Annotated in this window: 73 protein-coding genes and 1 other annotated feature (1 of these 74 only partly in view); of the genes, 3 read left to right on the plus strand and 70 right to left on the minus strand. The window is 48.6% G+C overall.

Annotation, left to right across the window (positions count from 1 at the left end):
- Positions 1 to 324: 324 nt before the first annotated feature.
- Positions 325 to 555: a hypothetical protein gene (locus AC3G2T_RS33310; RefSeq protein ID WP_474686373.1), complete on the minus strand. Its 231-nt coding sequence runs from the start codon at positions 553 to 555 to the stop codon at positions 325 to 327.
- A gap of 158 nt (positions 556 to 713) precedes the next feature.
- Positions 714 to 1325, minus strand: a complete 612-nt coding sequence (locus AC3G2T_RS33315; protein WP_474686371.1) for a stage II sporulation protein M — start codon at positions 1323 to 1325, stop codon at positions 714 to 716.
- Between the two features lie 115 nt (positions 1326 to 1440).
- On the opposite strand from AC3G2T_RS33315, the gene pdaB reads away from it, so the two are divergent.
- Positions 1441 to 2223 carry a polysaccharide deacetylase family sporulation protein PdaB gene (gene pdaB, locus AC3G2T_RS33320; RefSeq protein ID WP_474686369.1) on the plus strand — a complete coding sequence of 261 codons (783 nt, stop codon included), beginning with the start codon at positions 1441 to 1443 and terminating at the stop codon, positions 2221 to 2223.
- Positions 2224 to 2249: 26 nt separating this feature from the next.
- Here pdaB and AC3G2T_RS33325 read toward each other — a convergent pair whose 3' ends face one another.
- Complete coding sequence (locus tag AC3G2T_RS33325) at positions 2250 to 2846, minus strand: KinB-signaling pathway activation protein (RefSeq protein WP_474686367.1); 597 nt, start codon at positions 2844 to 2846, stop codon at positions 2250 to 2252.
- A 138-nt stretch (positions 2847 to 2984) separates the two neighbouring features.
- Here AC3G2T_RS33325 and gerD point away from each other — a divergent pair, with 138 nt between their 5' ends.
- Positions 2985 to 3785: a spore germination lipoprotein GerD gene (gene gerD / locus AC3G2T_RS33330; protein WP_474686365.1), complete on the plus strand. Its 801-nt coding sequence runs from the start codon at positions 2985 to 2987 to the stop codon at positions 3783 to 3785.
- 44 nt (positions 3786 to 3829) lie between these two features.
- Here the strand turns inward: gerD and AC3G2T_RS33335 are convergent, their stop codons facing one another.
- The 63 genes from AC3G2T_RS33335 to AC3G2T_RS33645 form a co-directional block, all read right to left on the minus strand.
- The gene (locus AC3G2T_RS33335) at positions 3830 to 4912 is read right to left on the minus strand and encodes an Mrp/NBP35 family ATP-binding protein (RefSeq protein ID WP_488438181.1); all 1083 of its coding nucleotides are present in this window, start codon (positions 4910 to 4912) and stop codon (positions 3830 to 3832) included.
- Between the two features lie 61 nt (positions 4913 to 4973).
- Positions 4974 to 5729 carry an N-acetylmuramoyl-L-alanine amidase CwlD gene (gene cwlD, locus AC3G2T_RS33340; protein WP_474686361.1) on the minus strand — a complete coding sequence of 252 codons (756 nt, stop codon included), beginning with the start codon at positions 5727 to 5729 and terminating at the stop codon, positions 4974 to 4976.
- A 71-nt stretch (positions 5730 to 5800) separates the two neighbouring features.
- A complete protein-coding gene (gene sat, locus AC3G2T_RS33345; protein WP_474686359.1) occupies positions 5801 to 6973 on the minus strand; it encodes a sulfate adenylyltransferase in 1173 nt (390 codons plus the stop codon).
- 43 nt (positions 6974 to 7016) lie between these two features.
- Positions 7017 to 7709, minus strand: a complete 693-nt coding sequence (locus tag AC3G2T_RS33350; protein ID WP_474686357.1) for a phosphoadenylyl-sulfate reductase — start codon at positions 7707 to 7709, stop codon at positions 7017 to 7019.
- Between the two features lie 225 nt (positions 7710 to 7934).
- Positions 7935 to 8327, minus strand: coding sequence for a 30S ribosomal protein S9 (gene rpsI / locus AC3G2T_RS33355; RefSeq protein WP_474686355.1), 393 nt, complete (start codon positions 8325 to 8327; stop codon positions 7935 to 7937).
- Between the two features lie 20 nt (positions 8328 to 8347).
- Positions 8348 to 8785, minus strand: a complete 438-nt coding sequence (gene rplM / locus AC3G2T_RS33360) for a 50S ribosomal protein L13 (protein WP_474686353.1) — start codon at positions 8783 to 8785, stop codon at positions 8348 to 8350.
- A 150-nt stretch (positions 8786 to 8935) separates the two neighbouring features.
- A complete protein-coding gene (gene truA / locus AC3G2T_RS33365; protein WP_488438182.1) occupies positions 8936 to 9718 on the minus strand; it encodes a tRNA pseudouridine(38-40) synthase TruA in 783 nt (260 codons plus the stop codon).
- Between the two features lie 102 nt (positions 9719 to 9820).
- Positions 9821 to 10186 (minus strand): 50S ribosomal protein L17, encoded by a 366-nt coding sequence (gene rplQ, locus AC3G2T_RS33370; protein WP_163953683.1) that lies wholly within the window; start codon positions 10184 to 10186, stop codon positions 9821 to 9823.
- A 24-nt stretch (positions 10187 to 10210) separates the two neighbouring features.
- Positions 10211 to 11155 carry a DNA-directed RNA polymerase subunit alpha gene (locus AC3G2T_RS33375; RefSeq protein ID WP_474686349.1) on the minus strand — a complete coding sequence of 315 codons (945 nt, stop codon included), beginning with the start codon at positions 11153 to 11155 and terminating at the stop codon, positions 10211 to 10213.
- Between the two features lie 126 nt (positions 11156 to 11281).
- Positions 11282 to 11677, minus strand: coding sequence for a 30S ribosomal protein S11 (rpsK, locus tag AC3G2T_RS33380; protein WP_188178365.1), 396 nt, complete (start codon positions 11675 to 11677; stop codon positions 11282 to 11284).
- An 18-nt stretch (positions 11678 to 11695) separates the two neighbouring features.
- Entirely contained in the window at positions 11696 to 12064 is a 369-nt protein-coding gene (gene rpsM, locus AC3G2T_RS33385; protein ID WP_474686347.1) for a 30S ribosomal protein S13, read from the minus strand.
- 19 nt (positions 12065 to 12083) lie between these two features.
- Positions 12084 to 12197, minus strand: a complete 114-nt coding sequence (gene rpmJ / locus AC3G2T_RS33390; protein ID WP_003333770.1) for a 50S ribosomal protein L36 — start codon at positions 12195 to 12197, stop codon at positions 12084 to 12086.
- 126 nt (positions 12198 to 12323) lie between these two features.
- A complete protein-coding gene (infA, locus tag AC3G2T_RS33395; RefSeq protein ID WP_009676800.1) occupies positions 12324 to 12542 on the minus strand; it encodes a translation initiation factor IF-1 in 219 nt (72 codons plus the stop codon).
- A gap of 2 nt (positions 12543 to 12544) precedes the next feature.
- A complete protein-coding gene (locus AC3G2T_RS33400) occupies positions 12545 to 12850 on the minus strand; it encodes a hypothetical protein (protein WP_474686345.1) in 306 nt (101 codons plus the stop codon).
- Between the two features lie 10 nt (positions 12851 to 12860).
- Positions 12861 to 13613: a type I methionyl aminopeptidase gene (gene map / locus AC3G2T_RS33405; protein ID WP_474686343.1), complete on the minus strand. Its 753-nt coding sequence runs from the start codon at positions 13611 to 13613 to the stop codon at positions 12861 to 12863.
- Positions 13613 to 14263: an adenylate kinase gene (locus AC3G2T_RS33410; protein WP_474686341.1), complete on the minus strand. Its 651-nt coding sequence runs from the start codon at positions 14261 to 14263 to the stop codon at positions 13613 to 13615. The genes map and AC3G2T_RS33410 overlap by 1 nt, the downstream gene beginning before the upstream one ends.
- Positions 14264 to 14351: 88 nt before the next feature.
- Complete coding sequence (gene secY, locus AC3G2T_RS33415) at positions 14352 to 15659, minus strand: preprotein translocase subunit SecY (RefSeq protein WP_474686339.1); 1308 nt, start codon at positions 15657 to 15659, stop codon at positions 14352 to 14354.
- Positions 15659 to 16099 carry a 50S ribosomal protein L15 gene (rplO, locus tag AC3G2T_RS33420; RefSeq protein ID WP_474686337.1) on the minus strand — a complete coding sequence of 147 codons (441 nt, stop codon included), beginning with the start codon at positions 16097 to 16099 and terminating at the stop codon, positions 15659 to 15661. Before rplO ends, secY begins: the two co-directional genes overlap by 1 nt.
- 36 nt (positions 16100 to 16135) lie before the next feature.
- The gene (rpmD, locus tag AC3G2T_RS33425) at positions 16136 to 16324 is read right to left on the minus strand and encodes a 50S ribosomal protein L30 (RefSeq protein WP_163953700.1); all 189 of its coding nucleotides are present in this window, start codon (positions 16322 to 16324) and stop codon (positions 16136 to 16138) included.
- Between the two features lie 12 nt (positions 16325 to 16336).
- Positions 16337 to 16834, minus strand: coding sequence for a 30S ribosomal protein S5 (gene rpsE, locus AC3G2T_RS33430; RefSeq protein WP_474686335.1), 498 nt, complete (start codon positions 16832 to 16834; stop codon positions 16337 to 16339).
- 28 nt (positions 16835 to 16862) lie between these two features.
- Positions 16863 to 17231, minus strand: coding sequence for a 50S ribosomal protein L18 (rplR, locus tag AC3G2T_RS33435; RefSeq protein ID WP_474686333.1), 369 nt, complete (start codon positions 17229 to 17231; stop codon positions 16863 to 16865).
- Positions 17232 to 17332: 101 nt separating this feature from the next.
- The gene (rplF, locus tag AC3G2T_RS33440; RefSeq protein WP_474686331.1) at positions 17333 to 17875 is read right to left on the minus strand and encodes a 50S ribosomal protein L6; all 543 of its coding nucleotides are present in this window, start codon (positions 17873 to 17875) and stop codon (positions 17333 to 17335) included.
- Between the two features lie 29 nt (positions 17876 to 17904).
- Positions 17905 to 18303 carry a 30S ribosomal protein S8 gene (gene rpsH / locus AC3G2T_RS33445; protein WP_474686329.1) on the minus strand — a complete coding sequence of 133 codons (399 nt, stop codon included), beginning with the start codon at positions 18301 to 18303 and terminating at the stop codon, positions 17905 to 17907.
- Positions 18304 to 18335: 32 nt separating this feature from the next.
- Positions 18336 to 18521 carry a type Z 30S ribosomal protein S14 gene (locus AC3G2T_RS33450; protein ID WP_113022649.1) on the minus strand — a complete coding sequence of 62 codons (186 nt, stop codon included), beginning with the start codon at positions 18519 to 18521 and terminating at the stop codon, positions 18336 to 18338.
- 36 nt (positions 18522 to 18557) lie between these two features.
- A complete protein-coding gene (gene rplE / locus AC3G2T_RS33455; RefSeq protein ID WP_474686327.1) occupies positions 18558 to 19100 on the minus strand; it encodes a 50S ribosomal protein L5 in 543 nt (180 codons plus the stop codon).
- A gap of 32 nt (positions 19101 to 19132) precedes the next feature.
- Positions 19133 to 19486 carry a 50S ribosomal protein L24 gene (gene rplX, locus AC3G2T_RS33460; RefSeq protein ID WP_474686325.1) on the minus strand — a complete coding sequence of 118 codons (354 nt, stop codon included), beginning with the start codon at positions 19484 to 19486 and terminating at the stop codon, positions 19133 to 19135.
- A 41-nt stretch (positions 19487 to 19527) separates the two neighbouring features.
- A complete protein-coding gene (gene rplN / locus AC3G2T_RS33465) occupies positions 19528 to 19896 on the minus strand; it encodes a 50S ribosomal protein L14 (RefSeq protein WP_474686323.1) in 369 nt (122 codons plus the stop codon).
- Positions 19897 to 19932: 36 nt separating this feature from the next.
- Positions 19933 to 20196, minus strand: coding sequence for a 30S ribosomal protein S17 (gene rpsQ, locus AC3G2T_RS33470; protein ID WP_474686321.1), 264 nt, complete (start codon positions 20194 to 20196; stop codon positions 19933 to 19935).
- Positions 20197 to 20223: 27 nt separating this feature from the next.
- Positions 20224 to 20421: a 50S ribosomal protein L29 gene (gene rpmC, locus AC3G2T_RS33475; protein WP_134756089.1), complete on the minus strand. Its 198-nt coding sequence runs from the start codon at positions 20419 to 20421 to the stop codon at positions 20224 to 20226.
- Positions 20411 to 20845: a 50S ribosomal protein L16 gene (gene rplP, locus AC3G2T_RS33480; RefSeq protein ID WP_474686319.1), complete on the minus strand. Its 435-nt coding sequence runs from the start codon at positions 20843 to 20845 to the stop codon at positions 20411 to 20413. Before rplP ends, rpmC begins: the two co-directional genes overlap by 11 nt.
- A 3-nt stretch (positions 20846 to 20848) precedes the next feature.
- Positions 20849 to 21511 carry a 30S ribosomal protein S3 gene (gene rpsC / locus AC3G2T_RS33485; protein ID WP_474686317.1) on the minus strand — a complete coding sequence of 221 codons (663 nt, stop codon included), beginning with the start codon at positions 21509 to 21511 and terminating at the stop codon, positions 20849 to 20851.
- A gap of 13 nt (positions 21512 to 21524) precedes the next feature.
- Positions 21525 to 21857, minus strand: coding sequence for a 50S ribosomal protein L22 (gene rplV / locus AC3G2T_RS33490; protein ID WP_474686315.1), 333 nt, complete (start codon positions 21855 to 21857; stop codon positions 21525 to 21527).
- A 30-nt stretch (positions 21858 to 21887) separates the two neighbouring features.
- A complete protein-coding gene (rpsS, locus tag AC3G2T_RS33495) occupies positions 21888 to 22166 on the minus strand; it encodes a 30S ribosomal protein S19 (protein ID WP_474686313.1) in 279 nt (92 codons plus the stop codon).
- Between the two features lie 48 nt (positions 22167 to 22214).
- On the minus strand, positions 22215 to 23045 hold the full coding sequence (rplB, locus tag AC3G2T_RS33500) for a 50S ribosomal protein L2 (RefSeq protein WP_474686311.1): 831 nt from the start codon (positions 23043 to 23045) through the stop codon (positions 22215 to 22217).
- A 30-nt stretch (positions 23046 to 23075) separates the two neighbouring features.
- Complete coding sequence (rplW, locus tag AC3G2T_RS33505; protein WP_474686309.1) at positions 23076 to 23366, minus strand: 50S ribosomal protein L23; 291 nt, start codon at positions 23364 to 23366, stop codon at positions 23076 to 23078.
- On the minus strand, positions 23363 to 23989 hold the full coding sequence (rplD, locus tag AC3G2T_RS33510) for a 50S ribosomal protein L4 (protein ID WP_474686308.1): 627 nt from the start codon (positions 23987 to 23989) through the stop codon (positions 23363 to 23365). Before rplD ends, rplW begins: the two co-directional genes overlap by 4 nt.
- 16 nt (positions 23990 to 24005) lie before the next feature.
- Positions 24006 to 24629 (minus strand): 50S ribosomal protein L3, encoded by a 624-nt coding sequence (rplC, locus tag AC3G2T_RS33515; RefSeq protein WP_474686306.1) that lies wholly within the window; start codon positions 24627 to 24629, stop codon positions 24006 to 24008.
- 45 nt (positions 24630 to 24674) lie between these two features.
- Entirely contained in the window at positions 24675 to 24983 is a 309-nt protein-coding gene (gene rpsJ / locus AC3G2T_RS33520) for a 30S ribosomal protein S10 (RefSeq protein ID WP_028557496.1), read from the minus strand.
- 825 nt (positions 24984 to 25808) lie between these two features.
- Positions 25809 to 26999, minus strand: coding sequence for an elongation factor Tu (tuf, locus tag AC3G2T_RS33525; RefSeq protein ID WP_474686304.1), 1191 nt, complete (start codon positions 26997 to 26999; stop codon positions 25809 to 25811).
- 38 nt (positions 27000 to 27037) lie between these two features.
- Entirely contained in the window at positions 27038 to 29113 is a 2076-nt protein-coding gene (fusA, locus tag AC3G2T_RS33530; protein WP_474686302.1) for an elongation factor G, read from the minus strand.
- 38 nt (positions 29114 to 29151) lie between these two features.
- Positions 29152 to 29622, minus strand: coding sequence for a 30S ribosomal protein S7 (rpsG, locus tag AC3G2T_RS33535; RefSeq protein WP_134756067.1), 471 nt, complete (start codon positions 29620 to 29622; stop codon positions 29152 to 29154).
- Positions 29623 to 29666: 44 nt separating this feature from the next.
- On the minus strand, positions 29667 to 30086 hold the full coding sequence (gene rpsL / locus AC3G2T_RS33540; RefSeq protein WP_474686300.1) for a 30S ribosomal protein S12: 420 nt from the start codon (positions 30084 to 30086) through the stop codon (positions 29667 to 29669).
- Between the two features lie 163 nt (positions 30087 to 30249).
- Complete coding sequence (locus AC3G2T_RS33545) at positions 30250 to 30501, minus strand: ribosomal L7Ae/L30e/S12e/Gadd45 family protein (RefSeq protein ID WP_474686298.1); 252 nt, start codon at positions 30499 to 30501, stop codon at positions 30250 to 30252.
- Between the two features lie 178 nt (positions 30502 to 30679).
- Positions 30680 to 34300: a DNA-directed RNA polymerase subunit beta' gene (gene rpoC, locus AC3G2T_RS33550; RefSeq protein ID WP_474686296.1), complete on the minus strand. Its 3621-nt coding sequence runs from the start codon at positions 34298 to 34300 to the stop codon at positions 30680 to 30682.
- 70 nt (positions 34301 to 34370) lie between these two features.
- The gene (rpoB, locus tag AC3G2T_RS33555; RefSeq protein WP_488438183.1) at positions 34371 to 37907 is read right to left on the minus strand and encodes a DNA-directed RNA polymerase subunit beta; all 3537 of its coding nucleotides are present in this window, start codon (positions 37905 to 37907) and stop codon (positions 34371 to 34373) included.
- 366 nt (positions 37908 to 38273) lie between these two features.
- Positions 38274 to 38873, minus strand: a complete 600-nt coding sequence (locus AC3G2T_RS33560) for a class I SAM-dependent methyltransferase (protein WP_474686292.1) — start codon at positions 38871 to 38873, stop codon at positions 38274 to 38276.
- A gap of 135 nt (positions 38874 to 39008) precedes the next feature.
- Positions 39009 to 39371 carry a 50S ribosomal protein L7/L12 gene (gene rplL, locus AC3G2T_RS33565; protein WP_235120077.1) on the minus strand — a complete coding sequence of 121 codons (363 nt, stop codon included), beginning with the start codon at positions 39369 to 39371 and terminating at the stop codon, positions 39009 to 39011.
- 48 nt (positions 39372 to 39419) lie between these two features.
- Positions 39420 to 39929, minus strand: a complete 510-nt coding sequence (gene rplJ, locus AC3G2T_RS33570; protein WP_474686290.1) for a 50S ribosomal protein L10 — start codon at positions 39927 to 39929, stop codon at positions 39420 to 39422.
- Between the two features lie 64 nt (positions 39930 to 39993).
- Positions 39994 to 40147: a sequence feature (ribosomal protein L10 leader region), on the minus strand.
- A gap of 55 nt (positions 40148 to 40202) precedes the next feature.
- Positions 40203 to 40895, minus strand: coding sequence for a 50S ribosomal protein L1 (rplA, locus tag AC3G2T_RS33575; protein WP_474686288.1), 693 nt, complete (start codon positions 40893 to 40895; stop codon positions 40203 to 40205).
- A 91-nt stretch (positions 40896 to 40986) separates the two neighbouring features.
- The gene (rplK, locus tag AC3G2T_RS33580; protein ID WP_474686286.1) at positions 40987 to 41412 is read right to left on the minus strand and encodes a 50S ribosomal protein L11; all 426 of its coding nucleotides are present in this window, start codon (positions 41410 to 41412) and stop codon (positions 40987 to 40989) included.
- Between the two features lie 156 nt (positions 41413 to 41568).
- Complete coding sequence (gene nusG / locus AC3G2T_RS33585; RefSeq protein ID WP_235120070.1) at positions 41569 to 42102, minus strand: transcription termination/antitermination protein NusG; 534 nt, start codon at positions 42100 to 42102, stop codon at positions 41569 to 41571.
- A gap of 24 nt (positions 42103 to 42126) precedes the next feature.
- Positions 42127 to 42339 carry a preprotein translocase subunit SecE gene (gene secE / locus AC3G2T_RS33590; protein ID WP_474686284.1) on the minus strand — a complete coding sequence of 71 codons (213 nt, stop codon included), beginning with the start codon at positions 42337 to 42339 and terminating at the stop codon, positions 42127 to 42129.
- Positions 42340 to 42358: 19 nt separating this feature from the next.
- Entirely contained in the window at positions 42359 to 42508 is a 150-nt protein-coding gene (gene rpmG, locus AC3G2T_RS33595; protein WP_134756045.1) for a 50S ribosomal protein L33, read from the minus strand.
- A 254-nt stretch (positions 42509 to 42762) separates the two neighbouring features.
- On the minus strand, positions 42763 to 43407 hold the full coding sequence (sigH, locus tag AC3G2T_RS33600; protein WP_028557511.1) for an RNA polymerase sporulation sigma factor SigH: 645 nt from the start codon (positions 43405 to 43407) through the stop codon (positions 42763 to 42765).
- Between the two features lie 116 nt (positions 43408 to 43523).
- Positions 43524 to 44036 carry an NYN domain-containing protein gene (locus tag AC3G2T_RS33605; RefSeq protein WP_474686281.1) on the minus strand — a complete coding sequence of 171 codons (513 nt, stop codon included), beginning with the start codon at positions 44034 to 44036 and terminating at the stop codon, positions 43524 to 43526.
- Positions 44037 to 44040: 4 nt separating this feature from the next.
- A complete protein-coding gene (gene rlmB / locus AC3G2T_RS33610) occupies positions 44041 to 44778 on the minus strand; it encodes a 23S rRNA (guanosine(2251)-2'-O)-methyltransferase RlmB (RefSeq protein ID WP_474686279.1) in 738 nt (245 codons plus the stop codon).
- 66 nt (positions 44779 to 44844) lie between these two features.
- On the minus strand, positions 44845 to 45276 hold the full coding sequence (locus AC3G2T_RS33615; RefSeq protein WP_474686278.1) for a Mini-ribonuclease 3: 432 nt from the start codon (positions 45274 to 45276) through the stop codon (positions 44845 to 44847).
- Positions 45273 to 46673 (minus strand): cysteine--tRNA ligase, encoded by a 1401-nt coding sequence (gene cysS, locus AC3G2T_RS33620; RefSeq protein ID WP_488438184.1) that lies wholly within the window; start codon positions 46671 to 46673, stop codon positions 45273 to 45275. The genes AC3G2T_RS33615 and cysS overlap by 4 nt, the downstream gene beginning before the upstream one ends.
- Positions 46654 to 47325 carry a serine O-acetyltransferase gene (cysE, locus tag AC3G2T_RS33625; protein WP_488438185.1) on the minus strand — a complete coding sequence of 224 codons (672 nt, stop codon included), beginning with the start codon at positions 47323 to 47325 and terminating at the stop codon, positions 46654 to 46656. The genes cysS and cysE overlap by 20 nt, the downstream gene beginning before the upstream one ends.
- A 334-nt stretch (positions 47326 to 47659) precedes the next feature.
- Complete coding sequence (gene gltX, locus AC3G2T_RS33630; RefSeq protein ID WP_488438186.1) at positions 47660 to 49108, minus strand: glutamate--tRNA ligase; 1449 nt, start codon at positions 49106 to 49108, stop codon at positions 47660 to 47662.
- A gap of 31 nt (positions 49109 to 49139) precedes the next feature.
- Positions 49140 to 49625: a 2-C-methyl-D-erythritol 2,4-cyclodiphosphate synthase gene (gene ispF, locus AC3G2T_RS33635; protein WP_488438187.1), complete on the minus strand. Its 486-nt coding sequence runs from the start codon at positions 49623 to 49625 to the stop codon at positions 49140 to 49142.
- On the minus strand, positions 49622 to 50326 hold the full coding sequence (gene ispD / locus AC3G2T_RS33640) for a 2-C-methyl-D-erythritol 4-phosphate cytidylyltransferase (RefSeq protein WP_488438188.1): 705 nt from the start codon (positions 50324 to 50326) through the stop codon (positions 49622 to 49624). The genes ispF and ispD overlap by 4 nt, the downstream gene beginning before the upstream one ends.
- 51 nt (positions 50327 to 50377) lie before the next feature.
- Positions 50378 to 51445, minus strand: coding sequence for a PIN/TRAM domain-containing protein (locus AC3G2T_RS33645; RefSeq protein ID WP_488438189.1), 1068 nt, complete (start codon positions 51443 to 51445; stop codon positions 50378 to 50380).
- Between the two features lie 142 nt (positions 51446 to 51587).
- Between AC3G2T_RS33645 and AC3G2T_RS33650 the strand changes: the two genes are divergently transcribed.
- The gene (locus AC3G2T_RS33650) at positions 51588 to 51983 is read left to right on the plus strand and encodes a nucleoside triphosphate pyrophosphohydrolase family protein (protein WP_474686264.1); all 396 of its coding nucleotides are present in this window, start codon (positions 51588 to 51590) and stop codon (positions 51981 to 51983) included.
- Between the two features lie 83 nt (positions 51984 to 52066).
- Here the strand turns inward: AC3G2T_RS33650 and pssA are convergent, their stop codons facing one another.
- From pssA to clpC, 4 genes are all read right to left on the minus strand, one after another.
- Positions 52067 to 52813, minus strand: coding sequence for a CDP-diacylglycerol--serine O-phosphatidyltransferase (gene pssA, locus AC3G2T_RS33655; RefSeq protein ID WP_474686262.1), 747 nt, complete (start codon positions 52811 to 52813; stop codon positions 52067 to 52069).
- 86 nt (positions 52814 to 52899) lie between these two features.
- Positions 52900 to 53979 (minus strand): DNA integrity scanning diadenylate cyclase DisA, encoded by a 1080-nt coding sequence (gene disA, locus AC3G2T_RS33660; RefSeq protein ID WP_474686260.1) that lies wholly within the window; start codon positions 53977 to 53979, stop codon positions 52900 to 52902.
- A 40-nt stretch (positions 53980 to 54019) separates the two neighbouring features.
- Complete coding sequence (gene radA, locus AC3G2T_RS33665; protein WP_474686257.1) at positions 54020 to 55387, minus strand: DNA repair protein RadA; 1368 nt, start codon at positions 55385 to 55387, stop codon at positions 54020 to 54022.
- Positions 55388 to 55551: 164 nt separating this feature from the next.
- Positions 55552 to 55563 carry the final stretch of an ATP-dependent protease ATP-binding subunit ClpC gene (gene clpC, locus AC3G2T_RS33670; protein WP_474686255.1) on the minus strand. Its footprint extends 2430 nt past the window's final position, so the window shows 12 of its 2442 coding nt (coding positions 2431-2442); its start codon lies off the right edge, out of view — the gene reads right to left on this strand; it ends in the stop codon at positions 55552 to 55554.

Consider the following 55563-nt stretch of genomic DNA (forward strand, 5'->3'; position numbering starts at 1 on the left):
CTCCAAAAAGGTGTTACCTTTATTGAAAGCTGAATAGCTCAATTTCAAAGCTGACGAGATTTTGCAATCTCTTGTTTTGGTTGATTGCTCAACCTTGCTTCTTCACTCGTTGTTCAGTTTTCAAAGAACAATTTCCATCCTTCTTGCTTCGCCACCGTTTTAGCGGCGACTTTTATAATATAACATGTTCGCCTACTCAATTGCAAGTGTTTTTTTACTTTTATTCAAAAAAAGTTTTTCATACACTTCATCACTGAGCTCTTCTTTCGAAGCGGCGAGATATAAAATAACATACTTTTAGAGGGTAAGTCAAGCCTATACCCTCTATTTTTTTTCCACTTGATAATTCCGGTTTCGTGCGTACTTGGAAATTTCCTTGGGGGAAGCCAATCGTGCATACATCCTGAAAATGACTTTGTATCTGGATTCAATGGCTCCTTTTATTTCTTGGTCGATCCTTTTGTCGTTTAAATCGAACAACATCTCGTCCAATTCTTTGCGAAGCACGTAATCCAGTTCCCTGCATTCGCGTTCATTAAACAAAAATCCGAGCATAAATCCATTCAAACCCCTCTCGACTGTAGATACAGACTTCAAAAACAAGGATTTATGGCAGTATCCCGGCAGGTGACATGAAATGGCACGTCTCCCTTTCCGCTTTACTGTTATGCTCAGATTTTCCTTTTTTTATGAGGATTATTTTCAAATATTTTTTACCGATGAAGCAACCAATAAGTTAAAGTACTTTCGATGACAGCCGCCACAAATAAAGCGCCGACAAGCAGGATAGTTAAAGGTTTCGTTAACTTCAATACTTGGGCAAGCTCCGATCGGGCGGTTCTGGCGTGATCGGGAATGAACATCTGGAACCCGTTTTTCCAAACGAGCATCCCTAATTTCAATCCGTACGCGCAGGCCAGCAGAATGGCCGGAATTTCGATGATGCCGTGAGGCAGAATGCCCTTCAGAATAAGCGCCACGGTGCTTTCTTGGCTTTTCAAAGAAAGAACGAAGCCCAGTACCATTCCGTTGGCTACCAGCATAAAAAGCGGCAAAATGCCAAACAAAAGACCTAAAAACATAATGACGACAGCCTTGATCGCATTATTCAAAAAAATAACGATGAAAAACATCAATTGCGGATTGTCTTTACTGTTCAATGCTTCGCTTAGCGATTTAATGCCCTTGAGTTGTCCTTCAAGAAAGTTCGAAAATGAGCCCGAATAGGCCCAGCCCATGTAGAGACCAAATGCAAAAACAAGAACAGATGCAATAAAATAGTGTTTCATTTCCTTAAAATGATGGAACAACGGTTGAAATTTCACGTTTGATTTCCTCCCGACATTTGGAAGCATAAGTGGAGTGTGTACGAGCATACATTGATTGTAAAACTAATAAACAAGCCTTACCCGCTGTAGGGCGTCAAGGAGGCTCTTGTCAGTGAATTATTTTCTGGTGATGAACGGCAAAAAAATAAAGCAATATCTATTCATTGCGGTTGCTATTATATTCGCCGCGGCGATCGTGTATTCGGAGCAAAGCAACATTTCCGTCTTCTCGAGCAGCGAGCCGGCGGCGATCTACAGCGTGCAGACTGACAAAAAAATCATTGCTTTAACTTTCGATATCAGTTGGGGCGAGCAACGAACAGAGCCGATTCTAAAAGTACTTGAAGACAAGGGCGTCAAGAATGCGACTTTTTTCCTTTCCTCCCCCTGGAGCAAAAGCCATCCCGAAATTGTAGCGAAAATTAAAAAGGACGGCTTCGAAATTGCGAGCCACGGACATAAGCATGCCAATTACAGCACTTTGAGCGATGAAGAAATCCGCAAACAAATTTCTACAGCACATGAGATTTTGACTGAATTAGTCGGAAAAGAGCCGAATTTGATTCGCATGCCGAATGGCGATTTCGACAAAAGAGTGCTGCGGATCGCGAATGACCTGGGATATTCCGTCATACAATGGGACACCGACTCCCAAGACTGGTTGAATAAAGGCGTCGATAATATCGTGGGCCGCGTCGTTTCCAAAGCTCATCCCGGTGACATCGTATTGCTTCACGCCAGCGATTCCAGCAAGCAAACGCATGAGGCGCTGCCGGCCATTATCGACCAACTCCGAGCCAAAGGATACGAGTTTGTTACGGTCAGTGAATTGATCAAGCAGACTCAAGTCGATAATAAACCGGTCGAAGATCAGGCGATGAAACACGTTTATTAGAACTCGCAAGAAAGAGCTAGCCCGGACTAGCTCTTTTTGTTGTCCAAAATTTTATGCAGAATCAGAATTTGCCAAGCGTTGCATGCAATCAGCGGAGACAGCATAAACCAGCTGGAAGCCGAATTATCGAGCTTTAGCGCAGGAACTGCCTCACAAACGGTAACGGCAAGCATAAAGAACAGAGTGGGAATAAAAGCGCTGCGATTTGTCAGCTTGACTTTCCAATACGCGACGCCCAAGGCAATAATCAGCAAGACGACAGGCATTATTGAATAGGTTATAATCGTCCCTGAGTTGGCGAAGCTTGAATAACGCAAATATACAAGATCAAATAATACTACAATGACAATTGCCAATTGGAGAAAATCCCAGACCGTTTTGGAGCGAATAATTCCGGCAACAATGAATCTCACGATTAAATAAGCGAAAAAACCCATCTGACTCAGCACGCTTATGGTTGCTCCGCCCAATATCATATAGGACAGATTGATGCCTACAGCCGACAAGCCCATGACCGAAAATTCGCGATCCGAATATTGCATAATAAGACCGATAATGGTAGATACAATCATTCCGATAACCAAAGTCGTCCAAAACAAATGAAACCATTTGCGCAAAGTCAAGTTTATTAACCCCCAAACATGAAATCTAATAGTTAATTGTACCAACGTTTTCGGCAAAAAGCCAATGAATGGCGGTCATATTCTTTCCCGAACGACACATACTATCGATATCAAGCCAGGGAAAGGAGCAGGAGTTTCATGTTGAAGAATAGGCTAAAAAAGCTGCAAATTATACCTATTTTCCTGATGACTGTTCTTCTTGCATCGTGCGGGTCGGACAGTTCCTCTTCACAAGGCGCTTCTCAAGGAAGCAATTATAAAGATACGAAATCCATGGTGCTCGATATTTTGAAATCAGATGACGGCAAAAAGGCGATCACAGCCGCGACACAGGGCGGTTCGGGAGGCAGTTCAGGCGGTGGGGCAAGTTCCAGCAGCGCAGGCGGACAATCTCAAATCAAGCTGCTTTCCTCCAATGAGTCCCTCCATCTCCAAATGGCCGTCAAGGATGTTTTGACAGCTCAGGAAAACAATAAATTTCTTCAAGATATGATGAAAGACCCGAAATTTGCAGGCGATTTTGCCAAAGCGATTAAAACCGATACCAAACAAATGTTCAAAGAACTGCTCAAAGATCCTGAATACCAAAAATCGCTGGTTGATGTAATGAAAAATCCGGACTACGAGAAAATGATGATGGATTCGATGAAAACTGCGCCTTATCGTCAACAAATGATGACAGTTATGCAGGACGCGGTGAAAAGCCCTCTGTTCCGGGCGCAAATGATCGATTTGCTCAAAGCGGCCATCGAGCAGCAGAGCCAGCCTCAGCAGTTGTCCCAACAAGGCAAGAAAGGCGATCAAAGCGGCGGCGGCAAAGGCGGCGGGCAAGGAGATTCGGAAGGGGAAAGCAAGAAAAAGGATGACAGCGAGAAGAAGAAAAAGGATTCCGACTCCGGCTCTGACTCCGATTCTGATTCTTCCGATTCCAGCGGTTGATAAAAGGAAAAGGACTAACGGTCAAATCGCCGCTAGTCCTTTGTTTAATTTTCCAACTTATGGATAACTGTTTCCGCAACATCCAGATATATTTGCCCCGCGGTCGTCTCCGCTTTATAAACCGATGGAGAGTAATCCTTTTCGGAAATATGGTTGTCGGGAGCGCCGAGCGGGATTTGGGCCAACAGCTCGCTGTGCAGCTCTTCGGCCAGCTTCGCGCCTCCGCCCCGGCCAAAGATATAGTCTTTGGCTCCGCACGATTTGCATTCGTAATACGACATATTTTCTATGATTCCGATAATGTCGTGATTCGTCTGCACAGCCATCGCCCCCGCCCGCGCGGCTACGAAAGCTGCTGTCGCATGCGGTGTCGTCACGATGATTTCTTTGCTCTGCGGAATCATTTGATGGACGTCCAGCGCTACGTCGCCTGTGCCGGGAGGCAGATCAAGCAAAATGTAGTCCACGTCGCCCCAATCCACTTCGTTGAAAAAATTGCGCAGCATTTTGCCCAGCATAGGACCGCGCCAAATGACCGGAGCGTTATCCTGGACGAAGAAGCCCATGGAGATCACTTTTACGCCGTATTTTTCCACAGGAATGATCGTGCTGCCAACGACCTGCGGACGGTCTTCAATGCCCATCATATCCGGGATGCTGAAGCCGTATATATCGGCATCGACGATCCCGACTTTTTTGCCCTTGCAAGCCAAAGCAACGGCCAAGTTGACTGTAACGGTCGATTTGCCGACTCCGCCTTTGCCGCTTGCCACTGCGATGAACTGCACCTTGGAATCTTCGCCTAAAACGGCTTTTTTAGCCGATACAGCTTCTTCCTGATGGCCCGGGGATTGCAGCGCCTCTTCGATTTGATTTTTCTCATAATCGGTTATGGGACGGAAGCGGATATGTACTTGCGATATGCCGATTTCTTTTAAAAACCCTTCGATCGTCTTTCTGGCTTGTTCCTTATACGCTTCTTCCTCTACAGTCGTAATGAGGCTGAGCGAGATGCTATCTTCTTTAATCATGATATCCCGAACCAGATTCAAATCCGTAACGCTCTGTTTGTACCGCGGGTCCACAAAAGGTTTCAGAGCCTGCAGCAGTTGTTCTTTTGTGATCATAGCCATCCACACACCTTTACCGAGACAAAGTATTATGCGGGTCTATTATATCACAAATTGATCAAGAACCCACTTTTTCACCGGCATAATACCGCAGGATGCCTTGGTAGATGGAGGCGGCTATTTTTTGCTGATACTTCTCATTGTTCAGAAGTCTTGCCTCCTCCGGATTGGAAAGAAAGCCGACTTCGACCAGTACGCTGGGAATGGACAACGTTTTTAACAAATATACCGTCTTATCCGCTTGTTTGGCCACTCTGTCCGTATTCTCCAAATTTTTCACGAATTCGCTTTGAATCAATGCCGCCAAGTTCGAATTGTCCTTGTTGTTCGGGTAGAAGAACGTTTGTGCACCTCTCCATTTTTGGGAGGGAATGCTGTTCAGGTGAACGCTGAGGAACAGATCCGCTTTTTTATCGATAATGAAATCGGCACGATTGTGGAGATCCTCGGTTTTTCGTTTGCTGTAGCCTTTGGTGCCGGGCGAGGCCAGATCCTTGTCTTCCTCCCTGGTCATGACAACAACGGCGCCGGATTGCTGCAAATAGTCGCGAAGGTATAGCGTGATGGCCAAATTTATGTCTTTTTCGATAACGCCTTCCTTGCTCGAGGCGCCGCCGTCCGGGCCGCCATGTCCTGCATCCAGCGCAATCGTTTTTCCCGATAAGGGCAGCGTAAATTCGCTCCATGTTTTCGTAGCCGGCAATTCATACGTATAAATGAACACCATCAAGCCGAGCAGAACGGCCGACAACCCCAACTTCAGGGCCCCGTTTAAAGTCAACCAGACAATCAGCCTGCTCTTCCTTTTGCGCATAAAAAATCCACCTCTGTTCCCCATAGACTCTGTAACATCTATATGGGACAGGGTGGACAAATATACCTTGCTTACACTTGATATTCGGGGTCTCTGAGCCCTTCAATCAACACCTGCGCAACCTCCGGACGCGTGAACTCGGGAGGCGGACATTGACCGTCTCTCAGCAAGCCGCGGACTTTCGTACCGGAAAGATGCAAGTGAACGGACTTGTCGTGCGGGCATGTTTTGCTGGAAGCCATGTTGCCGCATTTCGTGCAGAAGAAGCTGTGCTCGAAGAACAGCGGCGTGATGCCGATTTCCTCAGCCGTAAAGTTGCTGAAAATTTCCTGCGCTTCGTAAGTGCCGTAATAGTCGCCTACGCCGGCGTGGTCGCGGCCAACGATGAAATGCGTGCAGCCGTAGTTTTTGCGCACCATGGCATGCAGAATCGCTTCACGCGGGCCTGCATAACGCATAGCGGCGGGATACACGCCCAGGAAGGTACGATCCTTCGGATAATAGTTTTCGAGTAGCACGAGGTAGCTTTTCATGCGTACGTCCGCCGAAATATCATCGGACTTCGTTTCCCCTACAAGCGGGTTCAGGAACAAGGCGTCAACGATTTCCATCGCCGATTTTTGAATGTACTCATGAGCGCGGTGAACCGGGTTGCGCGTTTGGAAACCGACTACCGTTTTCCAACCCTTTTCCGCGAAAATGCGGCGGGTTTCGGCCGGATCGAAGTAAAACTCTTCGAACTTCTTGGGCTTCGGACGGTTCAACAGCTGAATCGGTCCTCCCAGGTTTGTAGTCGGGCGCGAGAACAGCTTATCTACGCCCGGATGTGCCATATCGTCGGTTTTAAACACTTTGACGGCCTCATTCTGCCGGTCTACCGTGTATATGCTCGTTACATCCAGGATCGCGTAAGTTACGTTATCTTCTTCGCCGACAAGAGCAACCTGCTCGCCCGTTTGAAGCGTTGCCGCGACTTCCGCAGTCACCGAAAGAGTAATAGGTATGCTCCACACCGTTCCGTTAGCAAGCCGCATGTTTTCTACGACCGATACGTAGTCCCGTTCATCCAAAAAACCGGTTAAAGGTGAAAATGCGCCAACCGCGATCAAATCAAGATCGGAAATCGTCCATGCATTTACGCGAATTTGTTTCAAAGCGGCAGCCTGCTGAAGAACGCGTTCCTTGTCCTCTTGCGGCACCAAGCGGTTGATCAGTTCTCCGCCATGCGGTTGAATCCTTGTCATTACGTACTACCTCCGTAAACGTTAATTATGATCGCAAAAACGATTATTTATGAAGTCCGCACTCTGTTTTCTCAAAGCTAGCCCAACGGCCTGCGCGCGGGTCTTCTCCAGCCGCTACAGGGCGTGTGCAGTGCTCGCAGCCGATGCTTGGAAAGTTGCGGTCATGCAGCGGATTGTAAATGACGTTGTTCTCGCGAATGTAGTTCCACACATCTTCCGAAGTCCAGCTGGCGAGAGGGTTGAACTTGATCAGACCGAATTTCACGTCATACTCGACTTTCTTGGCGTTAGCACGCGTAGGGGCTTGGTCGCGGCGGATGCCGGTTATCCACGCGTCGTAGTTTTTAAGAATATCCGTCAACGGATCGACTTTGCGGATGTTGCAGCATGCGGTAGGATCGCTTTTCCAAAGCTCATCGCCATGCTTTTGCGCTTGCTCTTCAAGCGTCAGCTTTGGCAGAACCTGAACGAACTTTTTGCCGTAATGCTGTTCCAAGCGATCTCTCGTTTCATAGGTTTCAACAAAGTGAACGTTAGTGTCCAGGTAAAAAATATCTACATTCGGATTAATTTTTTGCAGCATATCTACTAATACTACATCTTCAGCGCCAAAACTACACGCAAGCGTAAGACTAGGGAATGTTTCGACAGCAAGTTTAAGTACAGCTTCAGCGGATTGGTTTTCGAATTCTTCAGCCGCTTTAGCTACAAAAGCTTCTTTTTCAAAAAGGTTCATGACTTCAATTCCTCCCTCGGAAAATATATCCGACTATTATCATATGAATTATCTTAATTATAACTGACTTCTGTATCCTGTCAATGACTTTTTGCCATTTTGGTTTAAACTCGCTGAAATCACAAAGTCAGTATACGAATCTGCAGCAGTTTTCGTGAAAAAGAAAAAACCTTTCCGGCAAGTTGCCGAAAAGGTTCTCTCTTAAGCGCACAATGGCGCTGCATATTAACGTTTGGAGAATTGAGGCGCACGACGTGCAGCTTTCAATCCGTATTTTTTACGTTCTTTCATACGAGGATCGCGAGTCAGGAAGCCTGCTTTTTTCAAAGATCCGCGATACTCAGGGTCAGCTTTGAGCAGCGCACGGGAAATGCCGTGACGGATGGCTCCAGCTTGTCCGCTGATTCCGCCGCCGTGAGCGAGAACCAGAACATCGTATTTGCCCAATGTTTCTGTCAGGTTCAGCGGTTGTTTCACGATCAGCTTCAAAGTTTCCAGACCGAAATATTCGTCCAGATTACGTTTATTAATAATGATGCGTCCTTCACCCGGTACAAGGCGCACACGCGCTACCGAATGCTTACGACGACCCGTTCCATAGTATTGAACTTGTGCCACAAAACAGTCCTCCCTTTATATTATCCGCGAAGATTCCAAACTTCAGGTTGTTGTGCTTGATGTGGATGCTCAGCACCGGCATAAACTTTCAGCTTTGTTTTCAAGCTGTCGCCAAGACGGTTCTTAGGAAGCATACCGTGTACAGCCAATTCGATGATGCGATCCGGCTTGTTGTTCAGCATATCCTGAGCGGACGTTACTTTCAATCCACCTGGATACAAGGAGTGACGGTAGTACATTTTGTTTTGCAATTTCTTACCGGTTAAATGAATTTGGGAAGCATTGATGACAATGACAAAATCCCCGGTGTCTACGTGCGGAGTGAACTCCGGCTTATGCTTTCCGCGGATGATGCTGGCTACTTCACTTGCCAGACGGCCAAGTGTTTGACCTGCTGCGTCAACAATGTACCATTTACGCTCAACTTCATTTGGCTTAGCCATATATGTGGTACGCATGCTTAATCCTCCTAAAATATATCTCGTAACATGTTCATGAGTTATTTTAACAATTATCGATGGATGTTGTGGCCGAATCCGTGATCCGGGGCCGTGGGATAGCCGATCAAGAAACGCCAAGTAATATTTTACACGAAAGCGTAGGCAGAATCAAGCAAATATTTCTTCATCATCATACTCCACGTTCCACAACATGAGACCGATCGCTTCTGCAGTCGGACCTGCTTGACTGCGGTCTCTCGCTTCCAAAATGCACAGCATATCGCCGCTCTTTTTCTTGCCTTCACCGATTTGCAACAGCGTGCCCATAATGATCCGCACCATATTGTAAAGGAAGCCGTTTCCCGAAACAATCAAGCGTATCCGGGCTATGTTTCCTTTGGCAAAAGGCTCGTCATACTCCACCTCAAGGCGGGCCTCGTAAAGCGTTCTGACTTTCACTTCCTTATCCGTTCTTACCGTGCAAAATGAAGTAAAGTCATGCTCGCCGATCAAACACGGCAGCGCCTCTATCATCGCCTCCACGTTTAAACGCGTCGGATGATGATACTCATAATTGCGGTGAAAAACGTCCGGAAATCGAGCCGTACGCACCGTATAGCAATACGTCTTGCGCTTGGCGCCTTTGCGAGAATGGAAGGAGAGCGGAACTTCTTCCGCCGTATGGGCGACGATATCTCTGGGCAATCTGGCATTAAGAGCGAGGCACCAGCGTTCCACCGGTATTTTGGATTCCGTCGTAAAGTTAATCACTTGCGCTTTCGCATGAACCCCCGCATCCGTCCGGCCGGAAGAGATGACTTTCACTCTCTCGCCGGTCAGCATGTGGACGGCCTGCTCGAGCCTGTCTTGAATCGTATCCGAATTGGGCTGCGTCTGAAAGCCGGAGTAAGCCGTGCCATCATAGCTGATCGTAAACCGCAGATTTCTCAAGCGTTTTATTCCTCCGACAAACCATTGTTCCGCCGCTTCCAAGACTGCAAAAAAAGGGCTTCATCAGAATCAGCAGATTCTGTCCACCCTTTCCCATCCGTCTTATGCTCGATCTACAAGCTCTAGGTAAACCATAGGCGCTGCGTCTCCGCGGCGTGGTCCCAGTTTCAGGATACGCGTGTATCCGCCTGGACGCTCGGAGTAACGAGTTGCCAGTTCGGAGAAAAGCTTTTGAATCGCATCTTGATTCTCATTAGCAGCTTCTCTGCGAACAAAAGCAGCCACCTGACGGCGTGCATGAAGATCTCCGCGTTTCGCGAGTGTAATCAGCTTCTCAGCGATGGAACGAATCTCTTTTGCTTTTGCTTCGGTTGTTTGTATACGTTCATGTATGAACAGATCCGTTACCAGATCACGGAATAATGCTTTACGATTACTGGAATCGCGGTTCAATTTCCTGTAGTTCATTGAATTAACCTCCTTCTGACTGGATTATTCCTCTGTACGCAAGCCAAGGCCGAGCTCTTCGAGCTTCTCTTGAACTTCTTCAAGCGATTTGCGTCCCAAGTTGCGCACTTTCATCATATCTTCTTCTGTTTTGGTAATCAGCTCTTGTACCGTGTTGATGCCGGCACGCTTCAGGCAGTTGTAAGAGCGAACGGAAAGATCCAGCTCTTCGATCGTCATCTCGAGAACTTTTTCTTTCTTGTCTTCTTCCTTCTCCACCATGATCTCGGCATCCTTCGCTTCATCCGTCAAACCGACGAACAGGAACAAATGCTCCGTCAAGATTTTGGCGCCCAAGCTTACCGCTTCTTCAGGTCTGATGCTTCCATCGGTCCACACTTCGAGGGTCAGTTTATCATAGTTAGTCACTTGGCCGACACGAGTATTCTCGACACTGTAGTTTACGCGGGTAATCGGCGTGTAAATCGAATCGATAGGAATAACTCCGATCGGCTGGTCTTCACGCTTATTCTTGTCCGATTGAACATAACCGCGGCCTCTGCCTGCATGAATCCTCAAATGAAGACGAGCATCAGGAGACAAAGTCGCAATGTGCAGATCCGGATTGAGAATCTCCACATCACTATCACCGCGGATATCCGCTGCGGTAATATTCCCTTCTCCCTCAGCATCAATTTCAAGTACTTTCTCCTCATCGGAGTGAATTTTCAACGATAGGCCCTTAAGGTTGAGGATAATTTCCGTTACATCCTCAAGCACGCCAGGGATCGTCGAAAACTCATGCAAAACGCCATCGATTTGGACAGAGGTTACTGCAGCACCCGGTAAAGAGGACAGCAAGATACGACGTAGTGAGTTACCTAATGTGGTACCGTAGCCCCGTTCCAACGGCTCTACGACAAACTTGCCATAGGCGCCGTCTTCACTTAAAGCTACAGTTTCTATTTTTGGCTTTTCAATTTCGATCATGAAATGTACCCTCCATTCAAAACGTCGTTTCCCTCTGGATACTTCGGTAAAAATTTGATAGTATGCCTATCCTTCAAAACCATTATTCACGATTTTGAGATATTTATACTACAAAGTATGCCTGAATTATACGCGACGGCGTTTTGGAGGACGGCAGCCATTGTGAGGAACCGGAGTTACGTCTTTAATCAGGTTCACTTCAAGACCTGCTGCTTGCAAAGAACGAATTGCTGCTTCGCGGCCAGCGCCAGGGCCTTTAACCATGACTTCAACAGTTTTCAAACCGTGCTCCATAGCTGCTTTTGCTGCGGATTCTGCTGCCATTTGCGCTGCAAAAGGCGTGCTTTTACGGGAACCTTTGAAACCAAGGTTTCCTGAACTTGCCCAGGAAATCGCGTTGCCATGAGGATCCGTAATGGTAACGATAGTGTTGTTGAACGTGGAACGGATATGTGCCACGCCGGACTCAATATTTTTGCGGTCACGACGTTTCGTACGGACTACTTTTTTAGGTTTTGCCATTAGCTCTAACCCCCTTTATTATTTCTTCTTGTTAGCTACTGTACGACGAGGACCTTTACGCGTACGAGCATTCGTTTTAGTACGTTGTCCGCGAACAGGAAGGCCGCGGCGGTGACGAAGACCACGATACGATCCGATCTCGATCAGACGTTTGATGTTCAGGGAGATTTCACGACGCAGATCGCCTTCAACTTTCAGCGTTTTGTCGATTACATCACGGATTTTGCTCACTTCGTCTTCAGTCAGGTCGCGAACGCGAGTGTTCTCGCTAATTCCTGTAGCGCTGACGATTTTTTGAGCTGTTGTATTGCCGATACCGAAAATGTAAGTCAAAGCGATAACTACACGCTTATCACGAGGTAAGTCAACTCCAGCTATACGTGCCATTTACAGGCTGCACCTCCTTTTATCCTTGTTTTTGTTTGTGTTTCGGATTTTCACAGATAACCATTACATTGCCTTTGCGGCGAATAACTTTACATTTCTCGCAGATCGGTTTAACCGACGGTCTTACCTTCATTTTAACCCCTCCTATAAAGATTTCTTCAAGAAATCTTGTATCGTAAGCACCATGTTGCGTTTTCGTTAGAAAACTTGCTTCGTAAGCATACGCCTTGAGAGAGTAACTTACATATAAGCCGAACATTTATTTAAAACGGTAGGTTATACGGCCTCTTGTTAAATCATAAGGCGATAATTCTACGGTAACCTTGTCTCCGGGCAAAATGCGGATAAAGTGCATTCTGATTTTACCGGATACATGGGCTAGGATTTTATGACCATTTTCCAATTCAACCTTAAACATTGCATTCGGAAGAGGTTCAATCACTGTACCTTCTACTTCAATTACATCTTCTTTGGCCACAGTCATTCTCCTTTCTCTTGTGCTTCAACTTGCAGACGATCTACGAATTTGGCAATTGCGAACCGCAACTTCCCATTAGTTACACGGCCTGTTTCCCTGATGCTTGACTCGACTTCGCTGCTGATTGCATCCTGCAATTGAAGGTGGTTCAGGTTCTTCTTCTTCGGCTGATCGAATTTGCGCTTATCACCGTCTGCGAGCAGCACAAAACGGGAATCTACAATTCCGATCACGACCGCATATTCTCCGGGATCTCTGCCGCGAAGCACCTTTACGATCTGGCCCAGTTGTGGAGTTAGGCTATCCACTCTTTATCACCTACGCTTTAGGCAAAGTTAGTATTTCATAACCGTCTGCCGTAATTGCTATCGTATGTTCAAAGTGAGCACATAGTGTTCCATCCACCGTAACTACGGTCCAATCGTCTTCGAGTGTTTTGACAAACCTTTCGCCAACGATCACCATTGGCTCAATGGCTAATACCATACCCGGTTTCAAGCGTGGTCCTTTGTCCGGTATGCCGTAGTTCGGAATTTGCGGCTCTTCGTGAAGATCCGTGCCAATCCCGTGCCCGACATACTCCCTGACTACGGAGAAGCCTGCATCTTCAATACAGGTTTGGATCGCATGCGACAGCGTGTAAAGCCTGGCATCCGGTTTTGCCTCGGCTAGACCTTGATAGAGCGACTTTTCGGTAACTTCCAATAAACGCTTGGCGGTTTCCGTGATTTCGCCTACCGGATAGGTCCATGCGGAATCTCCATGATAGCCCTTATAGCGAGCCCCGATATCGATGCTGATTATATCGCCCTCTGCCAGCTTTCTTGGACCAGGAATACCGTGAACTAATTCATCGTTGACTGAAGCACAGATGCTGCCTGGAAAACCGTTGTAGCCTTTAAAAGATGGAGTTGCTCCCTGACTGCGAATGTATTCCTCTGCGATCTGATCAAGTTCTTTCGTTGTAATGTTCGGACGAATCGCCCTTGCCAGCAAGCGGTGCGTCTCTGCTACGATCCGACCTGCTTCTCGCATAAGGTCCAGTTCAACCTCGGACTTACAAATGATCATTACGCCAGACCTCTTATCAGTGAGCTGATTTGTTCGGTTACCGCATTAATATCCTGTTCCCCGTTAACCTCACGCAACATTTCCCTCTTTTGGTAGTAATCCAACAGTGGAGCCGTTTTGTTTGTGTACTCATCCAGGCGGGTACCGACTTTTTCTTCCGTATCGTCAGATCTTTGATACAATTCACCGGAGCATTTATCGCATACGCCTTCTTGCTTCGGCGGATTGAAGACGACATGATACGTAGCGCCACAGGATTTGCAAATTCTGCGGCCCGTAAGTCGTGGAAGCAGATAGCTGCGATCGACGGCAAGATTGATGACAAGCTCAATCTTCTTGCCCAGGGATTCCACGATTTCGTTCAAAGCATCCGCCTGGGCGACGGTTCTGGGGAACCCGTCAAGCAAGAAGCCTTTATCGCAATCCGGCTGCGCAAGCCGTTCTTTCACAATACCGTTCGTGATTTCATCCGGAACCAGAAGTCCCTTATCCACATATCCCTTAGCCTCGACTCCGAGCGGCGTTCCTTGGCTCATCGCCAAACGGAATGCATCGCCGGTTGAAATATGAGGAATTTGAAATTCGCTTACGATTTTTTCCGCCTGCGTACCTTTGCCTGCACCAGGAGGACCCATAAAAATAACGTTCACTTTTAACTCCCTCCCATCGCACTCGGCAATACGAACAGCACAATAGGTGCCGATGTCGCAAAATAAACGCCCCATCAGAACCTATTTGCTATTTATTGATAAAACCTTTGTAATGTCGCTTGATCAATTGGCTCTCGATTTGTTTCATCGTCTCAAGACCAACGCCTACTACGATCAATAGTGAAGTTCCACCGATTCTAACCGAAGTAGGAAGACCTGCAAGCCCTCCGAACAGCATCGGCAAAATCGAAATGGCTGACAAAAACAAAGCGCCCGACAAAGTAATTCTGGTCATTACTCGCGTCAGATAAACAGAAGTTGTTTTACCAGGACGAATGCCCGGGATGTATCCGCCGTTCTTTTTCATCTGATCGGCCATCTGAACAGGATTGATTTGTACAAACGTGTAGAAGTAGGTGAACCCGATAATCAGCAGCACGTAAAGCACGATCGCGAGCGGAGCTGTTTGGTTAATGCTCAAGTTAGTAATGATCCACTCGGCAACCACGTTGCCTCTCCAGTAACTTGCAATGGTCGGAGGGAACATGAGCAGTGACAAAGCAAAGATTACAGGAATTACACCAGCCGCATTCACTTTCAGAGGGATGTGGGTCGTTTGACCGCCGTACATTTTTCTTCCAACCACACGCTTCGCGTATTGGACCGGAATTTTACGTACCCCCTGTTGAACGAAAATCACCCCGGCAATGATCAAAATTACGACCAAAGCAATGATGACGAGTTTTACGATGTTAAGGAACAAAGCTCCCTCTGCGTTGGCAAAGAGTGTTTTGTAAATTTGCTGGATGCCAGTCGGAATCGCCGCGACGATCCCTGCAAAGATGATAATGGAAATACCGTTTCCAATCCCATACTCGGTGATTTGCTCTCCAAGCCACATCAAGAAGGCAGTTCCTGCCGTCAGCACGATGGCAATTAACGCAAATGTTGTAAAGCCAGGCGTAATAACAAGCCCGCTGTACAGACGGTTAAAGCCGATCGAAAGTCCAAACGCTTGAATCAACCCTAAGACGATCGTTCCGTAACGGGTAATCTGCGTCATCTTCTTTCTTCCGACTTCGCCCTCTTTCGCCCATTGCGCAAAGCGTGGAATTACATCCATGGACAAAAGCTGAACGATAATCGAAGCTGTGATGTACGGCATGATCCCCATCGCGAAAATCGAAAATTGGAAGAGCGCTCCACCAGAGAACGTGTTGAGCAAACCAAAGACGTCATTCTGATTGGTCTGGTCTTGCAGCTTCAAAACATCTGTATTAATGTTCGGCACCGGGATAAAGGCACCTACTCTGTAGACGATCAGCATAATAAGAGTGAAAATAATTCTTCTTCGCAGATCCTCTACCTTGAAGATGTTGGATATGGTATTGAACATTAAATCACCTCGGTTTGACCGCCGGCAGCTTGGATTTTCTCAATTGCGGATTGAGAGAACTTATTCGCTTTTACGGTTAATTTTACTGTAATTTCACCGTTTCCTAAAATCTTGATGCCATCTTTAGGAGCCTTAACAATACCAGTCTCCAGCAATACTTCTGGAGTTACTTCGGTACCAGCTGCGAAATTGTTCAGATCCTCCAAGTTCACAATTGCAAACTCTTTACGGAAGCGGTTGTTGAAACCACGTTTAGGCAAACGACGGTACAACGGATTTTGTCCACCTTCGAAACCAGGACGAACGCCTCCGCCGGAACGTGCATTTTGACCTTTATGACCGCGAGTTGCTGTTTTACCCATACCACTACCAGTACCGCGACCAACGCGCTTACGAGTGTGACGAGAACCAGTTGCGGAGCTAAGCTCATGTAACTTCATCGTTGCACACCTCCTCTAGATCTAAATGTGTAGCATTTATGCTTCGATTTCTTTAACTTCTACCAAGTGGCTTACTTGATTGACCATGCCTCTGATCGCTGCGTTGTCTTGGTGAACAACAGTTTGGTGCAGCTTGCGCAGACCTAATGTTTTCACAGTGACGCGTTGAGTTTCAGGACGGCCGATCAGGCTGCGTTTCAGGGTAATTTGTAATTGCTTCGCCATGTTTACCCCTCCTTAACCTAATAGCTCTTCAACTGTTTTACCGCGAAGCTTAGCGACTTCTTCCGCTCTTTTCAAACGGCTTAAGCCTTCAAGCGTTGCGTTAACCATGTTAATGGAGTTGGAAGAGCCAAGGGATTTGGTCAAAATATCGCCGACACCGGCAAGCTCGAGAACCGCACGAACCGGTCCGCCTGCGATAACTCCAGTACCTTGGGAAGCCGGCTTAAGCAGAACGCGGCCTGCGCCAAAACGGCCAGTAACAAGGTGAGGAATGGAAGTTCCTACGATAGGAACGTGAATCAGGTTCTTTTTCGCATCTTCGATGCCTTTGCGAATCGCGTCTGGTACTTCGGATGCTTTACCGATCCCTGCACCAACCCAGCCATTGCCGTCGCCTACGACAACAAGTGCGCTGAAGCTGAAACGGCGTCCGCCTTTTACTACTTTAGCTACGCGGTTAATGTTTACAACTTTTTCAGTTAGTTCTAAAGTATTCGGATCTACACGCAAGTCTCTTACCTCCTTATATATGTTTTTCCTAGAATTCTAATCCTGCTTCGCGAGCTGCATCAGCCAATGCTTGCACGCGTCCATGGTACAGGTATCCGCCGCGGTCAAAAACCACTTGGGCAAAACCTTTTTCTTTTGCACGTTTTGCGATCAGTTCGCCGACTTTACGAGCAGCTTCTACGTTACCACCGTTGCCTACTTCTGCTTTCAGTTCTTTATCCTGAGTCGAAGCGGACGCTACAGTGACGCCAGTCGTATCATCGATCAATTGAGCGTACATGTGCTTGGAAGAACGGAAAATGTTCAACCGAGGACGAGCCGTAGTTCCTTCGATTTTTTTACGAACGCGAAGGTGTCTTTTCAGACGCGCTTTGTTTTTATCGCTTTTAGTAATCATGAATACTTACACTCCTTTCATCATCCTATGATGCGAGGTCTATACTTACGAAGCCGGTCTTCTCACGAAAACCCAGAGCTCTTACCCGCGATCTGACTAGCTTATTTTTTCTTACCTGCTTTACCTTCTTTGCGAAGGATGCGTTCGCCTTCATACTTGATACCTTTACCTTTGTAAGGCTCAGGCTCACGAACAGCGCGAACTTTGGCAGCTGTAGCGCCGACCAGTTCTTTATCGATGCCTTTAACGATAATTTTCGTGTTGGAAGGCACTTCGAATTCGATTCCGCTCTCGGGAGCGATTTCCACCGGATGGGAGTAGCCAACGTTCAGAACCAGTTTGTCGCCGCTTTTGTTAGCACGGTAACCAACGCCTACAAGATCCAACGATTTCGAGAAACCTTCCGTTACACCGTTTACCATGTTGGCAACGACACTGCGTGTAGTACCATGCAGGGAACGGTGAAGTTTGTTATCGGAAGGACGCTCAACGGAAATCTCGTTCTCCAGAACGTTGATTTTCATATCTTTATGAAGTTCACGAGACAAAGTGCCTTTAGGCCCTTTAACTGTGATTAAAGTATTGTCCAGGGTTACATTAACACCACTTGGAATGGTGATCGGTTTGCGACCAATACGAGACATGTTTGCACCTCCATTCAATTACAATTGTATTACCAAACGTAGCAGATAACCTCTCCGCCTGCTTTGGATTGACGAGCATCTTTATCCGTCATAACTCCTTTGGAAGTGGAGATGATGGCAATCCCCAAACCGCCCAGTACACGAGGGATTTCTTGAGACTTAGTATATACGCGCAGACCTGGTTTGCTGATTCTTTTCAAACCGGAGATAACACGCTCGTTGTTTGAACCGTATTTCAGGAACAAACGGATGATACCTTGTTTGCTGTCCTCAACGTATTCAGCGTCACGAATAAATCCTTCTTTTTTCAGGATTTCAGCGATTTCCCGTTTCATTTTGGATGCAGGGATTTCAACTGTTTCATGACGAACGATATTTGCGTTACGGATGCGTGTTAGCATATCTGCAATTGGATCTGACATGACCATTTGTGTAAACCTCCTTCCCGAAAATAGGCTGATTACCAGCTTGCTTTTTTCACACCTGGAATCTGACCTTTGTAAGCTAATTCACGGAAACAAATTCTGCAAATTTTAAACTTGCGAAGCACGGAATGCGGACGACCGCAGCGCTCGCAGCGTGTGTATGCTTGAACTTTAAACTTCGGAGCGCGTTGCTGCTTGATTTTCATCGAAGTTTTTGCCACTTAATATTCCACCTCCTGATAGGTACAATTGGTAACCTATTTAACGAAAGGAGCGCCGAGTTGGGTTAAAAGCTCGCGAGCTTCTTCGTCGGACTTAGCTGTCGTTACGATAACGATATCCATACCACGAACTTTATCAATTTTATCATACTCGATCTCTGGGAAGATCAGTTGCTCTTTCAGACCCAGTGTGTAGTTGCCGCGGCCGTCAAAAGCCTTGTTGGAAATACCACGGAAGTCACGTACGCGAGGAAGCGCAACGTTGAAGAGTTTATCCAAGAAGTGATACATACGCTCGCCGCGCAGTGTCACTTTCACGCCGATCGGCATATTTTCACGAAGCTTGAAACCCGCAATGGATTTTTTCGCTCTCGTTACAACCGGTTTTTGTCCTGCGATTTTTTGCAGATCTTCTACAGCGGTATCCAGTACTTTGGAGTTCGATACAGCTTCACCAACACCCATGTTGATAACGACTTTCTCGATCTTAGGTACTTGCATAACTGTTGTGTAGTTGAACTTTTGAATCAGCGCAGGCGTAATTTCATTCAAATAACGATCTTTCATTCTTGCTGACATGTTTCAGTTGCCTCCTTTCCGTGCTTTTGGCATTAGTCGATGACTTCACCGGATTTTTTCGCTACGCGAACTTTTGTTCCGTTCTCTAAAACTTTGTAACCTACGCGAGTAGGTTTGCCGCTCTTAGGATCAATCAGCATCACGTTGGAAACGTGGATTGGAGCTTCTTGATTCAAGATGCCGCCTTGCGGATTTTGTTGGGTAGGCTTCGCATGTTTTTTAACCATGTTGACACCTTCGACCAATACACGGTTTTCACGAGGGTAAGCAGCGATAACGCGGCCCTTTTTACCTTTGTCTTTACCGGTAATTACAAAAACCGTATCGTCTTTTTTCACGTGCAGTTTATTGTTATGAGACTCAAGTCTCTTTTTGGTTCTTGGCATTGTGTTCTACACCTCCTGAAAGCATACTTCAAAACGCTTTATTAGATAACTTCTGGAGCCAAGGATACGATCTTCATGAAGTCTTTGTCACGAAGTTCGCGAGCAACCGGTCCAAAAATACGAGTTCCGCGCGGGCTTTTATCTTCTTTCACGATAACAGCTGCGTTCTCGTCAAAAGAGATGTATGATCCGTCTTTACGGCGAGCACCGCTCTTCGTACGAACGATAACTGCTTTAACAACATCGCCTTTTTTGACAACGCCGCCTGGTGTTGCTTCTTTTACAGAACAGATGATCAAATCACCAATATGACCTACGCGACGACCTGTACCACCCAAAACGCGGATACACATCAATTGCTTAGCGCCCGAGTTGTCAGCAACCGCCAAACGAGTAAATGGTTGAATCATCGTAGTCCCTCCTTTCGGGGTTCATGCCTGAAATGTTTAAATAATTACTGCTTCTTCCACGATTTCAACCAGTCTCCAACGTTTGTCTTTGGAAATCGGTCTAGTTTCCATGATTTTCACGACGTCGCCAATTTTAGCTTGATTGTTTTCGTCGTGAGCTTTGAATTTTTTCGTATATTTGATTCTCTTGTGATAGAGATCATGTTTTTTGTAAGTTTCAACAGCAACAACGATGGTTTTATCCATTTTATCGCTGACGACTTTACCGATCTGCACTTTACGCTCATTGCGTTCAGCCATTTACGAAGCCCTCCTTTCTAGATTTGGTTAGCCAATCCCCAATTCTCTTTCACGCAAAACAGTCTTGGCACGAGCGATCTCTTTGCGCAAATCGCGAATTTGAGTCGGGTTGTCCAATTGACCTGTAGCTAGTTGAAAACGGAGGTTAAAGAGTTCTTCTTTAAAACCATTGACTTTTTGCTCGATCTCAGCAGTGGTTAAGTTGCGGAATTCACTAGCCTTCATTTGCTTCACCACCTACTTCATCTCTTTTCACGAACTTCGTTTTGATTGGAAGCTTGTGAGCAGCAAGACGCATCGCTTCGCGAGCGACTTCTTCGCTTACACCAGCAAGTTCAAACAAAATTTTGCCCGGTTTAACAACGGAAACCCATTTTTCCACGTTACCTTTACCGCTACCCATCCGAACTTCAAGCGGTTTTTGCGTAATTGGTTTTGCTGGGAAAATTTTGATCCATACTTTACCGCCACGTTTGATGTAACGTGTCATCGCAATACGCGCAGATTCGATTTGACGGTTGGTTACCCAAGCCGGTTCCATCGCTTGCAAGCCGTATTCGCCAAAGGCAACTTCCGTACCGCCTTTAGCGCGACCTTTCATGTTACCACGGTGTTCCTTACGGTGTTTTACACGTTTAGGTACTAACATGATTTAATTTCCTCCTTCCGGCTGAGCCTTTTTCTTAGCTGTCGGAAGAACTTCTCCACGATAAATCCATACTTTCACACCGATACGTCCGTAAGTAGTGTGTGCTTCTGCAGTACCGTAATCGATATCCGCGCGAAGCGTATGAAGTGGAACTGTTCCTTCGCTATATCCTTCCGTACGGGCGATCTCAGCGCCGCCAAGACGTCCGCTAGTTGCAACTTTAATTCCTTTTGCCCCGGATCTCATTGTTCTTTGGATAGCTTGTTTCATTGCACGACGGAATGAAACGCGGCGCTCCAATTGTTGAGCGATGCTTTCTGCAACAAGAATTGCGTCCAGCTCAGGGTTTTTGATTTCAGAGATGTTGATGTGAACTTTTTTACCGGACAGAGCAGCGATGTAGTTGCGGATAACTTCAACTTCAGCTCCGCCTTTACCGATAACCATGCCTGGTTTCGCAGTATGAATCGTTACGTTCACACGGTTAGCCGCGCGCTCGATATCGATGTGGGATACTGCAGAATCTTTTAATTTATTTTTCAAGTATTCGCGAATTTTGACGTCTTCAAGCAGCAGAGTTCCGAAATCTTTTTCTGCGAACCATTTGGACTCCCAATCGCGAATAATTCCGATTCTAAGACCTACCGGGTTTACTTTCTGACCCACACGTTATCCCTCCTTATTTCTCAGATACCACTAATGTAATGTGGCTGGTACGTTTTCTGATTGCACTTGCGCGGCCCATCGCACGTTGTTGGAACCTTTTCATTGTCGGTCCTTGGTTCACAAACGCTTGAGTAACCACTAATTTATTCGGATCTAACGAATAGTTGTGCTCTGCATTGGCAATAGCGGAGTTCAGAAGTTTCTCCAGAATTGGAGAAGCTGCTTTAGGTGTGTGACGCAGAATCGCAATCGCCTCACCTACCGCTTTTCCCCGAATCAAGTCAACAACGAGTTGTGCTTTACGAGGAGCAATCCGAGCATGATTAAGAACTGCTTTAGCTTGCATGGTAGTACCTCCTCTCGGTTAAAAATGCGATTAGCGTTTGCCTGTTTTCTTATCGTCGTCGTGACCTTTGTAAGTACGAGTTGGCGCGAACTCACCAAGCTTATGTCCTACCATGTCTTCAGTTACATACACAGGCACGTGTTTTCTTCCATCGTACACTCCGAAAGTGTGGCCTACGAATTGCGGGAAAATCGTAGAGCGACGGGACCAAGTTTTAACAACTACTTTCTTGCTGGAAGCGTTCAAGTCTTCTACTTTTTTCAGCAAGTATCCATCGATAAATGGACCTTTCTTTAAGCTGCGACCCATGGGTGTTCCTCCCTTCCTTGAACCTCACGAATATTGAAATATCCAGGATTACTTCGTACGACGGCGCACGATGTATTTATCGGATGCTTTACCTTTTTTACGAGTTTTGTAACCGAGCGTAGGTTTGCCCCATGGAGACATAGGCGATTTACGTCCGATTGGCGCGCGTCCTTCACCACCACCGTGTGGGTGATCGTTAGGGTTCATAACAACCCCGCGGACTTGAGGACGATTGCCTTTCCAACGGTTACGACCGGCTTTACCGATTTTGACAAGCTCATGATCTTCGTTGCCTACAGATCCGATTGTCGCGCGGCAAACTTTAAGCACTTTGCGAACTTCGCCGGAAGAAAGACGAACTGTTGCATATTGCTCTTCTTTACCCAGCAATTGAGCTTCAGTTCCAGCTGCGCGAACCATTTGTCCGCCTTTGCCAGGCTTCAATTCAATGTTGTGGATAACTGTACCGACCGGAATGTTTTCCAGTGGAAGAGCGTTACCTATTTTAATGTCGGATTGCGGTCCGGATACGATTTGATCTCCCACTTTAAGACCTTTAGGAGCGAGAATGTATCTTTTCTCACCGTCTGCGTAGTTGATCAAAGCGATGTTAGCGGAACGGTTAGGATCGTACTCAATTGTAGCAACGCGTCCTGGTATTCCGTCTTTGGTACGTTTGAAATCGATAATCCGGTATTTACGCTTGTGGCCGCCGCCGTGGTGACGAACCGTAATTTTACCTTGGTTGTTCCGTCCAGCTGTTTTGCTCAAAGGAGACAGCAAGGACTTCTCCGGTGTAGATGTGGTGATTTCTTCAAAAGTAGAAACCGACATAGCACGTCTAGCCGGGGACGTTGGTTTATATTTTTTAATCGGCACTCCGATTCCCTCCTTACTTCAAAAAATGTGTTATACCGTTTCGAAGAATTCCAGTTCTTTGCTTTCCGCGCTCAGGGACACGATAGCTTTCTTCCATTCGGAAGTGTAGCCGAAGTGACGGCCGTAACGTTTTGGCTTGGCTGGCATTCTGAGTGTGTTAACATTCGTAACTTTAACTTTGAAAATAGCTTCGATAGCTTGTTTGATTTCCGTTTTGTTAGCGCGAATATCGACTTCAAAAGCGTACTTTTTGTTAGCCATCAGTTCGCTTGTACGTTCAGTGATGATCGGGCGCTTGATAATGTCGCGTGGATTTTTCATTGTGCAAGCACCTCCTCTACTTTCTGTACAGCGTCTTTTGTAATGATCAGCTTGTCATGCAGCATGACATCCAGAACGCTAATTCCATCAGCAGCAACAAATTTTACACCTGGGATGTTACGAGCGGAAAGAGCTGCGTTGGAGTCACTTTCAAGACCAACTACGAGCACTTTTCTATCCACTTTCAGGTTATTCAAAATAGCTGCGAACTCTTTCGTCTTAGGAGCATTCAATTGAAGTTGATCAAGTACAATCAATCCGTTATCGATCACTTTCGAAGACAAAGCGGATTTAATCGCCAAACGACGAACTTTTTTAGGCAGTTTGTAACCGTAGCTGCGAGGTGTCGGACCAAAAACGGTACCGCCGCCTTTCCATTGCGGAGCACGGATACTACCTTGACGGGCACGACCTGTACCTTTTTGCTTCCAAGGTTTACGTCCGCCGCCGCGCACTTCAGAACGGCCTTTTGTTTTGTGAGTACCTTGACGAACAGCAGCCTGCTGTAAAAGAACAGCTTCATGAATCGCATGAACGTGAGGCTCAATTCCGAAAACAACATCAGACAGCTCGATTTCACCAACTTGAGCACCTGTTACGTTATATAAAGCTACTTTTGGCATCAGTCTTCCTCCTTTCTTACTTTTTAACAGCGGATTTCACGCTTACGTAGCTGTTAGTAGGGCCTGGAATGGAACCTTTAACAAGCAGCACATTGCGCTCAGCATCCACTTTAATGATTTGCAGATTTTGCAAAGTTACGGTTTCGTTACCCATATGTCCTGGCAGGTTTTTACCTTTAGGAACACGGTTGGCTTGAATGGAACCCATGGAACCTGGTCCGCGGTGATAGCGGGAGCCGTGAGCCATTGGCCCTCTGGATTGGTTATGTCTTTTGATGTTACCTTGGAACCCTTTACCTTTGGAAGTACCTGTTACATCAACGAATTCGCCTTCTGCGAACAGATCTGCCTTCAATTCCTGGCCAACTTCGTAATCAGCCAACTGAACGCCGCGAATTTCTTTAACGTAGCGCTTAGGTGCTGCCCCTGCTTTTTTCGCATGGCCGAGCTCTGGCTTAATGACTCTGCTTGCTTTTTTATCATCAAAACCGATTTGGATCGACTCATATCCGTCGTTATCCACATCTTTCTTTTGAAGAACCACACATGGTCCCGCTTGAATGACAGTTACCGGCACTACATTGCCTTCCGGAGTAAACACTTGTGTCATCCCAAGTTTTTTTCCTAAGATACCTTTCATCGTTGACACCTCTTTTCCTTCCTAAACGTTTGTTCTATAATTGTTTTACAGTTTGATCTCGATGTCTACACCAGACGGCAAGTCCAGTCTCATCAAAGCATCAACTGTTTGTGGCGTTGGATTCACAATATCGATAAGACGCTTATGCGTACGCATTTCGAATTGCTCGCGCGAATCCTTGTACTTGTGCACCGCACGAAGAATCGTGATGATTTGCTTCTCTGTAGGAAGCGGAATCGGACCGGATACACCTGCACCGGAACGCTTGGCAGTTTCCACGATTTTCTCAGCCGATTGATCGATAATTCTGTGATCATAAGCTTTCAAACGGATACGAATTTTTTGCTTTGCCATATAAGTCCCTCCTTCTATCGCCCAATTTAGTATCGGACATACTCCGTGAAAATTCTCCGGCAACCTGCCCCATGGCAAAGGGGCCGGGTGTGTCGGCAACCTCTCACATCATCGCAACGTCACAGACCAACGTTTAATATTATATAAAATCTGAAAATGAAAAGCAACAAAAATCTCAGCGAATATCACAAAAAGTTTAAAAAGCGAGCTTTCTGTGTCTTTCTTCATTATATTATAGAAGAAACAAGCGAAATTTTGCTGGTGTAAGCCTGTACTTTTGCAGGCTGCACTAGAAAGTCGCAAACACTCTGTGAGTGTTAGTGGAACCACTGGGGGGCTAATTTAGAGAACAGCCGCTTTTTTCGAACGCGCGCCTCTCCTGGTGTAGGTCGAGGAACTGCATCACTGGGCAAGAGACAGCCCGCTAGAGAGAAACCTGCAAATGTGCAGGAATTTTCACTGAAAGTGAACCGGAGTCCATGTGTTCGGTGAAAAGCCTGCACTTTTGCAGGAATTGTTCGCGGCCAGTGATCAAGGACGCAAATTCATGTATTTTTGCAGGTTTTCTTCGCCCGGCGGGCAGTTTATGGCTATTCCCTCTAACGTGGGGGTTTTCTGGCAGCCATGTCGCAAGTCAAAAAAAATGAAATGACCCCATCATTAAAACGATGGGAAGCCCGGGACTTGTTGCTAGCTGCCGATTTTGCAGCAAGTACGGAAGCAGCTTGGCACGCAACTAGGGCCTGTACGAAGGCCGCAACTAACTGGCACTTACGCAAAAAACGCCCCCCGCCTAAGCGGAGAGCGCTCTTTATGGTGAAACAATTATTTTTGGATTGTAGCAACCGCGCCCGCACCAACTGTACGTCCGCCTTCACGAATCGCGAAACGAGTACCTTCTTCGATAGCGATTGGGGAGATCAGTTCTACAGTAACAGTGATGTTGTCGCCAGGCATAACCATCTCAGTACCTTCTGGAAGGTTGATGATACCAGTTACGTCTGTTGTACGGAAATAGAATTGTGGACGGTAGCCTGTGAAGAAAGGCTTATGACGGCCACCCTCTTCTTTAGTCAGAACGTAGATTTGAGCAGAAAAGTTCGTGTGAGGCTTAACTGAACCTGGTTTTGCAAGAACTTGTCCACGCTCGATATCTTTACGGTCTACACCGCGAAGCAGAGCTCCAATGTTGTCGCCAGCTTGAGCGGAGTCAAGCAATTTGCGGAACATCTCTACGCCTGTTACGATGCATTTGCGAGTTTCTTCAGCGATACCTACGATTTCAACTTCGTCTTGTACTTTAACAGTACCACGCTCTACACGGCCTGTAGCAACTGTTCCGCGGCCTGTGATGGAGAATACGTCCTCAACCGGCATAAGGAAAGGCTTGTCAGTGTCGCGCTCTGGAGTTGGGATGTAAGTATCAACTTGCTCAAACAACTCGATGATTTTATCAGCCCAAGGACCATCCGGATTTTGAAGAGCTTCACGAGCTGCACCACGGATGATTGGAGTGTCATCGCCTGGGAACTCGTACTCGTTCAGCAGGTCGCGAACTTCCATCTCAACCAGTTCAAGCAACTCATCATCTTCAACCATGTCGCATTTGTTCAAGAATACGACGATGTAAGGAACGCCTACTTGGCGGGAGAGCAGGATGTGTTCGCGAGTTTGCGGCATAGGACCGTCAGCTGCGGATACAACCAGGATCGCTCCGTCCATTTGTGCAGCACCAGTGATCATGTTTTTAACATAGTCAGCATGGCCTGGGCAGTCAACGTGCGCATAGTGGCGGTTAGGTGTTTCATATTCAACGTGAGCTGTGGAGATTGTGATACCGCGCTCGCGCTCTTCTGGTGCTTTATCGATTTGGTCGAATGCTACTGCAGCTCCACCGTATCTTTTGGAAAGTACAGTTGTAATAGCAGCAGTCAAAGTTGTTTTACCATGGTCAACGTGACCGATAGTACCGATGTTAACATGCGGTTTGTTACGTTCAAATTTAGCCTTTGCCATTTCAAACGATTCCTCCTTAGAGTAACTATTAGTTTATATTAAGCGCCTTTACCCTTTGCGATAATTTCTTCAGCAATGGATTTAGGTACTTCTTCATAGTGGGAAATTTCCATGGAGTAAACACCACGGCCTTGTGTTCTGGAGCGAAGTGTTGTGGAGTATCCAAACATTTCGGACAGAGGCACTTTGGCACGGATGATTTGAGCGCCATGGCGGTTATCCATACCTTCGATACGTCCGCGGCGGGAGTTAAGGTCGCCCATAACATCGCCCATGTACTCTTCAGGCACAGTAACTTCCACTTTCATGATTGGCTCAAGAAGAACCGGCTTACATTTGTCTTTGGCAGCTTTAAGTGCCATGGAACCCGCGATTTTGAACGCCATTTCATTGGAGTCAACATCATGGTAGGAACCGTCGACAACAGTAGCTTTGATATCCACGAGTGGGAATCCTGCGAGAACCCCGTTCTTCATGGACTCTTCGATACCCGCTTGAATCGGAGCGATATATTCTCTAGGAATCGATCCGCCCACGATCTTGCTTTCGAATAAGAATCCTGCCCCAGCTTCTTGTGGTGCAAATTCAACCCAACAATGTCCGTATTGACCACGGCCACCGGATTGGCGAACGAACTTACCTTCCACTTTAGCTGCAGCGCGGAAAGTTTCACGGTAAGCAACCTGCGGTTTACCTACGTTGGTTTCCACTTTGAACTCGCGAAGCATACGGTCAACGAGAATCTCAAGGTGAAGCTCACCCATACCTGCGATAATCGTTTGTCCTGTTTCTTCGTCTGTGTGAGCGCGGAAAGTAGGATCTTCCTCGGCAAGCTTTTGCAGAGCGATACCCATTTTATCTTGGTCAGCCTTCGTTTTCGGTTCAACAGCAAGCTGGATAACCGGCTCAGGGAAGTTCATGGACTCAAGAATAACCGGGTTTTTCTCATCGCAAAGCGTGTCGCCCGTAGTCGTATCTTTCAAGCCAACCGCTGCCGCGATATCACCGGAGTAAACTTCGCTGATTTCTTGACGGCTGTTAGCATGCATTTGCAGGATACGGCCAACGCGCTCGCGTTTGCCTTTCGTTGCATTCAGAACGTAAGAACCGGAGCTCAATACGCCGGAGTACACGCGGAAGAAAGTGAGTCGGCCCACGAACGGGTCTGTCATGATTTTGAATGCAAGCGCTGAGAACGGTTGGTCGTCAGCAGATTTGCGAATCACTTCAGTACCATCGTCAAGTACGCCTTTAATGTCAGGTACGTCAACTGGAGCAGGAAGATAATCAATAACCGCATCCAGCATCAATTGAACGCCTTTGTTTCTGTAAGAAGATCCGCAGATAACCGGGAAAATCTTAACTTCGCAGACACCTTTGCGGAGTGCTGCTTTAATTTCAGCTACAGTAAGTTCTTCACCTTCGAGATATTTCATTGTAAGCTCTTCATCAAGCTCAGCAACTTTCTCTACCAGTTCCAATCTCAGTTCTGCAACTTTATCTTTGAACTCAGCTGGGATTTCCACTTTCTCGATATCCTTGCCAAGATCGTCTTTGTACATATACGCCACTTCGTCAACCAAGTCGATGATGCCTTTGAAATCATTCTCAGCACCGATCGGAAGTTGAATAGCAACTGCATTTGCACCAAGCTTAAGGCGCATGGAATCAACGACGGCCAGGTAATCGGCTCCGATAATATCCATTTTGTTTACGTACGCGATCCGAGGAACGCCGTAACGGTCAGCTTGTCTCCAAACTGTTTCCGATTGCGGTTCAACGCCTTCTTTCGCACTGAAAACGCCAACTGCTCCATCCAACACACGAAGGGAACGCTCTACTTCAACAGTAAAGTCAACGTGTCCCGGGGTATCGATGATATTGATGCGGTGACCAGCCCATTGCGCAGTCGTAGCGGCGGAAGTAATCGTGATTCCGCGCTCCTGCTCTTGCTCCATCCAGTCCATCGTAGCGGCACCTTCGTGCACTTCTCCGATTTTGTGAACTCGGCCCGTGTAGTACAAAATGCGCTCTGTCGTAGTCGTTTTACCAGCGTCAATATGAGCCATGATCCCGATATTGCGTGTGTTTTTTAAGGAGAACTCTCTAGCCATAGGTCGGTATGTCTCCTTTCTGTATTTGAATCTTTATTCTACCAACGATAGTGAGCAAACGCTTTGTTTGCTTCAGCCATTTTGTGCGTATCTTCACGTTTCTTAACGGAAGAACCCGTGTTGTTGCTAGCGTCGATAATTTCAAAAGCCAATCTTTCTTCCATCGTCTTCTCACCGCGAAGACGGGAGTAGTTCACCAACCAACGCAAGCCTAAAGTCGTACGGCGCTCAGGCTTAACTTCGATCGGCACTTGGTAGTTAGCTCCACCCACACGGCGTGCTTTTACTTCCAAAACCGGCATGATGTTCTTGATTGCTTGCTCGAACACTTCCATCGGTTCTTTACCCGTGCGGTCTTTCACAAGGTTAAAAGCATTGTATAAAATGGACTGTGCCACCCCTCTTTTTCCGTCAATCATGATGCGATTGATGAGACGAGTAACAAGCTTGCTATTGTAAATCGGATCTGGCAATACATCTCTGCGAGTAACTGGACCTTTACGAGGCATAGTTATCCCCCTTTCTCGAAAAAATCATCCTTGAAATCAATTGCTTACTTTTTAACTTTCGGACGTTTAGCACCGTATTTGGAACGGGCTTGCTTACGGTTGTTAACACCCGCTGTATCCAAAGCGCCACGCACGATGTGGTAACGTACCCCTGGAAGGTCTTTAACCCTGCCCCCACGGATCAATACAACGCTATGCTCTTGCAGGTTGTGACCGATACCTGGAATGTAAGCAGTCACCTCTACGCGGTTCGTCAAGCGAACACGAGCATATTTACGAAGTGCGGAGTTCGGCTTCTTAGGAGTCATTGTACCTACACGAGTGCAGACACCGCGTTTTTGAGGCGCGCTCAAATCCGTCGACTCTCTTTTCAAAGCGTTGAATCCTTTTTGCAAAGCCGGGGATTTGGATTTATCCACCTTTGCTTCACGGCCTTTACGTACTAATTGGTTAATTGTTGGCATATCGCCACCTCCTCCCTACTTTCATGAAAATAACTACAGCTTTTTGCAAGCCCACAGATCCAGGCGAGTCGTAAATGAGCAAAGGAAAAGTTTTTGCCGAGGACTGCAAACAGATTCCCAAGAATCTTCATGTTTCTATCCAGCAACAAAAACATTCATATACCTATTCATTCACAACAGCTGCTACCGCAGCTCCAACTTCAATTCCACATGCTTTACCTAGCATTTTCATAGAATCAACGTAGGTTACGGGCACATCCATCTTTTTACAGAGGCTTACCAGTTTTATCGTCAATCGCGGATCTGCATCTTTGGCGACAAACACTTCGACGGCTTTGCCTTGCTCAACCGTCTTCGTCGCTTTCTTCGTACCTACACTTACATTCTTCGCCTGTTTGACTTTATCATAAGACATGAACGTCATCCTCCAAAGCGCAGGAAAGCATAGTAACTTAGGCACACTACGATATATTAGCATCTCGATCATGCAGTGTCAAGATTATACTTGCACATTACAAAATCTTTATTTTTGACAAAGCACACGGGAAAGTCCGCTCATTCAAACGGCTTTCCCGCATCGCTTTTTTCAACATTTATTCGACAGCAACCGTCTCTTTTTCCAAATCTTCGTCCTGCAAGAGCTCCTCATTCGGATCCGTGATGCGGATGTTCCGATAACGAGGCATACCGGTTCCAGCCGGAATCAGCTTGCCGATAATGACGTTCTCTTTCAGACCGAGGAGCTGGTCAACCTTGCCTTTAATAGCCGCATCCGTCAAGACGCGTGTAGTCTCCTGGAAAGATGCCGCGGACAAGAAGGAGTCCGTCTCCAGGGACGCTTTGGTAATACCGAGCAGGATGGGTCTCGCGACAGCCGGTTCGTTGCCTGCAAACAGGGCCACTTTGTTGGCTTCTTCATATTCGTGAATGTCTACGAAGGAACCTGGCAGCAGCGTCGTGTCTCCGGCGTCAACGATGCGGATTTTGCGCAGCATTTGACGAACCATCACTTCAATATGCTTATCGTTGATTTCTACCCCTTGGTTACGGTAAACGCGTTGTACTTCTTGCAAAATGTAGTTCTGCACACCGCGGATACCTTTGATACGCAACATATCTTTAGGGTCGATGGAGCCGTCTGTCAGCTCATCCCCTGCTTCGATATGCTGGTTAACGGATACGCGGATACGGGAGCCGTAAGGCACAGCGTAAACCTTGGACTCCGCTTCGCCCTGAACCTCGATTTCGCGGCGGTCTTTGGCTTCGCGGATTTCTTTCACGATGCCATCGATTTCCGTGATAATCGCTTGGCCTTTCGGATTCCGGGCTTCGAAGAGCTCTTGAATACGCGGCAAACCTTGCGTAATGTCGTCTCCGGCAACGCCCCCGGTATGGAACGTACGCATCGTGAGCTGTGTTCCCGGCTCGCCGATCGATTGAGCGGCGATGATGCCGACAGCTTCCCCGATCTCGACGTGCTGGCCTGTCGCCAGGTTGCGGCCGTAGCATTTTTTACATACGCCATGGCGCGAGCGGCAGCTCAATACGGAACGGATTTGCAGCCTCTCGATTCCGGCCGCGATGATAGCGTCGGCAATGTTGGCTTCAATAAGCTCATTGCGCTGAACAATGACTTCGCCGGTCTCAGGATGACGCAAAGTTTCAAACGCGTAGCGTCCTTCAATACGGTCGTAGAGGTCTTCGATAACCTCTTTGCCGTCTTGAATTTTGCTGACCATAAAGCCTTTATCCGTGCCGCAATCTTCATCGCGGACGATAACGTCCTGCGCGACGTCGACGAGACGGCGGGTCAAGTAACCGGAGTCGGCTGTACGAAGCGCCGTATCGGCAAGACCTTTACGGGCACCGTGCGTAGAAATAAAGTACTCCAGGATGGTCAGACCTTCACGGAAGTTCGATTTGATCGGCAACTCCATGATTTTACCGGACGGGTTGGCCATCAGCCCCCGCATACCGCCCAACTGGGTAATCTGCGATTTGTTACCCCGGGCTTTGGATTCCACCATCATGTTGATGGAATTGTATTTATCGAGGGATTTCATCAAAATTTCCGTGATTTCATCCTTCGCTTTGCTCCAGATCGCGATAACGCGGTCATAGCGCTCTTCATCGGTGATCAAGCCGCGGCGGTATTGGTTCGTAACTACGCGGACTTTCTCTTCGCATTCTTTGAGGATTCCTTCTTTTTCAGTTGGAACGACAACGTCGGATACGGCTACGGTAATCCCCGCTTTAGTGGAGTACGTAAAGCCGAGCTCCTTGATTTTATCCAGAATGATCGAAGTTTGCGTCGTATGGTACTTACGGAAACATTCGGCAATGATCGATCCCAGATACTCTTTGCCTACCGCTTTGTTCTCATCACGCTCCAGCATGATCGCCCTCAGATCGGCGCCTTTATCAAAAACAAAGTGCGAATCCGGAATACCGTTCAGCAGATTCGTTTTCGTCGGCTCGTTGATGAAAGGGAAATCGCTCGGGAAAATTTCGTTGAAAATGATCTTCCCGATCGTTGTGATCAGCATGGCGTTCTGTTGGCTCTCTGTGAAACTTGCTTTGTTCAGCGCTTTGGCCGGAATGGCCACGCGGGCGTGCAAAGCTGACTTGCCGGATTGGTAAGACGAAACCGCCTCATGTACGGTTCTGATAATAGCGCCGGCGCCTTTGGCAAATTTGTTGTCCGTCGTCAAATAGAAGCTTCCAAGGACCATGTCCTGAGAAGGCGTAACGACCGGCTTGCCGTCTTTCGGGTTCAAAATGTTGCCCGATGCGAGCATCAGCACCCGGGCTTCGGCTTGCGCTTCGGACGACAACGGTACGTGAACGGCCATCTGGTCACCGTCGAAGTCGGCGTTGTAAGCCGTACATACGAGCGGATGCAGCTTGATGGCGCGGCCTTCGACGAGAATCGGCTCGAACGCCTGAATCCCGAGTCTATGCAGCGTGGGGGCACGGTTCAGCAGAACCGGATGCTCCTTAATAACTTCTTCGAGTACGTCCCAAACATCAGGACTTACACGCTCAACCTTGCGTTTGGCGCTCTTGATGTTATGAGCCAACCCTTTATTCACAAGCTCTTTCATGACGAAAGGCTTGAACAGTTCAAGTGCCATTTCCTTAGGAAGACCGCATTGGTACATCTTCAGGTTAGGGCCTACGACGATAACGGAACGGCCGGAGTAATCAACGCGTTTACCGAGCAAGTTTTGACGGAAACGGCCTTGTTTCCCTTTCAGCATATGGCTGAGCGATTTCAAAGGACGGTTGCCGGGACCTGTAACCGGACGGCCGCGGCGGCCGTTGTCGATCAATGCGTCAACCGCTTCCTGAAGCATCCGTTTTTCGTTTTGCACGATAATGTCCGGCGCGCCGAGATCGAGCAATCTTTTCAAACGGTTGTTGCGGTTAATGACGCGGCGGTACAGATCGTTCAAGTCGGAAGTCGCAAAGCGTCCGCCATCGAGCTGTACCATCGGGCGAAGCTCAGGCGGGATGACCGGAAGGACGTCAAGAACCATCCACTCCGGCATATTTTTGGAATTGCGGAATGCTTCCATAACTTCCAAACGCTTAATCGCACGGTTGCGGCGTTGGCCTTGAGCCGTTTTCAGCTCTTCCTTCAGCATCTCGACTTCGCGGTCGATGTCGATATCCTGCAGCAGCTTTTTCACGGCTTCCGCGCCCATGCCGGCCTGGAACGCATACCCGTATTTTTCACGGTAACTGCGGTATTCTTTTTCCGACAGCAGCTGTTTTTTCTCAAGAGGCGTATCGCCTGGATCCGTAACCACATAGGAAGCAAAGTAAATGATCTCCTCCAACGATCTTGGAGACATATCCAGAGCTAGCCCCATTCGGCTCGGAATTCCCTTAAAATACCAGATGTGGGAAACAGGAGCAGCAAGTTCGATATGGCCCATGCGCTCGCGGCGAACCTTTTGACGGGTTACTTCTACGCCGCATCGGTCACAGACTACGCCTTTATAACGGACGCGCTTGTATTTACCGCAATGACATTCCCAATCTTTGGTTGGCCCGAAGATTTTTTCGCAGAAGAGGCCTTCCTTCTCCGGTTTTAAGGTTCTGTAGTTGATTGTTTCCGGTTTTTTTACTTCCCCACGGGACCATGAGCGTATTTTTTCGGGCGATGCCAAGCCGATTTTCATAAACTCGAAGTTGTTAACGTCCATCAAGGAGCAACCCTCCTTTAAGAATTTAAACCTTACTATGCAGTGAATCATGCTCGATCTATTGCTCTAAAGATTATTCGACCCCAAGTTCGGTACCCTCTAAATTCAGGTTCAATTTGTCGCTAGTGACTTCGTCGTCGTCATCCATTTCTTTCATTTCGATCTCTTCCTCGTTGCCGGACAGGATCTTCACATCCATACCCAAGCTTTGAAGCTCTTTGATCAAAACTTTGAACGACTCCGGAACGCCCGGTTCTGGAACGTTTTCGCCTTTAACGATGGATTCGTAAGTTTTCACGCGGCCTACGACATCGTCAGACTTAACGGTGAGAATTTCTTGCAGGGTATAAGCGGCTCCGTAAGCTTCGAGCGCCCAAACCTCCATCTCCCCGAAACGCTGTCCGCCGAACTGCGCTTTACCGCCCAGCGGCTGCTGGGTAACGAGCGAGTAAGGACCGGTGGAACGGGCGTGGATTTTATCGTCAACCATGTGCGCCAGTTTGATCATGTACATGACGCCGACGGTAACTTCGCGTTCAAACGGCTCGCCTGTACGGCCATCGTACAAAATGGTTTTGCCGTTGCGCTGCATGCCTGCTTCTTCCATCGTATCGAAAACGTCGTATTCACGCGCGCCGTCGAATACGGGAGTAGCTGCATGAATGCCCAAATACTTGGATGCCATACCCAAGTGAACTTCGAGCACCTGCCCGATATTCATACGGGATGGAACCCCCAGCGGGTTCAGTACAACTTCAACCGGTGTGCCGTCAGGCAGGAACGGCATATCTTCTTCCGGAAGAATACGGGCTACTACCCCTTTGTTGCCGTGGCGTCCCGCCATTTTATCGCCTTCGGAAATTTTCCGTTTTTGCGCGATGTAGACGCGAACGAGTTGGTTTACGCCAGGAGGCAGCTCGTCGCCGTTCTCACGGGTAAACACTTTTACGTCGACAACGATGCCGTCCGTACCATGCGGTACGCGAAGGGACGTGTCGCGGACTTCACGGGCTTTTTCACCGAAAATGGCGTGCAGCAATCTTTCTTCCGCAGTCAATTCGGTAACCCCTTTTGGCGTTACTTTACCTACGAGAATGTCGCCTGCGCCGATCTCTGCACCGACGCGAATGATTCCGCGCTCATCGAGATTTTTCAGCGCATCTTCCCCAACGTTCGGGATATCGCGTGTAATCTCTTCAGGTCCGAGCTTCGTATCGCGCGCTTCCGACTCGTATTCCTCGATATGAATCGAAGTGTACACGTCTTCCTTCACCAGCTTTTGGCTGAGCAGGATCGCATCCTCGTAGTTGTAACCTTCCCAAGTCATGAAGGCTACGACAACGTTGCGGCCAAGCGCCAATTCGCCTTGCTCGGTCGACGGTCCGTCGGCAAGAATGTCGCCGACTTTAACCAACTGTCCTTTTTTCACGATCGGACGCTGGTTAATGCACGTCCCCTGGTTGGAACGCATGAATTTATGAAGTTTATATTTGACGATATTGCCGCTGACCAACTTACCGTCCACTGTTTCCTGACGGCGAAGCCAAATTTCATTTGCAGCAGCTTTTTCGATAATTCCGTCAAATTTGGATACAATACATACTCCCGAGTCTTTCGCAACCTTATGCTCCATGCCGGTACCGACGAGCGGAGCTTTGGGGATCAGGAGAGGAACGGCCTGACGCTGCATGTTCGAACCCATGAGGGCGCGGTTGGAGTCGTCATTTTCCAAGAACGGAATGAGCGCCGTCGCAACCGAAACGACCTGCTTCGGCGATACGTCCATGTAGTCGACACGTTCGACAGGAAGCGTTAAGTTATCGTCTTTGTAACGAACGATAATGGATTCTTCCACGAACTTGCCTTCTTCGGTCAATTCCGCATTCGCCTGCGCGATAACATAATTATCTTCTTCATCCGCCGTAAGGTAAGCGATCTGATCGGTAACGGTACCCGACTTTGGATCAACCCAACGATACGGAGCCTCGATAAAACCATACTCGTTAATGCGTGCAAACGTCGACAACGAGTTGATCAAACCGATGTTCGGACCCTCCGGGGTCTCGATCGGACACATCCGCCCATAGTGGGAGTGATGCACGTCGCGGACTTCCATGCCCGCGCGCTCTCTCGTCAGACCGCCGGGTCCGAGTGCGGAGAGACGTCTTTTGTGCGTCAGCTCGGCAAGCGGGTTCGTCTGGTCCATAAACTGCGAGAGCTGGGAGCTTCCGAAAAACTCTTTAATCGACGCGATCACAGGCCGGATGTTGATCAAAGCCTGCGGCGTAATCACGTTAGCGTCTTGAATGGACATGCGCTCGCGAACGACGCGCTCCATACGGGAGAGACCGATGCGGAACTGATTTTGCAGCAGCTCGCCCACGGAACGGAGACGACGGTTGCCCAAGTGGTCGATATCGTCCGTGTTGCCGATGCCGTGCAGCAAGTTAATGAAGTAGTTGATCGACGAAATAATATCGGCAGGCGTGATATTTTTAACGGTTTTATCAATAATACCGTTAGAAATTACTTTCACGACTTTACCGTCTTCCACCGGCGAATATACGTTGATGCACTGAACAGGAATGCTGTCCGCTTCCGTAACGCCATTCGGAATGGAGTATTCTCTGAAACCCGCACCTTTTTCGATATAAGGGAGCACTTCATCGAGCGTACGGCGGTCAAGCAGCTGCCCGGCTTCGGCAATAATTTCACCGGTCTCGGCGTCCACCAAAGTTTCGGCCAAACGCTGATTGAACAGTCTATTTTTGATGTGCAGTTTTTTATTGATTTTGTAGCGGCCTACGTTCGCCAAATCATAACGCTTCGGATCGAAGAATCGAGCAACAAGCAGGCTTCTTGCGTTATCCAATGTAGGCGGCTCGCCCGGACGCAAACGTTCGTAAATTTCGATCAACGCTTTATCCGTGGAGTCGGTGTTATCTTTATCCAGCGTATTGCGAATGAATTCATCGTCGCCCAGCAGATCCAGAATCTCTGCATCCGTTCCGAAACCTAACGCTCTGAGCAGAACGGTAACGGGGATTTTACGAGTACGGTCGATGCGCACATAAATGATGTCTTTCGCGTCCGTCTCCAGCTCCAACCACGCGCCCCGGTTCGGAATAACTGTAGCGGTGTAAGTTTTTTTGCCGTTTTTATCCACTTTCGTGCTATAATAGACACTGGGAGAGCGAACGAGCTGGGAGACGATTACGCGCTCCGCGCCGTTGATAATGAAAGTACCCGTCTCGGTCATAATCGGGAAATCTCCCATGAACACTTCCTGTTCCTTGACCTCACCGGTTTCTTTATTGATCAAACGGACTTTGACTCTTAACGGCGCCGCATAAGTTACGTCGCGTTCTTTGGATTCGTCAACCGAATACTTAGGTTCGCCCAAGCTGTAGTCAATAAACTCCAACACCAGATTACCCGTAAAATCCTGAATCGGGGAGATATCCTGAAACATCTCTCTGAGTCCCTCTTCCAAAAACCACTCATACGATTTTTGCTGGATTTCAATCAGATTCGGAATGCCCAGCACCTCATTAATCCGTGCATAAGTCCTGCGTTTACGTCGTCCAAATTGAACAAGATGTCCCGCCAACTTTCATTCACCCCTCAAGTCTACTCAATAAATAAAAAAGAAAAGAAGAAAAACTTCTACCGACGTACACTCAGGACGCCTCCGAAGTTGGAGCCCGTCCGAATCAAGCGACTGTATGGATGGAGGTTTTTCTCTGTTGTTCAACAAGATTTTCCAGATATTTCTTCTCATCCTGTTAGAGTTGCCTAAAATTTCAACATTATACGTTACAGGTTAAAATTTTATTCATAAAGGCGAGAAAAAATACTTGACATTTTTGTTAACTAAAGACATGTGTCCCATCTTAATGCTGACATTTTTTAATAATACCACATCTGAGTTGTCAAGTCAAACAAAATTCCAAGCCCCAAAAACAATGATTGCTTCCTACATTTTGGTCGCTTTGATGATGCGATATCCTTTATCTTTGGACACCTCGACCGCCTCTGCGTAAATCGATTCGAGCTTCGCCATCGCCGAGGGCGCTCCCTGCTTTTTCTGAATGACCACCCATAAAGAGCCGCCTTCCTTCAGGCATTGAAAAGCATCCGTGAAAATCCGGTGCACGACTTCTTTGCCCGCGCGAATAGGCGGGTTCGTCAATATGACATCGAACTTCTCTTCCTTCACCTGCTCCAGCAAATCACTTTGCAGGACGGACACATTATGAATGCCGTTGCGCTTCGCATTTTCCCGCGCGAGCTCGACAGCCCTCTCGTTGATATCAACCATCGTAACATGTCCCTCGGGGCACAAGCTTGCAGCGGCTAATCCGATCGGACCGTACCCGCAGCCTACATCGAGAACTCTGGCGTCCTCAGCTATGTCCATCGTTGCAATCAAATGCTTGCTTCCGTAGTCCACGTCTTTTTTTGAAAAGACGCCCGCATCGGTCTGAAACGTAAATTTCCGTCCGCGGAGCCATTCTTCAATCGTATGCACATCATGCTGAACCGTGGGACGTTTCGTATAATAATGTTCGGACACGTCGGTATATCCCTCCTACTCTTTTACCAATAGGAAAACCCGATAACCCCCGCCTTGCGCTATCCCGGCTTTCCTATCTGGTAAAAAAACCTCTTGAAGCCCGGCTTCAAGAGGTTTTGATTGGCAAAGCAGCTATTACTTCACTTCTACAGTAGCGCCAGCTTCTGTAAGTTTTGCTTTAACAGCTTCCGCTTCTTCTTGGCCAACTTTTTCTTTGATTGGCTTAGGAGCGCCGTCAACCAGGTCTTTTGCTTCTTTCAGACCAAGACCGGTGATTTCGCGAACTACTTTGATTACGTTGATTTTGGAAGCGCCAGCGTTAGTCAGGATTACGTCAAACTCAGTTTGAGCTTCTTCAACTGCAGCTGCGCCGCCTGCTACTACAGCTACAGGAGCTGCTGCAGTTACGCCGAATTCTTCTTCGATTGCTTTAACCAGATCGTTCAGTTCCAAAATAGTCATGCCTTTGATGGCTTCCAAGATTTGTGCGTTACTCATGGTTAAACCTCCATTATCATCTTAAAATTTGGTTTTTGTAAAACGGGATTAAGCTTGACCTTCAGCTTCTTTTTTCTCTGCAACTGCTTTAACTGCAAGAGCAAAGTTGCGGACAGGAGCTTGAAGAACGCTAAGCAACATGGAGAGAAGACCTTCTTTGGAAGGCAGATCCGCAAGTGCTTTAATTTGATCGTAACCAACGACGCGGCCTTCGACAACGCCGGCTTTTACGCTCAATGCGTCATTCTTTTTAGCGAATTCAGTCAAGATTTTAGCAGGAGTTACTACATCGTCTTTACTGAAAGCAATCGCTGTAGGACCAGTCAAGAACTCATCAAGCTCGCTCAGCTCAGCATTTGCAGTAGCGCGGCGGGCAAGTGTATTCTTAAGAACTGTGAATTCGATGCCGGCTTCGCGCAGGGATTTACGCAGCTGAGTTACTTGAGCTACGTTCAAACCGCGGTAATCGGTAACGATTGTGCAGGAGCTGCCTTTGAGCTTTTCAGTCACCTCAGCTACTGCCTGTTCTTTTTCTGCAAGAATTTTCGCGTTTGCCATAGTACACCTCACTTCTTAAGCATTTGTATTTCCACGTTCGCAAACAGTAGGCCATCAGCATTTCTCAATAAATAAGAAATGCCTTCGTAGACGCTACGAAGGCATGATGTGTTCACTATTCTCTGATGTACAAAGAAATCGTTCCATTTATCATAACACCTCGGTAGGAAATTAAGCCCGAAGGCACCTACTGTCTACGGTTTGCATATTCACTTTTAAGACCTTAGATAGATTAGCACGACCGGCGCAAGAAGTCAACCGGATTGCTTATTCTTATCTGAAGGATTGCAGGTTCACGCGCACGCTTGGTCCCATAGTCGATGAAACTGCGATGCTTTTCAGGTATACCCCTTTAGCAGCTGCAGGCTTCGCTCTGAGAAGTGCATCAACCAACGCTTTGAAGTTTTCATTCAATTTGTCGGCATCGAACGATACTTTACCAAGTGGAGCATGGATTTGTCCCGCTTTGTCGAGACGGTATTCGATTTTACCGGCTTTGATCTCCTGAACGGCTTTCGCTACGTCGAATGTAACTGTACCTGCTTTAGGGTTCGGCATCAAACCTTTACCCCCGAGAATACGGCCCAGTTTACCGACTTCGCTCATCATATCCGGAGTAGCTACGCAAACGTCGAATTCGAACCAGCCTTGTTGAATTTTGTTGATCATGTCTTGATCGCCAACAAAATCAGCGCCGGCCGCTTCCGCTTCTTTCACTTTTTCGCCTTTGGCAAATACGAGTACGCGTTTTGTTTTACCAGTTCCGTGCGGAAGTACAACGACGCCGCGGACAGCCTGGTCTTGTTTTCTTGGGTCTACGCCCAGACGAACTGCAACATCGACAGTTTCGTCAAATTTAGCAGGAGCCGTTTTTTTAACAAGCTCGATTGCTTCTGACGGATCGTACAAGGTTTCAGCGTTGACAAGCTGAGCAACCTCGCGGTATTTTTTACCGTGTTTAGGCATTGATTGAGTCCTCCTTAGTGGTATTAGCGGATAATCCTCCCACCGAGCGCCCTAAAAACTTTCATGTAGGCCGCATATTCCCGAAAAGGAATTAATCTTCGATGATGATACCCATGCTGCGAGCAGTACCTTCCACCATGCGCATTGCAGCCTCTACGGACGCAGCGTTCAGGTCAGGCATTTTTTGCTCGGCGATTTCGCGAACTTTCGCACGCTTCACAGTTGCAACTTTCTTTTTGTTAGGTTCGCCGGATCCTTTTTCGATACCAGCAACTACGCGAAGAAGAACTGCAGCCGGAGGCGTTTTGGTGATAAATGTAAAGGAACGGTCTTCGAATACTGTGATTTCAACCGGAATGATAAGACCCGCTTGATCGGCAGTACGAGCGTTAAACTCTTTACAGAAAGCCATGATGTTCACACCTGCTTGACCCAAAGCCGGACCGATAGGTGGCGCTGGATTTGCTTTCGCAGCAGGAACTTGAAGCTTCACGATTTTAATAACCTTTTTTGCCATGTTTGACACCTCCTTGCACTTAGTGTGGTTAGACGGGCAGGTGACCTTGAGCGCATAGCGAGCAGTTGACAACTGACGCAGTCAACGACCGGCCCTCCCACTAACGAAGGTCTATCCCAAGGAATAGACCTGGCAGAAACCCTAGGTTGTCTCGTATTATAGCTTTTCCACCTGGTTGAAATCCAACTCAAGCGGGGTTTCTCTACCAAACATGTTGACGTGAACCTTGAGCTTGCCTTTATCAGCCACGATTTCTTCAACCGAGCCGACGAAGTTTGCAAAAGGTCCCACCTTGACGCGTACGGTTTCCTTGAGTTCGAAGTCGATCTTCGGCTTCGGCTCTTCCATTCCCATATGCTTCAGGATGGCTTCCACTTCTTCGGGAAGCAGTGCAGTCGGTTTTGAGCCAGATCCAGTAGAGCCCACGAATCCTGTAACTCCCGGGGTGTTGCGGACAACGTACCAGGAATCGTCAGTTTGAATCATTTCCACGAGGACATAGCCCGGATAAACTTTACGCATGACGGTTTTCTTCTTCCCGTCTTTGTTTACCAGTTCCTCTTCCATCGGCACAAGCACCCGAAAGATCTTGTCCTGCATTTCCATCGATTCAACGCGCTTCTCTAAATTGGCTTTCACTTTGTTCTCATACCCTGAATAGGTATGTACGACGTACCATCTTTTTTCCATGTTCGAATTCACCTATAGTCCTGTTTATTTAAAAACAAGGCGCAGCAGCTCAGTGATTCCAAGATCAAGCACAAAAAAATAAATGGCAACGAATGCTACCGTACCGATAACGACGAGCGTATAGGTGATCATTTCTTTGCGGCTTGGCCACTTGACTTTTTTGAGTTCTGACCAACTGTCGGTGAAGAAGGAAAAGGTGGATCCGAAGCTTTGTTTCATTCTAGCCAAGAACGCCACAAACTACACCTCCAAAGAACTACCTGGTCTCGCGATGAGCAGTATGTTCATTGCAAAATCTGCAATATTTCTTCAACTCAATACGGTCGGGATTGTTGCGCTTATTTTTAGTGGATGCATAGTTTCTTTGTTTGCAATTTGTGCACGCTAATGTGATGATAACCCGCATGATGTACACCTCCTACAGACGCTTTTCTGAGTACAGCCCTTTTTGCGCATCAGAAAGAAAGCGACATTTTAGGGCTACCTGAACTACTTTATCACAACCCGTAATAGGGTGTCAAGGAAGAAACTCTCTTAGCACCGCTATTTTTGCCTGAATGCCGCAGGCTGGAAGTATCATCATTATCGACCGCGAGCGCGGATATTAAACCTGATTCGGCACAAAAGAAAAACACCCGCCGCAATTGCAGCAAGGCGTTCTTATAGATCCCGAACTTCCAAGTATCTTTCGAGCTTGCGTTTCACACGTTGGAGGGCATTGTCGATAGACTTGACATGTCGATCAAGATCAACTGCAATCTCCTGATAAGACCGGCCGTCGAGGTAGAGCATAAGCACTCTGCGCTCCAGGTCGCTCAAAATTTCTCCCATCTTATCTTCGAGACCTGTAAATTCTTCCTGATTAATCACCAGTTCTTCCGGATCGGTGACCCGGGAACCGCTTATGACGTCAAGCAGAGTGCGATCGGAATCTTCATCATAGATGGGCTTGTCCAATGAAACGTAGGAATTCAGAGGAATGTGTTTCTGGCGGGTCGCGGTCTTGATCGCCGTAATGATCTGTCTCGTGATGCAAAGTTCGGCAAAGGCTTTAAAAGAAGCCAGCTTGTCGCCGCGAAAGTCACGGATAGATTTATATAAACCTATCATGCCTTCCTGCACGATATCTTCGCGATCAGCACCTATCAAAAAATAGGATCGCGCCTTGGCACGAACGAAATTCTTATATTTATTGATCAGGTATTCCAATGCTTCGCTACTGCCTTCACGGACTGCCTCGACTATGTCTTCATCCGGCTTGAGGTCATAATCATACATTCTCAGTTCTTTGAGGTCGACGCTCACCAACAATCCCTCCGGCCTGCAAGACTACCCAGATTCACTTCAAGGTTAGGTTAAGTATACATGAAGAAATCTCACATCGTCAACGGGGAACCGCGTCATTTCTAGCATTTGGAGGTTTATTCCCCCCTTCGCCACCGTTCGAAAATGTCTTTGAGGTCGCCTTTTATTTTCTCGTCAAAAGGGTTTCGCTTCGAAGACGTTTCAGGACGAATCCGCTCGCGGACCTCTCTCCGGTTTTGATTGATTTTGACCAGCAGTTCGCTTGCAGGCAGGCGCAGCGCCCCTTTGCCGAAAATAACGTGCTGCTCGATCATATCCGAAGTCGCCACATAGATTTGCTTGCGGCGCCCCATAAGCTCGGTAACCAAGCGCTCAATCAGTTCGTCGGCGGTCTCCTTCTCTTTGGTATAAAGCACATCCAGCTTGCTTTGCAAATATTTCTTGCCCAGTCCGGGCACCATGTAGGCGTCGAACACCAGATATACCTTCATTCCCGAGAAGGATTGATACTCCGCCAGCGTATGAATAAGTTTGTCCCGTGCTCCTTCAAGATCCGTATCCTTCAGCTTGCTGAGCTCGGGCCAGGCTCCGATGACATTATAGCCGTCAACGATCAAGAACTCTTCCATGGCGTCAGCTCATGCTGCGCTGTCTGACCACTTCATACATCAGCACTCCGGCCGCTACCGAAGCGTTCAGGGAATTGATATGCCCGGTCATCGGAAGCTTGACCAGAAAGTCGCACTTTTCCTTGATCAGCCTGCCGACTCCCTTGCCTTCGTTGCCGATGACCAGCGCGATAGCCATTTTGAAGTTGGCTTTATACACGTCCTGGGCTGCGGATACGTCCGTGCCCGCTACCCATACGCCTTCTTCTTTCAACTGTTCGATGGTTTGCGCGATATTCGTCACACGGGCTACCGGGACGTATTCCACAGCGCCGGCGGAAGTTTTGGAAACCGTCGCCGTCAAGCCGACCGACCGGCGTTTGGGGATGATGACCCCGTGGACGCCCGTGCAATCCGCCGTCCTTAGAATCGAGCCCAAATTGTGCGGGTCCTCGATTTCGTCCAAAATCAGAACGAACGGCTCCTCGCCCCGCTCCCTCGCTTTGGCCAATATGTCTTCGACCTCCACATACTCGTAAGCGGCCACCTGAGCTACAACGCCTTGGTGCTGCAGCCCCTCGGCCATTTGGTCCAGCTTCCGCTTATCCGTGAACTGAACGACGATGCCGTGGTTTTTCGCTTCCGCGACGATGGGTCCGGCAAACTGTTTTTGCGCGTTGTCCGCAACCCAGATTTTGTTGATCGTCCGGCCTGAGCGAAGCGCCTCCAGAACGGAATGCTTTCCGCCGATATATTCTTCCATCAGGTGTATCCTCCCAAGAGCTTTGTTCGCAAACATCTGCCGCGCGATGCATTTACGCGGGCGCGGTTAACCGTTTTGTTTGGAGGCAACCGCAAAATCCAGCAGTTCCCGCAAGCGTTCGTAAGATTTTGTATAGTACAAATATCCGATCAGGCACTCAAACGCAGTGCTGTGGCGGTATTCCAGCACGTTCGCGTTTTTGGCCGTCGTTCCCGACTTGGCGTTGCGCCCCCGCTTGACCACGTCCCGCTCCTCGTCCGTCAGCCGGGGCAGCAAAGCTTCCAGCAGCTTGGCCTGCGCTTTGGCCGAGACGAACCGGGTCGCCTCCTTGTGCAAATGATTCGGCCGGTGATTCGGCAGAGAAATTACATACTGCCTGATGTACACCTCGTACACGGCGTCCCCGATATAGGCAAGCACCAGCGGACTCATCAGCTGCGGACTTTTGGCCGGCGGAAAATGGAACAGCTGAGGGGCGTCCGAAAAGAGCTCGCTCATTTGCGGCGCCAGCGTATTCCTTGCGGCGTATCCTCAAGGAATATCCCTTTCTCCGTCAGCAGGTCGCGGATTTCATCGGCTCTCGCCCAGTTTTTAGACTTGCGGGCTTCCGTCCGCTCCACGATCAGCCGTTCGATTTCTTCATCCAGCAATTCGTCGGCCCCCTGGCTTAATATGCCGATAACCCGATCGAAAGCCTGCAGTTGATCAAGGAACAACTGCACGGCGGCGGCGTTCACCCGCTCCTGCTGCAAATACAAATTCGCTTCCGCGACCAAATCGAATACAGCGGTAATCGCGTCCGGCGTATTGAAATCGTCGTTCATCTTATCGTCAAATTGACGCGCAATGGCAGCAATCCGCTCGCTCAGGGCAGCTTCTACCGCGTCATCGATGGATGCGGTGGCAAGGCGATGCTTCAAATTGTCGTAAGCATTTTGAATCCGCTCGAGCGCGTTGGCGGCCTGCTTCAAGCTTTCGTCGCTGAAATTCAGCGGGTTGCGGTAATGCGCGGAAAGCATGAAGAAGCGGAACACTTCCGGCTTGATCTTCTTGATCAAATCGCGGATCAGGATGCCGTTGCCGAGCGATTTGGACATTTTTTCGTTATCGATGTTCAGGAAGGCGTTGTGAAGCCAGTAGTTGGCCATCGGGTGTCCCGTAACCGCTTCGGTCTGGGCGATTTCGCACTCATGATGCGGGAACGCCAAGTCCTGTCCGCCTCCGTGAATGTCGATCGTTTCGCCCAAATATTTGCGTACCATGGCGGAGCATTCGATATGCCAGCCGGGGCGGCCTTGTCCCCACGGGCTGTCCCAGTAAATCTCGCCCGGCTTGGCCGCCTTCCACAGGACGAAATCCTGCGGATTCTCCTTGCGGTCGTCGACTTCGATGCGGATGCCGTACTGAAGCTCCTCCAGATTTTGATGGGACAGCTTTCCGTACTCGGCGAATTTCGTCGTTCTGTAGTATACGTCCCCTCGGCTTTCATAGGCGTAGCCTTGCGCTTCGAGCGCAGCGATGAAATCGATAATTTCCTGAATATTTTCCGTAACCCGGGGATTCAAGCTGGCCTCGCGTACGCCGAGCGCCCGGATATCTTCCAGAAACGCCTGGATGTACGTCTCCGCGAGCTGAGGCACCGTCTGGCCGACCTCTTCGGCCTTGCGGATCATTTTATCGTCTACATCGGTAAAGTTGGTCACGTAAGTCACGGCATACCCTTGAGATTCCAGAAATCTCCGGACAACATCGAAGAAAATAACCGGTCTGCCGTTGCCGATATGAATATAGTTATATACGGTTGGGCCGCAAACATACATTTTGACCTTGTTCGGCTCGATCGGAACGAACTCTTCTTTTTTACGGGACAGCGTGTTATACACTTTGAGCGTCATGCTCTCTGGCTCCTCCATTCTTGTGCCTTTCTTGTTCAAGCTGCGACTTCAGGTCGTTGATCTGCTTCTGCAGCCCCTCAAATATATCGATGACTGGGTCCGGCAAGCTCGTATGATCCAATCGGTTCACGCGCACACCGTCCCGCTTTACGATTTTACCCGGAATACAAACAACGGTGCTGTTGGAAGGCACTTCTTTAATGACTACGGTATTCGGGCCGATTCGGGAATTTTCCCCTACGGTAAACGATCCGATGATTTTGGCTCCCGATCCTATAATAACATTATTCCCGATCGTTGGATGCCTTTTTCCCTTTTCCTTGCCTGTTCCCCCCAGCGTGACGCCCTGGTACAAAGTTACATCGTCGCCGATGATGCACGTTTCCCCGATTACGACTCCCATGCCATGATCGATGAACAGCCGGTCTCCGATTACTGCGCCGGGATGAATTTCGATTCCCGTCATGAACCGGCTGAATTGCGAGACGATGCGGGCCACTGTGAAAATGCCGCGTTTATAAAACCAATGACCGATCCGATGCCACCAAATGGCATGAAGTCCCGAATACGTAAACACGACTTCAAACCAGCTTCGTGCAGCCGGGTCGTTATCGAATACGGCGGAAATATCGGATTTGATCGTTTTCCACATGCTCTTCACCTTCTTAAACGGGAGTAAAATCAAAAAGCCCCCGCAGCCATAAGGCTGCAGAGGCGTTCTACCGCGGTTCCACTCTGCTTGGTGACTCGGAAGTCTCCCAACTCTAGCTTCCCTTAACGTGGGCATCCGGCTGCGCCTACGGTTCTCGTGCGAGAATTCGGCGCGGCAGCTCACAGGTGCATTTCCGGTTGCAGGAATTGGATAACTCACAGCCCGAAGCCTGACGCTTCGATTATCCTCTCTGGGAATTCCTTGACAATCGTACTCTCCTGATCGTCGCTTATCATAATGAACTAAGTATAGCGAAAAGATAGCGGCTTTACAATCACTTCCGCAGCCTTGACACAACTTTTTGTTTGCCGAGCAAATAAATCGACATATTCAAATCCGGTCCGTGCACTTGTCCGGTCAAGGCCGCGCGAATGGACATGAACAGCTGCTTGCCTTTATAGCCGGTATCTTTTTGCACCTGCTTGAGCAGGGCTGGAATCCCATCGACCGTCAGCTCGGCTGCCTGTTCGATCTGCTGCAGGAAGCTTTGCAGCACGACAGGAACGTGCTCTTCTTGCAGAACCGCTGCCGCTTCTTCGTCGATATGGAGCTCGTCCTGGAAAAACAGCCTCGACAAATCGACAATTTCCGCCGCGAAGCGCATTCTTTCCTGGTTAAGCCCTACCAGAGCGCTTACCCACTCTTGCGCAGCCGCATCCAGCTCTTCCCGGATGAACCCGGCTTTTTGCAGATGGGGAATGCACAGTTCGACAACGCGGGACAGCGGAGCTTTTTTCAAATAATGGTTGTTCATCCAATTGAGCTTGTCCATGTCGAATACGGCAGGGCTCTTGGATACGCGGCTCAGGTCGAACCCGGCGATCAGTTCTTCTTTGGTGAAAATTTCTTCTTCTCCCCCCGGCGACCAGCCGAGCAGCGCGATAAAGTTCAGCACCGCTTCAGGCAAATAACCGAGTTCCTTGTACTGCTCGATAAATTGGATAATGGACTCGTCCCGCTTGCTCATTTTTTTGCGGTCCTGATTCAGAATCAGCGCCAAATGGGCGAATTCGGGAATCGGCAGCCCCAAAGCTTCATACATCATAATCTGTCTCGGCGTATTGGACAAATGCTCCTCGCCGCGAATGACGAGATTGATCCGCATCAGGTGGTCGTCGAGAATAACGGCGAAATTATAAGTAGGTATGCCGTCCGGGCGAACAATGATAAAATCGCCGATGCCGTTCGACTCGAATTCGACATGCTCGCGCACTTTGTCCTCGAAGGCGATCACGCGGTCTTCGGGCACGCGAAAACGAATGGACGGCTTGCGGCCCGCAGCCTTATAAGCTTCGGCCTGCTCGGCCGTCAGATTGCGGCACTTGCCGGAGTACCGCGGCATTTCGCCGCTCGCTTCCTGCTCGGCGCGCTCCTGCTCAAGCTCTTCCTCCGAGCAGTAGCAATGATAAGCGTCGCCTTGACTCAGCAATTGCTCGACGTACGGCCGGTACAGGTCCAGGCGCTCCATTTGGCGGTACGGACCGTACGGGCCTCCGATATCCACGCTTTCGTCCCACTCGAGACCAAGCCATTTGAGACCGTTCAGCTGGTCGGCGATGCCGGACTCCTTGTGGCGGGTTTGATCCGTATCTTCAAAACGAACGATGAAAGCCCCGTTATGCCGGCGGGCCAGCAAATAGTCAAAAAGCGCGGTACGGGCGCCGCCGATATGCAAATGCCCGGTAGGACTGGGCGCATAACGCACGCGTAATGGATGACTCATGATAAATCCCCTCTTTGTCCATAATTATCTGCTATTCTAGCACATCTCGAATTAAACAAACAACCGATTGCGCGGCGATGCCTTCGCCTCTTCCGGTGAATCCGAGCTGTTCCGTCGTTGTCGCCTTGACGTTCACCTGCTCGGGCGTCGCCTCCAGCGCCTCCGCGATAATCGCTGCCATTTGCGGAATATAGGGCGCCATTTTCGGCTTCTGCGCAATGATCGTCGAATCGGAATTGCCGAGCCGGTAGCCTTTGTCTTTGGCCAGCTGCCAGACCTGCTTCAGCAGCACCAGACTGTCGGCATCCTTGAACTCGGCGGACGTGTCGGGAAAATGCTTGCCGATATCCCCCAGACCGAGCGCTCCCAAAATCGCGTCAGTGATCGCATGCAGCAGCACGTCGGCGTCCGAATGGCCGAGCAGCCCCTTTTCATAAGGAATCGTGACGCCCCCGATAATGCATTTGCGGCCCTCCGCCAATTGATGCACATCAAAACCTTGTCCAACTCGAATCATGACTTACCCTCTCCCCTTGCATGTTCTAAAAGCCATTCCGCCCAAGGCAAGTCCTCAGGGGACGTAATTTTGATGTTGTAGTAGTCCCCTTCGACGACGAGAACTTTTGTTCCCATCCTCTCCACCAGGCTTGCATCGTCCGTGCCGATAAAGCCTTCCCGGGCAGCCCGCTCATGCGCCTCTCTTAAAAGAGAAAGCTGAAAAGCCTGCGGCGTTTGGATCGCCCACAAGCTTCGTCTGTCCGGCGTGGATTGAATTTGCTTCGCTTCATCGACAATTTTGATCGTATCCTTCACAGGCACGGCCAGCACCGCGGCACCCGCCTCCTTCGCCTTTTGCAGACAATCGAGAACGTGCTGCACGGCTACGAAAGGCCTGACGCCGTCATGCACAAGCACCCACTCCGTGTCCGGCCCCAGCGCTTCCAAGCCCAGTCTTACGGAATCCTGCCGCTCGGCGCCGCCGACTTGAATGCGGGTCACTTTGGTCAGCGCGTTATCCGCCACGAATTGCTGGCAGCGGACAACATCCGCCTCCGGAGCGACCAAAATGATTTCGTCCACTTCACGTATGTTTTGAAATAATTGCAACGTATGTACCAAAATCGGTTTTTTGCCGATCTGCAAATATTGTTTGCTCTCTACCGTCCGCATGCGGGACCCTTTGCCCGCCGCCACGATGACAACCCCTAGCTTCCCCATAAATTCCCCACCTGGATAATTGCTGATTTGCCTCCCCCTATCATACTAATTTTACTGGGCTTTTTCCAACAATTTCGGCTTTGCGAAAATCATCCGGCCCGCCGATGTCTGCAGCACGCTCGTAACCATCACTTCCAGCGTCGTTCCGATAAACTCGCGCCCGCCTTCCACTACGATCATCGTGCCGTCATCGAGATAGGCAACGCCTTGTCCGTGCTCCTTGCCGTCTTTGATGACCTGCACGATAATTTCTTCCCCGGGAAGCACCACCGGTTTGACGGCGTTAGCCAGATCGTTGATGTTCAGCACCGAGACGCCTTGAAGCTCGCACACCTTATTCAGGTTGAAATCATTCGTAATCACTTTGCCCTGTAGCACTTTAGCCAAGCGGACCAGCTTGCTGTCGACCTCGGAAATTTCCTCGAAATCCCCTTCGTAGATCAGCACCTTCACTTCCAGCTCTTTCTGGATCTTGTTTAAAATGTCCAGACCGCGCCGGCCGCGGTTGCGTTTGAGCAAATCCGAGGAATCCGCGATATGCTGCAGCTCTTCCAGCACGAATTCCGGGATTACCAGCGTGCCTTCGATAAAGCCCGTTTTGCAAATATCCGCGATGCGCCCGTCGATAATCACGCTCGTGTCCAAGATTTTATGCTCCTCATACGGTCGATGCGTCTGCTTATCGGAGCCTTGGGACCGGCTTTTGGCCCAAATTTGCATCAGCTCGTCCCGCTTGTTATAACCGATGCGGAATCCCATAACGGCGAGCACGGAAGCGGCAACGACCGGTACGAAAGGCCCGGCCCAAGTAGCTTGCGCAAGCACGGGAAAAGCGAGCGCCGAGATCAGCAGGCCGATGACAAGTCCGACAGTTCCCGAGAGCAGGTCGGCTGCGGGAATGCTTTCGACGTTCCTTTCTCCCCGGATCAGCAGCTTCATGCCATAATCGGCCACCCAAGCCGACAACACGAACATAGCGGCGGCACACAAGCCGGCCAGCCAGAAAGCTTGTCCTTTTCCGTCGGCAAAACCCGTCATACGAAGTATCGAATCACTCCATTGATAGCCCAAACTTCCCCCCATGATTGCAAAAATGATTTGTATCCATTTCTTCATCATAGATTCACCTCCACGTCAAACTATGTTTAAGTCCCTTTTACAATTATGTTCCAATTTATCCAACGTTAATCATTCAAATTGAAATATTAGGGGGCTTCCATTATAATGAAGTTGGAAGTTACAAACACACCGAGGTGGATAAATGAGCACCCTGACCTTAAAGCAGTTCCAGGATCAAGTATCCGAGTTGTTGCTCCGTCACCGCAGCTTGCTTGACGTCCTATCCAAATTTCAACAAACGAATGCAGCAACGAACCGCTCGGTCATTAAATCCATTACGGAATGCGGATGTATCGGGATTCATGCCGCCAAACAGCAGTATCATTCCGATATGACGTTGGACGAGGCCAAGGAAGTACTGGAGACTCATGTGAACGGACAGTTGTGCGAGCAATGCAGCGAAGTTCTGAGCGCCGAACTCGGGCGGAACTTGTTCTATATGGCGGCTCTTGGCAACATTCTTCAGGTAGATTTGGAGCAAGTTTTGGAGAATGAATCCAAAAAATGCTCGACACTCGGACTTTTCAACATGTCTTGATGACGATGACAAAACAAAAAGCATTTATTTTTTCTGAAGCGCTTCAGAGAAAATAAATGCTTTTTATTTTCGGAATGCCGGTCTTATACGTCGGATTTGACGGAGTTGTCATCCATTGCGCGTCTTTTGTTGCGTCTGCGCAATCGGATGAAGATGCCATCAACGTTTTTTTTTAAGCCGTACAATGCGTAGAGCAGCAAAGGTACGAAAATCATTTTGGAAATCGACTCCGGCCATTTCACCGCGATTAGGACCGCAACCGCTACGATAAGCGGCGTCACCCATATGGCGGCCTTCGGAATGCCGGCTTTCTTGAAGTTCGGGTATTTTACCGTGCTGACCATCAAATAAGACAGAAGAACAGTGCTGACCAACAGGACGTACACGTTAATTTCGTTATTGAACAAAGCAAGCGTACAGAGCACGCCGCCCGCAGCCGGTATCGGCAGCCCGATGAAATATCCGGGAGTTCCGGCCACGACATTAAAGCGGGCCAGACGCAGAGCGCCGCAAATCGGGAATATCGCCGTTACGATCCAGGCAAAAGCCGGACTGATTACGGCCGGATTGTTAAACGCAACGACATACATAATAAATGCGGGAGCAACACCGAACGAAATAACGTCGGACAGCGAATCCAACTCTTTGCCAAATTCACTTTGCGCATTCAGCGCCCGTGCCACTCTTCCATCCAGCCCATCCAGCAGCATGGCTACGATTACAAGAACTGCGGCGCGTCCCGGTTCTCCGTTGAACACCAGGATGATCGAGAGAACGCCAAGGAATAAGTTCCCTACGGTAAAAAGGCTGGGAATCGATTTTGTTAACATATGTTTTTGTCCACCTCTGGATTTACTATACCCTAATTCACGCCTTAATAAAACCTCAACAATGATACTTTATGATTGTATCTACTTTAAATATGTCTGTCAATGAAGACTTGTTCCTGAATTCGCTTCAAACCTTCCTTGATCGCGCGCGCTCTGACCTCTCCGATGCCGTCGACTTCATCCAGCTCCTCGATGGTTGCCATCATCATATGCGGCAGGTAGCCGAATTTCTCGACCAGATTGGCAATAATGATCGAGGGAAGCCGCGGGATTTTGCCAAGCATTCTGAATCCTCTGGGCGATACGGGCTCTTCCGCAATCGCATTCGTATGTGAGTAGCCCAGCAGGCGGATAATTTGCTGAGGTTCCAAAAGCTCATCCGACGATAGGCGCTTCAGTCCCGTCAACACGTCTTTAACCTTGTCATCCGATAGATCACGGACGTAATCTTTGATCAGCAGTCGCGCCTCCAGCTCCGAATTGCCGACCAGTTCTTCGAGCTGCATGCTGATTAGACGGCCCTCATTGCCAAGCTCGTTGATGTACCGGTTGATTTCGGCCCTGATTCTAAGCACCATCTCGAACCGGGCGATGACGTTGGTCACATCGTGCAAAGTAACCAGCTCTTCGAATTCCGACGCGCCCAAATTGGTGAGCGATTGATCCAGCACCACTTTGTACCGCTCCAGCGTCTGAATCGCCTGATTCGCCTTGGTCAAAATAACGCCGATATCTTTCAGCGCATAGCGCAAATTGCCTTGATACAGCGTTATGACATTGCGCCTTTGCGAGATCGAGACGACGAGCTTGTTCGTCTGCTTAGCCACCCGTTCGGCGGTCCGATGCCGGATACCTGTTTCGGACGACTGGATCGACGAGTCGGGAATCAGCTGCGTGTTCGCATACAAAATTCTTTTTATATCTTCGCTTAAAATAATCGCCCCGTCCATTTTTGCAAGCTCGTAGAGGTAATTGGGCGAGAAATCGCAATCAATCGAAAAGCCGCCGTCTACGATTTCCATCACTTCCGGACTATAGCCGACGACAATCAGTCCTCCCGTTTTGGCACGCAGGACATTTTCCAATCCGTCTCTGAACGCGGTACCAGGGGCTACCATTTGCAGCAACTGGCTCATTACGTCCCGCTTCGTCTCTTCTTTGCTCATTTTATTCCTCCTGATGACTGGCTGGCTCCATGCAGGCGAGTCAGCCCAGCGCCGCTGCTAGTGCCTCTGATACCGTGTTTACTCCGATAATCTCCATTCCGGGGGGATGCGTCCATCCCTTCAAGCTTTTCTCCGGCATAATGACTCTGCGGAAGCCCAGCTTCTGCGCCTCTTTCACCCGCTGATCAATGCGGGAAACGCCGCGCACTTCGCCCGTCAAGCCGATCTCCCCAAACACAACGTCATACGGCCGGGTCGGCTGGTCCTTGAAAGAAGAGGCGATACTGATCGCCACAGCCAGATCGACTGCAGGCTCATCCAGTTTGACGCCGCCAGCTACATTCAGGTAGGCGTCCTGATTTTGCAGGAAAAGCCCCATGCGCTTCTCCAGCACCGCCATAATCAGCGAAAGCCGGTTATGATCGATGCCCGTAGCCATTCTGCGCGGGGATGGAAAATTCGTAGTTGATACTAATGCCTGAATTTCGACGAGCACAGGCCGGGTTCCTTCCATACTCGCTACAACCGTGGAACCCGCCACCCCGAGCGGCCGTTCGGACAGGAACAGCTCCGACGGATTGCTGACTTCGACAAGTCCCGCTTCCTGCATTTCAAAGATGCCGATTTCATTGGTCGAACCAAAACGGTTCTTCACCGCTCTCAGCAAGCGATAGGAATGATGCCGCTCGCCCTCGAAGTACAGCACGCAATCAACCATGTGCTCCAGCATTCTCGGTCCTGCAATGGCCCCTTCCTTCGTGACGTGACCGACGAGGACCGTTGCAATTCCTTTGCCTTTAGCAATTCTCATAAAATGGCCTGTGCATTCACGAACTTGGCCAACCGTGCCCGGAGCGGACGCAATAGCCGGATGATAAACCGTTTGAATGGAGTCGATGACCAAAAAATCGGGATCCGTTTCCTGAATCGCCTCTTCGATCAGCTCCAGATTCGTTTCGCAGAGCACATACAGCAGCGGCGATGACGCTTCCAGGCGGTCAGCCCGCAGCTTCGTTTGCTTAACCGATTCCTCTCCGGATATATAAAGCACTTTCTGCCCGGCTTGCGTAAGCGCGAATGAAGTTTGCAGCAGCAGCGTCGACTTGCCGATCCCCGGGTCTCCTCCGACGAGAATCAGGGAACCGGGAACGATGCCCCCGCCCAATACGCGGTTCAATTCCTGGTTATTCGTCAATACTCTCGGCTCAGGGCTGCTCTCGATATGTATGATAGGGGTGGGCTTTTCTTTCGTTCTGGCGAAAGAGGAATTCATCCCCTGGGTGCGAACAACGGTTTCCACTTCTTCAACCATCGTATTCCACGATTGGCAGCCTGGGCATTTGCCCATCCATTTCGGCGATTCGTAGCCGCACTCCTGGCAGCAAAATTTCGTCTTCTGTTTGCTCATTATGCACTTGCTCCCTTATAAGACATGCGGAAATATCTGGCTATACTTACCAATAAAAGTTTACCACTTTTGCTAAGTGTGTGAAAGGGCCGATGAAAAATATACAAAAGAAAAAGCATTTTGCCGCCACCGCAACGGATGGAGCAAAATGCTTTTCAGGAACATTATTGGGCTGT

Source organism: Paenibacillus sp. sgz302191, assembly GCF_057749925.1.

Coding starts and splice junctions, on each gene's coding strand:
- AC3G2T_RS33310 (WP_474686373.1), bottom strand. CDS start 555: ATGCTCGGATTTTTGTTTAATGAACGCGAATGCAGGGAACTGGATTAC.
- gerD (WP_474686365.1), top strand. CDS start 2,985: ATGTTGAAGAATAGGCTAAAAAAGCTGCAAATTATACCTATTTTCCTG.
- AC3G2T_RS33335 (WP_488438181.1), bottom strand. CDS start 4,912: ATGATCACAAAAGAACAACTGCTGCAGGCTCTGAAACCTTTTGTGGAC.
- cwlD (WP_474686361.1), bottom strand. CDS start 5,729: ATGCGCAAAAGGAAGAGCAGGCTGATTGTCTGGTTGACTTTAAACGGG.
- sat (WP_474686359.1), bottom strand. CDS start 6,973: ATGACAAGGATTCAACCGCATGGCGGAGAACTGATCAACCGCTTGGTG.
- AC3G2T_RS33350 (WP_474686357.1), bottom strand. CDS start 7,709: ATGAACCTTTTTGAAAAAGAAGCTTTTGTAGCTAAAGCGGCTGAAGAA.
- rplM (WP_474686353.1), bottom strand. CDS start 8,785: ATGCGTACCACATATATGGCTAAGCCAAATGAAGTTGAGCGTAAATGG.
- rplQ (WP_163953683.1), bottom strand. CDS start 10,186: ATGAACTACAGGAAATTGAACCGCGATTCCAGTAATCGTAAAGCATTA.
- AC3G2T_RS33375 (WP_474686349.1), bottom strand. CDS start 11,155: ATGATCGAAATTGAAAAGCCAAAAATAGAAACTGTAGCTTTAAGTGAA.
- rpsK (WP_188178365.1), bottom strand. CDS start 11,677: ATGGCAAAACCTAAAAAAGTAGTCCGTACGAAACGTCGTGACCGCAAA.
- rpsM (WP_474686347.1), bottom strand. CDS start 12,064: ATGGCACGTATAGCTGGAGTTGACTTACCTCGTGATAAGCGTGTAGTT.
- rpmJ (WP_003333770.1), bottom strand. CDS start 12,197: ATGAAGGTAAGACCGTCGGTTAAACCGATCTGCGAGAAATGTAAAGTT.
- map (WP_474686343.1), bottom strand. CDS start 13,613: ATGATCATTTGTAAGTCCGAGGTTGAACTGGACCTTATGCGAGAAGCA.
- secY (WP_474686339.1), bottom strand. CDS start 15,659: ATGTTCAATACCATATCCAACATCTTCAAGGTAGAGGATCTGCGAAGA.
- rplO (WP_474686337.1), bottom strand. CDS start 16,099: ATGAAGTTACATGAGCTTAGCTCCGCAACTGGTTCTCGTCACACTCGT.
- rpmD (WP_163953700.1), bottom strand. CDS start 16,324: ATGGCGAAGCAATTACAAATTACCCTGAAACGCAGCCTGATCGGCCGT.
- rplR (WP_474686333.1), bottom strand. CDS start 17,231: ATGATTACTAAAAGCGATAAAAACAAAGCGCGTCTGAAAAGACACCTT.
- rplF (WP_474686331.1), bottom strand. CDS start 17,875: ATGTCTCGTATTGGTCGCAAACCGATCACCATTCCAAGTGGTGTTAAT.
- rpsH (WP_474686329.1), bottom strand. CDS start 18,303: ATGGTCATGTCAGATCCAATTGCAGATATGCTAACACGCATCCGTAAC.
- rplE (WP_474686327.1), bottom strand. CDS start 19,100: ATGTCAGCAAGAATGAAAGATCGTTATTTGAATGAAATTACGCCTGCG.
- rplX (WP_474686325.1), bottom strand. CDS start 19,486: ATGCCAAGAACCAAAAAGAGACTTGAGTCTCATAACAATAAACTGCAC.
- rplN (WP_474686323.1), bottom strand. CDS start 19,896: ATGATTCAACCATTTACTCGTTTGGCGGTTGCTGACAACTCGGGCGCT.
- rpsQ (WP_474686321.1), bottom strand. CDS start 20,196: ATGGCTGAACGCAATGAGCGTAAAGTGCAGATCGGTAAAGTCGTCAGC.
- rpmC (WP_134756089.1), bottom strand. CDS start 20,421: ATGAAGGCTAGTGAATTCCGCAACTTAACCACTGCTGAGATCGAGCAA.
- rplP (WP_474686319.1), bottom strand. CDS start 20,845: ATGTTAGTACCTAAACGTGTAAAACACCGTAAGGAACACCGTGGTAAC.
- rplV (WP_474686315.1), bottom strand. CDS start 21,857: ATGCAAGCTAAAGCAGTTCTTAATCATGCTCGGATTGCTCCTCGTAAA.
- rpsS (WP_474686313.1), bottom strand. CDS start 22,166: ATGGGTCGCAGCTTAAAGAAAGGTCCATTTATCGATGGATACTTGCTG.
- rplW (WP_474686309.1), bottom strand. CDS start 23,366: ATGAAAAATCCACGCGACATTATCAAGCGCCCGATCATCACTGAACGT.
- rplD (WP_474686308.1), bottom strand. CDS start 23,989: ATGCCAAAAGTAGCTTTATATAACGTAACAGGTGCTCAAGTTGGTGAA.
- rplC (WP_474686306.1), bottom strand. CDS start 24,629: ATGAAAGGTATCTTAGGAAAAAAACTTGGGATGACACAAGTGTTTACT.
- rpsJ (WP_028557496.1), bottom strand. CDS start 24,983: ATGGCAAAGCAAAAAATTCGTATCCGTTTGAAAGCTTATGATCACAGA.
- tuf (WP_474686304.1), bottom strand. CDS start 26,999: ATGGCAAAGGCTAAATTTGAACGTAACAAACCGCATGTTAACATCGGT.
- fusA (WP_474686302.1), bottom strand. CDS start 29,113: ATGGCTAGAGAGTTCTCCTTAAAAAACACACGCAATATCGGGATCATG.
- rpsG (WP_134756067.1), bottom strand. CDS start 29,622: ATGCCTCGTAAAGGTCCAGTTACTCGCAGAGATGTATTGCCAGATCCG.
- rpsL (WP_474686300.1), bottom strand. CDS start 30,086: ATGCCAACAATTAACCAATTAGTACGTAAAGGCCGTGAAGCAAAGGTG.
- AC3G2T_RS33545 (WP_474686298.1), bottom strand. CDS start 30,501: ATGTCTTATGATAAAGTCAAACAGGCGAAGAATGTAAGTGTAGGTACG.
- rplL (WP_235120077.1), bottom strand. CDS start 39,371: ATGAGTAACGCACAAATCTTGGAAGCCATCAAAGGCATGACTATTTTG.
- rplJ (WP_474686290.1), bottom strand. CDS start 39,929: ATGGCAAACGCGAAAATTCTTGCAGAAAAAGAACAGGCAGTAGCTGAG.
- rplA (WP_474686288.1), bottom strand. CDS start 40,895: ATGCCTAAACACGGTAAAAAATACCGCGAGGTTGCTCAGCTTGTCAAC.
- rplK (WP_474686286.1), bottom strand. CDS start 41,412: ATGGCAAAAAAGGTTATTAAAATCGTGAAGCTTCAAGTTCCTGCTGCG.
- nusG (WP_235120070.1), bottom strand. CDS start 42,102: ATGGAAAAAAGATGGTACGTCGTACATACCTATTCAGGGTATGAGAAC.
- rpmG (WP_134756045.1), bottom strand. CDS start 42,508: ATGCGGGTTATCATCACATTAGCGTGCACAAATTGCAAACAAAGAAAC.
- AC3G2T_RS33605 (WP_474686281.1), bottom strand. CDS start 44,036: ATGGAAGAGTTCTTGATCGTTGACGGCTATAATGTCATCGGAGCCTGG.
- rlmB (WP_474686279.1), bottom strand. CDS start 44,778: ATGGAAGAATATATCGGCGGAAAGCATTCCGTTCTGGAGGCGCTTCGC.
- AC3G2T_RS33615 (WP_474686278.1), bottom strand. CDS start 45,276: ATGAGCGAGCTCTTTTCGGACGCCCCTCAGCTGTTCCATTTTCCGCCG.
- cysS (WP_488438184.1), bottom strand. CDS start 46,673: ATGACGCTCAAAGTGTATAACACGCTGTCCCGTAAAAAAGAAGAGTTC.
- cysE (WP_488438185.1), bottom strand. CDS start 47,325: ATGTGGAAAACGATCAAATCCGATATTTCCGCCGTATTCGATAACGAC.
- gltX (WP_488438186.1), bottom strand. CDS start 49,108: ATGAGTCATCCATTACGCGTGCGTTATGCGCCCAGTCCTACCGGGCAT.
- ispF (WP_488438187.1), bottom strand. CDS start 49,625: ATGATTCGAGTTGGACAAGGTTTTGATGTGCATCAATTGGCGGAGGGC.
- ispD (WP_488438188.1), bottom strand. CDS start 50,326: ATGGGGAAGCTAGGGGTTGTCATCGTGGCGGCGGGCAAAGGGTCCCGC.
- AC3G2T_RS33645 (WP_488438189.1), bottom strand. CDS start 51,445: ATGATGAAGAAATGGATACAAATCATTTTTGCAATCATGGGGGGAAGT.
- AC3G2T_RS33650 (WP_474686264.1), top strand. CDS start 51,588: ATGAGCACCCTGACCTTAAAGCAGTTCCAGGATCAAGTATCCGAGTTG.
- pssA (WP_474686262.1), bottom strand. CDS start 52,813: ATGTTAACAAAATCGATTCCCAGCCTTTTTACCGTAGGGAACTTATTC.
- disA (WP_474686260.1), bottom strand. CDS start 53,979: ATGAGCAAAGAAGAGACGAAGCGGGACGTAATGAGCCAGTTGCTGCAA.
- radA (WP_474686257.1), bottom strand. CDS start 55,387: ATGAGCAAACAGAAGACGAAATTTTGCTGCCAGGAGTGCGGCTACGAA.